Raw genomic sequence first — 54782 nt, forward strand, 5'->3', positions numbered from 1 at the left:
CCGAGCACGTGCTGAGCAGCTGGGTCGCCGAGAAGTCGGCCGTCGTCGAGGAGGCCGCGGCCGGCGACGTCGACCCGATCGAGGATCTCCGCGCCTGCTGGGCGGCGCACATCGAGTTCGGCCTCGCGAATCCCGCACTCTTCCGCCTGCTCAGCGACCCGGCCCGCGCGGCGGCCTCACCGGCGGCGACGTCGGGGAGGCGGGTTCTCGCGGCGCGGGTCCACCGGGTCGCGGCCGCCGGTCGCCTCCGCGTCCCCGAGGAGCGCGCCGCCGGGCTGATCCAGACGGCGGGGACCGGCGTCGTGACGACCCTGCTCTCCTCCCCCGCGGCCGAGCGCGACGCGGGTCTCGCCGACGCCGCGTTCGAGGCGGTGCTCGCCGGGATCCTGACCGAGCAGCCGCCTGCCGCGGACGACGCGCCACTCGCCGCCGTCGTCGCCGTCCGCGCCCTCGCCCCGCAGCTCGCCGATCTCCGGCCGGCCGAGCGCGAGCTGCTGCGCGACTGGCTCGACCGCGTGCTCGACGGCGGCGTGCGGCGGCGGACCGCGGAGGACTGACAGGATCGCCGGGTGCCCTCCTCCGCCGCCCGATGCCGCCGTGCGCTGCCGGTGGTCGTGCTGCTCGCCCTCGCGGCGGCCGGCTGCACGGGCACCGTTCCGATGCAGGCCGCGCCGACCGCGGCGGCGGTCGGCTGCGCGGCGATCGTGACGCGGCTCCCCTCCGACGTCGTCGGTCTGGCCGAGCGGGAGACGGACGCCCAGGGCACGGGGGCCTGGGGCGAGCCGGCCCAGGTCCTGCTGCGCTGCGGAGTCCCGGACCCCGGCCCCTCCGCCGCGTGCATCACCGAGCGCGACGTCGACTGGACGATCGACGACAGCGACGCGGCCGTCGTCGTCGCGACGAGCTACGGCCGGGACCCCGTGGTCGAGGTCGTGCTGGACGCCGGCCTGTCCGGTGGTCGCGAGATCCTCGCCGCCCTCGCCCCGGCGGTCTCCTCGGTGCCGGCGACACGGAGGTGCTCGTGAGCGGCGCGGGACCCGGAGGCTCGGCCGGCCGCGGTCCCGGAGCCCGCGGGCGCGAGCACGCCGTCCGCGCCGTGCTGGGCGCGATGCTGGCGCTCGTGCCGCTCGCGATCGGGGCGCTCGTCGACAGCGTGAACGGGACCGCGGCCACTCCCCTGTCGGCCGACCCGGGCTTCGTCCTCCTCGCCCTCGGCGGGCTCGCCGTCTGCGCGGCGGTGGCGAGTCTGCCGGTCGGCGCCGCGACGTACCTGCTGGACCGCCTGATCGAGCGCGTCTGGATGAGCAGCGGAGGGCGCCTGGCCGCGCAGGTCGTCGCGAACGCCCTCGTCGGCGGCGCGGCCGGCCTGCTCCTCGGCGGACTCGTCGTCCCGTTCTGGCGTCCCATCGAGCGCGCCCTCGTCTTCACCGGCCCGTGGGCGCTGGCCGCCGCCGCCCTGGTCCTCCTCTCGGCCGTCCTTCGAAGCCGCCGACCTTCCTGCTGATCGAGTAGCCCGCGCAGCGGGCGCATCGAGATCCACCATCGTCCGAGCGTCACTCCGACGCGTTCTCCTTCTGCGGCGGGCAGTCGCCGCCGGGCTCGGTCGCCAGCTCGAAGTGCCACATCTCGTTGCCGTAGGTCTGGCAGAGGCCGTAGTCGGCGCCGTGCTGGCTGAGCCAGCTGTCCGCGTCGGTGTAGCCGATGTCGATCGCGTCGCCGGTCACGTGCGCCGAGAGCTCGGGGGTGCTCACCCACTTCCGGGCCTCCTCGAGGCTGCCGTACTCCTGCACGGCGTCGTCGAGGAGCGCCTGCTGGTACGCGGCGCTCCGCCAGCCGGACGTGACGACCGTGTCGACGCCGTCGGCCGCCATCGCGTCGACCGCCGCCTCGACGGCCGCCCGCAGCGCGGGGTCGAGGTTCGCGATGACCGGCAGGTGGTCGTCGTGGATCGAGACGGAGTCGCCGACGCCGAGGTAGCCGTCCTCGACGGAGCGTCCGGTGTCGCCGGACACGGTGGTGAGGCCGGCGAGGCCGCCCGAGACCTGATCGGCGGCGGTGCAGCCGGTGAGGCCGAGTGCCGCGACGAGGAGGAGGACGCCGGCGCGGGCCCGGGTTCGCTGGTGGTGCTGCCTCATGGTCGATCCCTTCTGCGGCCGCCGTTCGGATCGGCGGTGCGGGGACCACTCCACCGCGGAGGGTGTTGCGGGGGCGTAGGGCTTTTCCGAGACGCCCGCGATACACCGCGGCTCGTAGCATCGACCGCATGCGTGTTCTGGTGGTCGAGGACGAGCCCCTGATGGCGGAGGCGATCCGCGACGGGCTCCGCCTCGAGGCGATCGCCGCCGACCTCGCCGGCGACGGCGACACCGCGCTGGAGCTGCTGGGACTCACCGCCTACGACCTCGTCGTCCTCGACCGGGACATCCCGGGCCCGTCGGGCGACGAGGTCGCCGCCGCGATCGTCGCGTCCGGGAGCGGCGTCCCGATCCTGATGCTCACCGCCGCCGACCGGCTGGACGACAAGGCGTCGGGCTTCGAGCTGGGCGCCGACGACTACCTGACGAAGCCGTTCGAGCTGCGCGAGCTCGTCCTGCGCCTCCGGGCCCTGGACCGCCGACGCGCGCGCAGCCGCCCGCCGGTGCGCGAGATCGCAGGGCTCCGCCTGGACCCGTTCCGGCGCGAGGTGCACCGCGACGGGCGCTACGTCGCGCTCACCCGCAAGCAGTTCGCGGTGCTCGAGGTGCTGATGGGCGCCGAGGGCGGCACGATCAGCGCCGAGGAGCTGCTCGAGCGGGCCTGGGACGAGAACGCGGATCCGTTCACGAACGCGGTCCGCATCACGATCTCCGCCCTCCGCAAGCGCCTCGGCGAGCCGTGGCTCATCGGCACGCTGCCCGGAGTCGGCTACCGCATCCTCACGGACGGTGCCGTCGACGAGAGCGGCGACGGCACCCGTGGCTAGGCCGCCCGGCATCAGCGCCCGCGTCCGCCTGACCCTCAGCTACGCCGGCTTCCTGCTCCTCGCCGGCGGCCTCCTGCTCACCGTCGTCTGGCTGTTCCTGCTGCGCTACATCCCCGCGGAGGCGGTGGTCGCCGGCGACGGCACCGACGGCTTCCGCCCCGGGCGCGACGACCTGCTCCGCGCCTTCACGCCCGCCGCCGTCGCCGCCCTGGCGTTCCTGCTGCTCTTCGGAATGGTCGGCGGCTGGTTCCTGGCCGGCCGGATGCTCGCCCCGCTACGGCGGATCACCCGAGCCACCCGACTCGCCGCGGCCGGTGACCTCTCGCACCGGATCGCGCTCGAGGGCCGGCGGGACGAGTTCCGCGAGCTCGCCGACGGCTTCGACGCCATGCTCGAGTGGATCGAGGCGCACGACGCGGAGCAGCGGCGGTTCGCAGCGAACGCCTCGCACGAGCTGCGCACCCCGCTCGCGATCACTCGGACGCTCCTCGAGGTGGCGCGCGACGATCCGGACCGCGACGTCGACGCGCTGGTCGCCCGCCTCGGGAGCGTCAACACGAGGGCGATCGAGCTCGTCGAGGCGCTGCTGCTGCTCGGCCGGGCCGACCAGCGCTCCTTCGCCCGCGAGAGCGTGGACCTGTCGCTCCTGGCGGAGGAGGCGGTCGAGACGCTGCTGCCCCTCGCCGAGCGGGGCGGCGTCGCCCTGGAGACCGCCGGTGGCGTGGCCCGCACCTCGGGCTCGCCGGCGCTGCTGCAGCAGTTGAGCGTCAACCTGCTGCACAACGCGATCGTGCACAATCTGCCGTCGGGCGGCTGGGTGCGGCTCGGCACGAGCGTCGACGCGGGCTCCGCCGTCCTCGTGCTCGAGAACTCCGGGGCGCACCTCGATCCGCTGTCCCTTCCCGCGCTGACGGAGCCGTTCCAGCGCGGAGCCGCGCGGGTCCGCTCCGAGCACGCGGGGACGGGCCTCGGCCTCGCCATCGCGGCGAGCATCGTCCGCGCTCACGGCGGCGAGCTGGACCTGACCGCACGACACGAGGGCGGGCTCCGCGTCGCGGTGCGGCTGCCCGAGGCCTGAGTCCGGCGCTGCTGAGCCCGGGCTACTGCTCGCCGCCCTGCTCCCCCGCGGCGAGCGCCGCCTGCAGCGTACGGATGAACGCGCCGAGCGCGCCGGAGGCCAGGAGTCCCGGCCCGAGCGGACCGGACGGGTCTTCGCCGAGCAGCGGCAGGCGCGCCAGGGCCGTCCGCACCGGGGCGCTCATCCCCGCCAGCTGCCGGTCGATCTCGGCCGCGCCGCCGCGGCCCGGGTCGGCCAGCTCGGCCGCCTTCGCCGCGAACGCCCCGGCGCCGAGCGCGTGCGCGCCGAGGTGCGCGACTCCGGAGGCCTGCCCCGCCGACCAGGCCGCCGCCTTCGCCGCGGGCGACGTCGCCGACTGCGACGCCCGGCCCGCCTCGAAGCGGCGCCGGATCTCCCCGGCCGCGCTCAGCTCGCCGCGGGCGAAGGCGCGTGCCCGGGCGATCCCGTCCCGGGCCCGGTCGTCGTCGGGGGCCTCTGCCTCGAAGAGCGGCAGGACCCGCTCGGCGCAGTCGGCGGCCCAGGCGGCGACGAGCCGGCGGTCCTCCTCGGTCAGGGTCTGCGGAGAGGGCATGCCAGCACTCTGGCAGACGCCCGGCGGACGCTCCGGGCGCGGATCCTCCCCGGCCTCTTGTCGTGCCGCGCACTTCTGGGCAGTGTTGCCCGCATGAGCCTCTACCTTTCCTGCCCCGTCGCGAGCGTCGAGCGCGCCACCGCCTTCTACACCGCCCTCGGCTGGAGCCGGAACGAGGCGATGTCGAACGAGAACGTCGCCTGCTTCGCGATCGCGCCCGACCAGTACCTGATGCTCAGCAGCCGCGAGATGTACGCGAGCGTCGGCGGCACCGAGGAGCTGATCGGCGGCCCGGACACCCCGTCCAAGACGACCGTCTCGTTCGACCTCGGCAGCCGCGAGGCCGTCGACGAGCTGACCGAGCGCGCCGGCGCCGCGGGCGGCCGCATCGGCGACACCGACGAGTACCCCTTCATGTACCAGCGCCAGTTCGACGACCCCGACGGCTACCACTACTCCCCCTTCTGGATGAACCCCGACGCCTGACGCCCGCACCGGCGGCCGGCGAGGCGTCCTCGAACCGTCGAGACGTCCACCTGCGCCGGGACGCCTCGACCGTTCGGGGGCGCCTCGGCGCCGCCGCCGGGCATAGTGGAGGCATGAGTGCTGCAGCCGACGTCCTCCTCAGCGGGCCCCGGGGGCGCCGCCTCTGCTGGGAGTACGCGACGGCGGCGGACCCCGAGCTGCGCACAGCGGCGTTCCTGCTCGCGCACGCCGCTGGCGGTCGCGGGGAGTCGGTCCTGCTGTACGCCTCCGAGGACGGCGCGGACGCTCGCGATCTGCCGGTCCCCACTCCCGACGGCCTCGCCGCGATGTTCGCGGCACTCCCGCCGACCCCGGCGGAGGACGACGCCGTCCGCGCCGCGTTCCGCAGGAGCGTCGACACGGCGCACTCCTGGCAGGAGCCCGACGCCGAGGACGTCCTCGCCGCACTGCCGGAGCTCCGCGCCGCGCTGCTTCCCGTCGCCGAGCGCGTGCTCGCTTCCCCGGACGCGGCGACGTGGACGAGCCCCGCCACCCGGACTCAGTGGGCCGTCGACTGGCGCCCCGACACCGCACGGCCGCTCCCGACCGGCGTCGCCGCGCTCCTGGACGAGTGGTCCGCCGCCCGCCGCGCCGACGAGGAGCAGTCCGCGCGGGAGCGCCCGGCCGACCCGCGCGCGAGCTTCTCCGGCTCGTGGTGGTCGCTCCCCCTCAAGTTGCTGCGCACGCAGTCCCGGATCGAGGACCTGCTCGAGCTGGTCGAGGACGCAGCCGGTCTCGACGCAGCGACCGTGATCCCGGTGACCGGAGCGGGCCGCACGCTCGAGATCGGCAGCGCCGAGGACTGGGCCGAGCTCTGCCGCGCCTACCCCGCCGAGGTCACCGCCTCCCGCCGGCACGACTGGTACCAGGTGACCGGCGGGGAGGGCCGCTGGCTGATCCCGGACTGGCAGCGCGTCGCCGCCGAGTGGGACGCCGTGCACCTCACCGTGCTCGGCTACCTCTCGAGCGCGACCCGGCTGATCCCGGTCGACGACGGATACGCCTCCGTGATCGCCGGCTGGGCTCCGGACAGCACACTGCGGCTGACGGACACCGCCCGGGAATCGGACGGGCCCCGCCAGCAGTGGCGCCGGAGCGGCCGGGACCGCTGGGAGCGGACCGGCTGACGGCGCGGGTTCAGCCGAGCTGCGTCAGCGCCTCCCGCAGGCGGTCGAGCGCGGCGGTGGCGAGGGCCGGCAGCTCGCCGTCCCGGCCCTCGGACCACTCGGCGAACGACTCCTTGAAGGCGAGCACCCCGAGCTCGGCGGCGGCATCGGCGACCGCCGGGGCGACCCCGCGCTCGCGGAGGGCGTCGGCCATCGCCGTCGCCATCCCGACCTTCTTCAGCAGGGCCCGCTGCTGCAGCTCTGCGCTGGTGGCGATCACCGCCTCGAGCCGCGGCCCGAGCTCACGGTTGAAGGGCGTCATCGCGCCGGACGCCGACACCAGACCGGCGGCGACCGCCTGCATCGGCGTCGCCCCGGCCGGAGCCTCGCGCACCCCCTGCGCGAGCAGCGCCGAGAGCGTCTCCTGACCGGCGGCGAGCACGTCGCGCTTGTCGGGGAAGTGCCGGAAGAACGTGCTCCGGGTCAGCCCGGCCCGGTCGGCGATCTGCGCCACGGTGGTCTCGTCGTAGCCCTGCTCAGTGAACAGGTGCAGAGCGGCGGAGACGAACCGCTCGCGGGCATCGGGTTCCCAGCGTGGCATGGGGAGATCCTACCGTGACGCGACACGAGTCCCATCGCAGGGCTACAGTGATGGGACATCGATCCCATCACTCAGAAGGAGTCCTCCCATGCGCATCCTCCTCACCGGCGCCCCGGGCGCCATCGGCCTCGCCGTCACCGAGGATCTCGTCGCCCACGGCCACGAGGTGCTCGGTCTCGCCCGGTCGGAGTCGGCCGTCCGCCGGGTCCTCGACGCCGGCGGCGAGCCCCTCCGCGGCGAGCTCGCCGACCTGGAACTGCTGGCGGAGGCCGCCCGTGCCGCCGACGGCGCGATCCACCTCGCCTTCAGCAACGACTTCTCCGACCTCGAGCGCAGCATCGGGGAGGAGGGCGCGGCGATGGACGCGATCGGCGCCGCGCTCGTCGGCACCGGCAAGCCGTTCTCCCTCGTCTCGGGCACGACCTTCTCCGCGGGTGCCGTCGCGACCGAGCACGATCCGCTGACCACCACCGGCCCGGTCGGCGGCCGCGGGGTCAACGCCGCGCGGGTCCTGGGTCTGGCGACGCAGGGCGTCCGGACGACCGCCGTCCGGCTCCCCCGGTCGGTGCACGAGCGCGACGTCGCCTACGGCTTCGCCGGGCTCCTCATCCAGGCCGCGCAGCGCTCCGGGGTCTCCGCCTACGTCGGCGACGGCGGCCAGCGCTGGCCGGCCGTGCACCGTCGTGACGCGGCGTCGCTGTTCCGCCTGATGATCGAGCGGGGCGAGGCGGGGACGGCCGTGAACGCCGTCGCCGACGAGGGCGACACGATGCTCGCGATCGCCACGGTCATCGGGCGGCGCCTCGGACTGCCGGTCGAGCAGGTGCCGGCGGAGACGTTCGGACCCCTCGGCGAGATCTTCGCGATGGACCAGCCCGCGTCGAGCGCCTGGACCCGCAGCACCTACGGCTGGGCGCCGACCCACCCGAGCCTGCTCGCGGACCTCGAGGCGGGCGACTACCCGGCCCGGAGCTGACCCCGGCCTCAGCGCGATTCGGCGGTCGAGCGCCGCGCGTCGCCGTCCGCCCGGGCGGCGCGCAGGCCCTACCGTGGGTGGTCGGTTCCGGGGAGGGCGACGTGCGCAGTGCAGTGGTGAAGGACGGTGTCCGGAGGCGGACGCCGCTGCGGGACCCGGACACCTCGTCGCGGGCGGTGATGACCCGCCGCGCCTGGTGGCTGCTCGGGCTCGGCCTGCTGATCCCCGGGTCCGCGCAGGTGCTCGCCGGCTCGCGGCGTCTCGGCCGGATCGGTCTCGCCGCGACCCTGCTGCTGTGGGCGGTCGTCGTCCTGCTGCTGCTGGCACTCCTCGTCGTCCCGTCGCTCGTCTTCTCGGTCGCCGCGCTCGACGGGACGCTGGCCGTCCTGCAGGTCGTCCTGTTCGCCTGCGCCGCGCTCTGGCTCGTGCTCACCCTCGACACGCTCAGGTTGACCCGGCTCGTCAAGCTCCGGCCGCGCGCCCGCGTCGCGCTCGGGGTGGCGACGGTGCTCGCGCTGCTCGTCTCGGTCGGGTCTGCGGGCTACGGCGGGCACCTCGTCGGGATCTCCCGTGGACTGCTGTCGACGGTGTTCGGCGACGGGCCGGTGGCCGCGCCCGTCGACGGCCGCTACAACGTCCTGCTCCTGGGCGGCGACGCCGGCGAGGACCGCGCGGGACTCCGCCCGGACAGCATCTCCGTCGCCTCGATCGACACGGCGACCGGAGCGGCGACGGTCATCGGGCTGCCGCGGAACCTGAAGAACGTGCCCTTCCCCGAGGACTCGCCGATGCACGACAGCTACCCCGACGGCTACCTGATCGGGTCGTGCAACGTGAGCCCCTGCATGCTCAACTCGATCCACACGGAGGTCGAGCTGAAGAGCCCGGAGCTGTATCCGGACGCGGTGGCGCACGGCAGCTCCCCCGGCATCGAGGCGACGCGCGACGCCGTCGAGGGCGCGCTGGGGCTGCCGATCCAGTACTACGCGCTCGTCGACATGCAGGGCTTCGCGAGCCTGATCGACGCGCTCGGCGGCATCGACGTCGACTACACCGGCGACGGCGACCTCCCCTTCGGCGGCGTCCTCGACGAGACCACCGGCGAGCTGGTCGGCGTGAACGCCTGGCTCACCCCCGGGGAGCACCACCTCGACGGCAGCAACGCGCTGGCCTACGCCCGCTCCCGCTACGGCTCGGCCGGCGGCGACTACGACCGGATGGCCCGCCAGCGCGAGGTGCAGGGCGCGATCCTCGCCCGCCTCTCCCCGGTGAATGTGCTGCTGCAGTTCCAGGGGATCGCGGACGCCGGCGCGCGCGTCGTCCGCACGGACATCCCGCAGGGCGCGCTGGGCGGCTTCCTGCAGCTCGCGCTCCGGACCCGCTCGCAGCCGTTCGGCTCGGTCGAGCTGACACCGCCGGCGGTCGACCCCGAGGACCCGGACTACGACGCGATCCACGCGTCGGTCGCCGAGGCGCTCACAGGCGGCTGACCCGCCCGCGTCGGGGGGACTCGCCACGGAGAGCGGCCGCGCCGCTGAGCCGCGGAAAGTCGACGAGCGCGATGTCCCGGGGTCGCGGTAGCGTCGACAGTGGTCGTCAGCCCTCACCAGAGAACGGGAGAACGCCGTGAACGCCGTGAAAGCCGTGATCCATCGCCTCCGATCCCTCGCCGCAGCGCTGCGGAGCGCTGTCTCGAGGACTCCGGCCGAGCTGCCGGTCGACCCCTTCGGCGAGCCGCCGCGGGCGCCGCACGATCCGCACGCCTACCGGTCGGAGGCGTGGAAGGCGCCGTCGCCGTCCACGCTGAACTTCCACTGACCGTCGGAGCTCGGTCGTGCGCGGGACGTGCGGCGCACTGGCGGTCGTTTCCGCGGTCGCTCTGCTGCTCTCCGGGTGCTCCTCGGAGCCGGAGCCGGTGCTCGTCGGAGCCACGGGCGACCTGCACGTGAGCCCCGACGGCGAGACGCGCTTCTGCGAATCGGTCATCGACACCGGCTTCGGCACGGACTGCCGCGACGGCGTCCCGACGGCCGGGATCGACCCGGCGGCTCTCGCGAGCACGCCCGGCGACACGGTCGTCCTCTCCCGCCAGGGCGAGCGGTCGACCTCCTCCGGCGGCCTGGTGCGCACCCTCGAGGACGGCACCCGGGTGTACTCGCTCTTCCTCGTCGGCACGAGGGACGCCGACGTCTTCACCGTCTGCTCGATCGGGACCGCGGACTTCACCCTCCCCGACGAGTACCGGGAGCCGGACGTCGACGTCCCCGGCGGCTTCCTCGTCCCGGTGGTCCCGACGGGCTGACCGTCCGGGCCGGGCGAGCGCGGCGACGCCGAGCCGCGCGTCGTCACGGCAGTGCGCCATGAGGGCACTGCGCCATGCCGGCACTGCGCCATGATCGAGTCATGGTCGCGTCGGTCGAGGTCGTCACCCGCTCGGAGCGGTCGGTCGAGGACCTGTTCGACCGCGCGCGGAGCATCGACCTGCACACGGAGTCGCAGGCCGCGGCCGGTGAGCGGGCCGTCGGCGGAGTCGTCAGCGGCCGCATCGGCCTCGGCGAGGAGGTGACCTGGCAGGCCCGGCACTTCGGCGTCCGCCTGCGGCTGACCAGCCGGATCACCGCCTTCGACGCGCCGCACTCCTTCACGGACGAGCAGACCCGCGGCCCGTTCCGCTCCTTCCGGCACGAGCACCGCTTCGAGCCGGACGGCAGCGGCTCGGTGATGACCGACCGACTCGCCTTCCGCGCCCCCTTCGGCATCCTCGGCCGGGTCGCCGAGCGGCTCGTCCTGGCGCGCCACCTGCGCCGGCTGCTCGAGGAGCGCGGCGCGTTCCTCGCGGCCTCGCCCGCTCCGGGAGACGACCGGCGCTACTGACGGCCGCCCGATACTCCTGCCGTTGGAGTATGGTGTCGCCCGTGCCCGAGGAGATGCGAGAGACGACCTTCTGGATCCTGACCGCGCTCGCTCTCGGGCGCCGCCACGGCTACGCGCTGCTGCAGGAGATCGAGGAGCAGTCGGAGGGCCGCGTGCGGCTGCGGGTGACCACGCTCTACGCGGCGCTCGAGCGGCTGGGGTCGGCGGGTCTGATCGCCCCCGACGGCGACGAGCGGGTCACCGGCCGCGTGCGCCGCTACTTCCGGCTGACGGACAGCGGCCGATCCGCACTCGGCGCCGAGGTCGCCCGGATGGAGGCGAGCGCCGTGCGGGCGCGGATCAACCTCGGGCTCTCGCCGTCCGCCGCGTTCTGACCCGACCACTCGACGAAGGAGAACGGCATGACGACGAACGAGGACGCAGGGCGCACCGACCGCTTCCGCCGCGCGCTGCGCTGGTACCCGGCCGCCTGGCGCGACGAGCACGGCGAGGTCCTGCTGGGGATCCTGCTCGACGAGGCCGACGACCGCGGGCACCGCGGCCCGGGCATCGGGCAGCGGACAACCCTCGCGGTCGGCGGTCTGCGCCACCGCCTCCAGTCCGCTCCCGGGCGCTCCCCGTCGACGATCGTCCCCCTCGCGCTCGCCACGGCGTTCTTCGCCTTCTACGCCGTCGTCAACTGGTCCCCCGGCGTCAGCTACCCCGGTGCGATCGGACCGTTCACCAACCCCTCCTTCCTCGCCGGGGCGCTCTTCGCGATCGCCCTCGGCCTCGCCCTCGCCGCCCGGACCGGCGCCGCTCGGGTCACCGCCCTGCTCGCCTCCGCCACAGAGTTGAGCATCGCGCTCGTCGCTGCGGCGGCCGGCTGGCTCGGTCCCGATCTGTCGACGGCGGGGCCGGTGGCGGCGCTCGGGGTCCTCGCGGTCATGCCCTGGCGCGGTCGGGTGGCGGCCGTGATGTCGGTCCTCCTGCTGGTCGGCTTGTCGGCGCTGCTGACCGCCGTCGACGCCCTCGGCGCGACGGTGCTCACGGACGTGCCGGCCGCCCGGGTCGTCCTGCCGCTCCCCGTCATCGCCGCCGTGCTGCTCGCACTCGCCCTGGCCGCCCGCCGGGCCACCCTCCTCGAGCGGAGTCTCCCCCGCGGCGTCGGGGCGTGACGCGCGAGGCGTCCCCGAGCGGTCGAGGCAGCCCGTTCCGGCGGGACGTCTCGACCGTTCCGGGACGCCTCATGGAGGAGTGACGGCTGACGGCGGGCCGACCCGCGGCAGGGGTGCCCCGGCAGGGAGTCCCAGCCGTGCGCCCGGCGCTCCTAGCCTGGGCGGACCCGAGGAGAGGACGACGACATGGACCCGGACCCGGACCTGGACCTGGACATGGACCTGGACGACCTGATCGCCGCGTTCGACGCGCGGCGGACGATCGAGGGCGGCTCCCCGCTGCACGCCGTTCTGCACGCGGCGAGCCAGGAGGCGCTGCGCATCACCAGGGAGCTGAACAGCGGCTACCACCCGCCGGAGCGCGTGCGCGAGCTGCTGGCGGAGCTGACCGGCCGGCCGATCGACGAGTCGGTGACCCTGTTCCCGCCGCTGCGCGCCGACTTCGGCCGCAACCTCCGGATCGGCGCCCGGGTCTTCATCAACTCCGGCTGCGCTTTCCAGGACCAGGGCGGCATCACGCTCGGCGACGACTGCCTCATCGGGCACGACGTCGTCTTCGCGACCCTGAACCACGACCTCGATCCGGCGCGACGCGGCGACCTGCACCCCGCCCCGATCGTCGTCGGCTCCAACGTCTGGATCGGCGCGAAAGCCGTCCTGCTCGCCGGCGTCACGGTCGGCGACGACGCGGTGATCGCCGCCGCCGCGGTCGTCACGAAGGACGTCCCGGCGGGAGCGGTCGTCGTCGGCGCCCCGGCCCGTGTGGTCCGGAACGTGCGTCAGGCCGGCGCGGACGCGACGGCCTGAGGGCCCGCCCGTGGCCGGTTCCGTGCGTCACTCCGACGGGACAGCGCAGGTCTCCTCGGCGGCGGTCTGCCCGGGGGCGTCGAGCGGTTCCGGAGCGGGCTCCGCGGCGGCGGGGTCGGTCGGCGCAGGAGCGGAGGTGCCCCCCTCGACCGGCGGCGCGGGCTGCTCCTCCGCGGGAGTCGACGCGAGCACGACCGGCTCGTCGTTCAGAACCTTCGCCATCAGCTCGCCGCCGAGCACCGTGTCCGGCACGACCTTGCCCGGCCGGTCCGGGTCGTCCAGCGCCGGGTACTGCACGAACACCATCTGCGCGAGGTCGACGTCCTTGAGGGCCAGCGCGAGCGAGATCATCGTCGACGGGTTCGTCAGCGTGGTGGAGAGGTGCACGTTCGAGGACACCGCCTGCGCGAGTCCGTAGAGCGCGGGCACGTTCGACAGCGTGTCAGCCGAGCGGACCGTGCGCATCAGCGAGGCCAGGTACTGCTGCTGCGAGGAGATCCGGCTGAGGTCGCTCTCGTCGCCGACGCCGTGCCGGGTGCGGAGGAACGCGAGCGCGGTCGCTCCCGAGACGGTGCTCGTGCCGGCGGGGAGGTCGAGCCCGGAGTCGGTGTCGCGGATCGGCCCGGTGAGGCAGATCGGCACTCCCCCGACGGCGTTGCTCATCTCGATCACGCCGTTGAAGGAGACCCACCCCGCGTACGGCACGGTCAGGCCGGTGAACTGCTGCACCGTGTCGTTGACGCAGGAGAGCCCGCCGGCCTCGAACGCGGAGTTCAACGGGACGTCGGCGGTCGCCTCCGTGACCTCGCCGGTCTCCGGATCGGTGCAGGCCGGGCGGTCCAGGACGAGGTCGCGCGGGAAGCTGATCACCGTGGCGCTGCGGTGATCGGCGGAGACGTGCAGCAGGATCGTGACGTCGTTGAGCGTGCCGTCGCGGACCCCGAAGGCGTCGCCCTGCACCGCGTCGTTGTCGGTGCCCACGATGAGGACGTTGAAGCCGCCCTCGATCGCACCCAGCTGTGCAGCCCGCGGCTGCGCGGAGGGCGCGATCCCGAGGTCGACCGCGTTGCCCGCGACGTTGCTCGTGATGCTCGCGGTCGCGATCCCGACCAGGCAGGCCCCGCTCACGGCGAGGACCGCGACGGCGGCCGCAGCGCCGCGGAGCAGAGTCCGCGGTCCCGAGCGCGGCCTCAGCCGTCCGTGCCGTGCGCCACCCGCCGTCGCCATCCGTCCCCGCCACCCCCGCAGCTCGTGCCGCCGTCCGCGCGGCGCCCGGGCCAGTGTACGGAAGCGCTTCGACCGGGAGCGGACGGCGTCGCGCCGGGTAGCCTTCCCCGGTGACGACCCCCACCGCAGCGCTCGATCTCGGCTACGCACGCCTGGCGGTCGGCGCCTGGGGCCTCGTGCACGCGGCACTCGCCGCAGTCCTGGTGCCGTTCGTGCTCCTGGGCACCGCGTCCGCGATCGACCCGGGCATCGACGGCTGGAAGGACCTGCGCGTGCTGTCGCCCGCGGTGCAGTGGGCCGTGCTCGGCGCGTGGCTGCCCGTGCTGATCCCGCCCGTCGTCGGGTTCGCGGTGGTCCGGCGGCTCGCGAGACCGCTGCGCTGGTGGTGGGTGACGCAAGCGACCGGGGTCCTCGCGACGCTCGTCCTGCACTTCCTGCCGTACCTCTTCTTCACGGCTCCGCCGCCCGCGATCGGCGCGTAGCGGCACAGCCTCTGCCACCGTCTGTGCCACCGTCGCCCGGTACGCTCGTCAGCGGATCCGAGAGGGAGGCGACCGGTGCTGGAGACGATCCTGGAGGCTCTCTCCCTCATCACGCTCCCGCTGGGGCTGCTGTTCCTGTTCGCGGCGTTCGTGGGGCTGCTGATCGACGGGCGGTGGTCGACGACGACCGCCTACCTCGAGGACGGTCCGCCGCGCGCGCTGCACTGGGTCACCCGTGCGGGCGAGGTGCGCTCTCGGCCGCTCGCCGTCGACGACCCGCTGACGCCGGTCGGCTCGGACCAGCGCGAGGTCTACTACCGCGAGGAGGACCCGGAGCGGATCCGGCTGCACCGGCGCGCGGATCCGGTGCGGGCGCTGCGGCTGACGGGCCTGATCCTGGTCGGCACCGGCGCAGTCTGCGGGATCCTGTCGACGGTGCTCGCGATCCTCGGGAGCTGAGGCCGCGGCGGTGTGCTCGGCTCACGTGCGCCGGGCTCGGGTGCGCCGAGCTAAGGTGCGCCGGGCTCAGGCCTCCGGACGCCGCTCGTCGTCGATCGCGCGGCGGTGCGCCTCGTCCTCGCGATCGAGGGCGGCGGCGCTCGCCGGAGTGATGACTCCGGCCCGCCGCAGCGCGCTCGTCACCGCCGATCGGACGACGAAGTAGACCGCGACGAGGACGAGCGCGAACCAGAAGAGGTTGATCACGAGACCGGTGAGCAGGGCTCCGAAGCTGGGTTCCATGCCCTCCACGCTAACCACCGAGTCCGTCCGGAGCCGAGTGCGCCCACCCCTGAAGTCGCGGCGATCCGCCGATCGACCCGTCACGAACGGCTCTCTCAGCACGTCGGCGAGAGCCGTCCGCGACGGTTCGACCGCCCACGGGGTGCGCTGCGGAGCCTCAGCGCCAGTGCGCGAGCGTCGCCTCCATCAGCAGGCGGGCTCGGGAGAGCTGCCCGCGGACCACGGTCGCGCTGACGCCGAGCTCGGCGCCGATGTCGTCGTAGCTGCGCTGCTGCAGCTGACGGAGCTCCCAGCAGCGGCGCTGCAGCTCCGGCATCCGGCCGAGCACGGCGCGCGCCTCGGCGACGAGCGCCGCCCGCTCCGACACCGCGGTCGGGCAGTGGTCGAGCGACTCGGGCAGGTCCTGCTCCAGCTCGGCGTGGTTCTGGTGGTCGCTCGAGCGCAGCCGGTCGTAGCAGCGCCGGCGCGCCGTGGTCAGCAGCCAGCCGACGATCGTCTCGCCGTCGATCACGCTGTCCATGTGCGTCCAGGCGGCGAGGAACGTCTCCTGCACCACGTCGTCCGCCTCGCTCGAGGCGCGGAGGATGCGCAGCGCCGTCGCGCGCAGCAGAGAGGTGTGCCGGCGGACGATCTCGGCGAACGCGCGGTCGTCGCCCGAGGCCGAGCGGATGACGAGCATCCGATCGGAGTCGGGCGGGAGCAGCGGAAGCGCGGGCGCGAGGACGGCGCGCGAGCGGCGGGCGGCAGCGGTGCCGGCAGTGGGGGCAGTGGCGGACGCGGTGGCGGTGGCGAGCATGCGGGCTCCGGTCGTGAGGTTGATGTGTACGCATGATTCGGAGCAGACCTGGGAGCGGATGGCGGGAAGGGCCGCTCTGGCGCGACAGGACGGCCGGAACGTCGCCACATCAACGATTCTGAGCACCTGCGCAGCCGCTGCCGGTGGGGCGTCCGTTGTTGCCGGTCGAGCAGCCCGGAGGGGCGTATCTCCTTGGCAGAGGCGCTCGCACACATGCTGGTCGAGTAGCCCCGGAGGGGCGTATCGAGACCCACCGTCGCCAGCAGGGCAGCCTGCAGCCCCGCCTTCCGACTCCGGTGGATCTCGATGCGCCCGCTCTGCGGGCTACTCGATCAGCATGAGCGCGACCACCACCGCCGGACACCGACTCTGAGAACCGGCGCCGCGCAGCGCACGGTTCGCTGACAGGCCGCGCGGATCGACCTGCGGCGGGGTGAGAGTGACGGGATGACCACGACATCGACGACACCGACCCCCCCGTCCGGCACCGCACGCACCGCCCTCCTCGCCGGCGCCTCCCGTGGGCTGGGCCACGCCCTCGCAGCGGAGTTCCTCGGCCGCGGCTGGGACGTGATCGGCACCGTCCGCGATCCCGGCCGGCGCACCCCTCTGCACGAGCTCCAGGACGAGGTCGGCGCGGACCGCCTGGCGATCGAGCGGCTCGACATCACCGACGAGGAGGGGACGCGGGCGCTTCGGGAGCGCCTGACGGGTCGCGTGCTCGACCTGCTCTTCGTGAACGCCGGCACCACGACGAGCGAGGACACGCCCATCGGCCAGGTCTCGACGGAGGACTTCGTCGAGGTCTTCGTCACCAACGCGCTCAGTCCGATGCGCGTGATCGAGACGCTGCAGGACCTCGTCGCTGGCGACGGCCTGATCGGCGCGATGTCGTCGGGGCAGGGCAGCATCGCGAACAACACCGGCGGCGGGCGGGAGGTCTACCGCGGCAGCAAGGCGGCGCTCAACCAGTTCCTGAAGAGCTTCGCGGTGCGGCAGTCCGGCACGGGCCGGGCGATCGTCCTGATCGCGCCGGGTTGGATCCGGACCGCGCTCGGTGGCGACGACGCGCCGTTCACGATCGAGGAGAACGTGCCGAAGGTGGTCGACGTGCTGATCGGCCGCCTCGGCACGCCCGGGATCGCCTACCGCGACTTCCGCGGCGAGGTGGTGCCCTGGTGACGGCGGTGCGGCGCCGGTCCTGCGACTCAGGTCCTGCGGCGCCGAGCCTGCGATGGCGCTCCTCCGGAGCCGGTCCTCCGGTGACGGTGGTCCTCCGTACGCTCGGGGGGTGCCCTCTCCTCGACCCTTCCAGCAGCGACTCCTCCGGCAGCTCGTCGGCACGCTGAGCGGCCAGCGCCCCGCCGCGCCGGTGAGCCGGCGCTCGCAGCGCGCCGTCCTCGCCGAGCAGACCGTGCGCGGCGTGCTCGAGCTGGCGGTGCGGCTCGGCGAGACCCTGCTCTCGCTGGGGTCCGCGGCCGCGGAGGTCACCGAGACCATCGAGCGGGTCTGCCGCGCCTACGGCATCGAGGTGCAGGTCGACCTCACCTTCACCTCGATCCTGGTCGTGCACGACGGCAGCGAGGACTCGCCCAGCGTGAGCGTGCTGCGCGTCGTCGCCTCCCGCAGCGCCGACTACGAGCGGCTCGCCCGCGTGACGACGCTGGTCACCGCGATCACCGACGGCTCCCCCGAGGTCCGGGTCGCCGACACCGTCGACTCGTCGACCGCGCGCGACCAGGCCCGGCAGCAGTTCGAGGACGCGCATGAGCGGCTCGACGCGATCCTCGTCCAGCCGCACCGCTACCGGCGGAGCGTCGTGACGCTCACCCTCGCGGTGATGGCCGCGGGCGTCGCGATCCTGCTCGGCGGCGGGCCGCTCATCGTCCTCCTCGCCGCGCTCACGACCGCCGCGATCGACGGCGTCAACCAGCTGCTCGGCCGCTGGGGGCTGCCCGCCTTCTTCCAGCAGATCGCCGGAGCCGCGCTCGCGACCGGAGTCGCGGTGCTGCTGCTCGCGGTCGTGCCGCAGCTGCCGGTCGAGTTCGCCGTGCTGCCGCCGGCACTGGTGGTCGCCTCCGGAGTCGTCGTGCTGCTCGCCGGGCTCTCCTTCGTCGGAGCGGCGGACGACGCCATCAACGGCTTCCCGATCACGGCCGGCGGCCGGCTGCTCGAGGTCGGGCTGCTGACGCTCGGCATCGTCGTCGGGATCGCCGCCGTGCTCGACGGCGCGCGCACCCTCGGCGTCGAGCTGGTGCTGGTCGACTCCTATGCCCGCCCCTGGCCGGCGAGCGTGCAGGTCCTCGGTGCCGGCATCGCAGCCGGGGCCTGGGCGCTCTCGTCGCACACTCCCCCGCGGCCGGCGCTCGTCGCCGCGCTCACCGGTGCGGGAGCGTGGGTCGCCTCCGACGCGCTGAGCGGGCTGGGCGCCGCGCCGCTGCTCGCCAGCGCCGTGCCCGCGATCGTGATCGGCCTGCTCGGCGAGACCCTGGCCGAGCGCTGGCGCGTGCCCGCCGTGGTGACCACCGCCTGCGGCATCGTGCCGCTGCTCCCCGGCCTGACCCTCTACCGCGGCGTGCTCGACCTCACCTCCGGCCGTGGCCCCGAGGGCGGGATCGAGCTGCTGCTCCAGGCGGGCATGATCGCGATCGGGCTCGCGGGCGGCGTCACCCTCGGCCGCATCGCGTACCGGCGGCTGCGCACTCCGGTCGTCCGCGCGGTGGCGCCGGTGCGGGCGCGCCGCTCCCCGCATCCGGAGTCGGCGCCGACCGCCGAGGAGCCGCTCGCGCGGACGGGCACGATGCCGATCATCAGCACGATCGGGGTGACCGAGCCGACGGAGGACGACCTCGCCGGAGGGGCTGCGGCGGCGAAGGACTGACGCCCGATGGCAGTGCGCGGCGTCACTCGCTGTCGATGCGGCCGATCTCGCGCCCGTCCTCGCGGAACGCCGCCCGCGCCGCCGACCAGCTGCTCTCGTCGACGCCGAGCGCCGTGCGGAGGTAGGCCGTGGTCAGCTGCTGGATCGTGGAGAGTCGCGCGGGATCCGCGTCCGTCGTCTCGGCGACCTCCTCGCCGACGATGCCGCCGAGCGAGTGCTCGCCGCCGTGCAGGGTGAGCAGGTCGGTCGCGCCCGGGCTCTGCGTGTAGGCGTCGGTGAACCAGTCCGGCCCGCGCCGGGAGAGCCGCGACTGATCGCGGTCGCCCGCGACGACGAGGGTCGGCGTGCTCAGCTGCGCGAAGGAGGGGCGGAGGAAGGGGAAGGCCGCCTGCGCGAACGGCTCGAGGTCGTCGCCGGCGACGCCCGTCGCGGCGAGGAGGACGCCGGCGCGCACCCGGCGGTCGGAGCGGTCCGGGCTGAGCGAGCCGTCCTCTCCGACGATGCGGGCGCCGAGCAGCGTCTGCGCCGTCTGCGCGCCCCAGGAGTGCCCGGCGACGGCGACGCGGCTCGAGTCGACCCGGCCGGCGAGACCGGGCACGGCCGCCTCGAGGACGTCGAGCCGGTCGAGCACGCGGGTGAGATCGGCGATCCGCTCCTCCCAGATCGTCGGGAAGACGGGATGGTCGAAGCCGAAGCCGTGACGCCTCGAGTCGAGGTGTGTCGGCTGGATCACGACGAAGCCGCGCGAGGCCCAGTACGCGGTGAGCGGCGCGTAGCCGTCGTGGTTCCAGCCGTTGCCGTGCGAGAAGAGCACGACGGGGAGGTCCGTGCCGGTCGCCGGGGCGGAGATCCGCACGGTGAGCGGGACGGGGCGGCCCGGAGCGTCGAGCTCGACGGGGGCGACCGAGACGACGGGGAGTGCTCCGGAGAGTACTTCTGGGAGTGCTTCGGGCAGAGAGGTGGGGACGGTGCTGGTCATGCTGGTGCCTTCCGGTTCGCGCTCTGCGATACTGCTTATCGGAGCGACGTTCCGCAACGATACGGAGCGCTGTTCCGTTAAGCAAGCGGAGCGTTCGGAGGAGGAGCAGCAGTGACGGATCATGGCGGCGCCGACCCGGCGGTCCCCCGCGTCGGCCGACCCCGGCGCGACTCGCAGGCCCTGCTCGACGCGGCCGCGGCGGTCTTCGTCGAGTCCGGCGTCGACGCCCCCGTCCGCGAGATCGCGAGGCGCGCCGGCGTGGGCACGGGCACGATCTACCGGCACTTCCCCACCCGGGCCGACCTCGTGGTCGCCGTCTACCGGCACCAGGTCGAGGCCTGCGCCGAGGCCGGGCCGCGACTCCTCGCCGAGAGCGACTCGCCCGAGGCGGCGCTCCGCGCGTGGCTGGCGCTGTTCGTCGACTTCCTGGTCACCAAGCACGGGCTGCCGGATGCGCTGCAGGGCGACGGCGCCGGCTCCGACGCCCTGCACGCCTTCTTCGTCGACCGGCTGGTGCCGGTCTGCGCGACGCTGCTCGAGGCGGCGATCGCGCCGGACGCCCCGCCGGTCGAGGCGTACGGCCTGCTGCGCGGCATCGGCAATCTCTGCATCGGCGGCGCGGGCGACCCGCGCTACGACACGGACGCCCTCGTGCAGCTGCTCGTCACCGGTGTCCTGGCGCGCGGCGGGTCCTGAGGCGCGGTCCGAGGCGCGGCCGCCTCAGTCGCCGAAGCGGGTCCCCTTGTGCGGGGCGCCGGTGCGGTCGTAGGTGGTCCAGACTCCGACCTGGCGCCCGCGATCGAACGACCCGCTGCGCAGGCGGGTGCCGTCCAGGCGGAACCACTCCCAGTAGCCGTGCAGCTCGCCGTCGAGCGTGGCGCCGCGAGCGCGGAGGCTGCCGTCGCGGTGCAGGACGTCCTGCGGTTCCGGGTCGGTCATCGGTCTCCTCCTCGTTCGTGCTGTCGCATGCCGCGTCGTCGCACGCCGGATCGTCGCACGCCGAGCCGGCCGGCTGCGCTTGGATGGACGGATGACCGCGCTCATCGTCGCCGCCCACCCCGATCGGGACTCGCTCACCCTCGCTCTGGCCCGACGGCTCGCGGAGGAGCTGCCGCCGGCCGAGCTCGCGGATCTCGCCGCGGAGGGCTTCGACCCGCGCTTCAGTGCGGCCGACCGGCACAGCTACCGCGTCGCGGGCGAGTACCCGGCCGACGTCGCGAGCGAGCAGCGCCGGCTCGACGCCGCCGAGCACCTCGTGCTGGTCTTCCCCGTCTACTGGTGATCGATGCCGGCGCTGCTGAAGGGCTGGATCGACCGCGTCTTCGTCAACGGGTGGGCCTTCGAGATCGACCCGGCCGACGGGATGCGCCGGAAGCTCGGCGGGCTCACCGTCCACCTCGTGCCGATCGCCGGCGACAGCGCCGGGGTGTACGAGCGGCACGGCTACGAGCAGTCCCTGCGCACCCAGATCGAGCACGGCGTCGTCGACTACTGCGGCGCCGTGCGCGGCACGACGGCCTTCGTCCACGACTCTGAGCAGGAGGACGCCGCTGCCCGCGCGGCGAGCATCGACCGCGCGGTCGCGGCCGTCGTCGCCGCGGTCCGCGGGCGTGCCCCCGCGTCGGCCGAGTAGCCGCCTCGGCCGCCCTCCTTCTCGCCCTCGCCGCCCTTCGTGCCGGTCGAGCAGCCGCCTCCGGCGGCATTCATTCTGGTCGAGTAGCCCTGGAGGGGCGTATCGAGACCCGCCCAGCTCAGCACGGTGGATCTCGATATGCCCGCTCCGCGGGCTGCTCGATCGCCATGGGGTCGCCGTCCGCAGCCGCGATGCGGGCGGCGGGCTTCATGCTGGTCGAGTAGCCGTCTTCGGCGGCCCTTGCATGCTGGTCGAGTAGCCGCCACCGGCGGCGTATCGAGACCCACGATCACTGAGAGATCCGGGAGCGAGCCTCCTCCACACTCGGGTTCCGACGACGTTGTCCCCGATCAGCCCGTGGTTCCGACCCGGCCGTCGGTGGCCCCTGCTTCGATATCCGTATGTCAGAAGATGAGAACGCGGCAGCACTGGCGGAGGTGCGCGACTGCTTCGACGACTCCGCGGCCGCCGAGCGCGCCGCCTCGCCGACGCGCCTCAGAGCCGCGGAACGGATGCACCGCGGCCACCGCATCGCGCTCACCGTCCCAAAGGCGTTCGCCCGCGGCGCGACGCGCAGCGAGACGCGAGATCTCGTCGAGCGCTCCATCCGCGCCGAGCTCGCGGTGACGCTCGGCGTGTCCGAGCGGGAGGTCTGCCGACGCCTCGAGACCGCGCAGATGCTGATGGAGCACCTTCCCCTCACTCGCGCCCTACTGCGGGACGCGCGGATCCTCTGGGAGGTCGGCGAGGCGATCTGCAGAACCGCGAGCACCCTCCCGGAGGCCTCCCGCGCGGCCCTCGACGAGCGCGCCGCCGACGCCGCGCTGACGATGACGACCACGCAGCTGCGCCGAGCCCTGACCCGCTGGCGGGAGGAGCTGCACGAGCAGCCCCTCGCCGAGCGTCACGCCCGCGCCCGCGAAGACCGCGCGGTCTGGGTCACCCCGGACGTCGACGGGATGGCGACGCTCTGCGTCCACGCTCCTGCACCGGTCGTCTCCGGTGCCTACGACCGGCTGCGCCGCATCGCGCGCACCCTCCGCGACGACGGCGACCCCCGCACCCTCCAGCAGCTCAGCGCCGACGCGGCCGTCGATCTCCTCTGCGACGGCGATATCGCCGGCACGACCCCGGACCCCGAGCACCGGTCGCACCCGACCTTCGTCCCCGGAGTCCGCGCCGAAGTACGCCTCACCCTCGCCGCCTCCACCGCCGTCGGTCTCGACGACGCGCCCGCGGATCTCGACGGCTACGGCCCGGTCCCCGCGCCGATCGCCCGCGAGCTGATCCGCACCGCCGCCTCCTTCACCCGCGTCCTCACCGACTCCGATACCGGCGCGGTCGTCTCCGTGGGCCGCACCCACCGCGTCCCACCGCCGCAGATGCGCCTGCACCTGCAGCTGCGGGACCAGACCTGCCGCTTCGCCGGCTGCACCCGGCCCGCCAGCACCAGCGAGGCCGACCACACCCTCGAGTGGCGCAACGGCGGAGAGACCTCCCTCGAGAACCTCGTCTCGCTCTGCACCTCGCACCACCATCTGCGGCACGGCGACCAGTGGACATACATCGGGAGCGGTGACGGGACGATCGTCTGGACGAGCCCGACCGGTCGAAGGATCAGCAACCGGCCGCCGCCACTCCCCGGCCGACCGCCCGACCCACCGCCGAAGCCCCGCTTCATCGACGTTCCCGCGCCGTTCTGACGACGGCGCGTCTCGATACGCCCGCTGCGCGGGCTACTCGATCAGCAGGCAGGGGCTGCTCGAGCAGGATGCGCGGTGCGCTCCGCGGGCTGCTCGATCAGCAGGCAGCGTGCGCGATACAGGCGTGCGCTCCGGGCCGCACATGCTGGTCGAGCAGCCCCGGCGGGGCGTATCGAGACCCGTCCAGGCCGGCACGGTGGATCTACTTGGAAGAGACGCCCGCAAAAATGCTGGTCGAGTAGCCCCGGAGGGGCGTATCGAGACCCGCCCACCGCGGGGACGTCGGTCTCTTCCCCGTCCTGCACTGGCGCCGGAGGCGCCCCCTCCGCTCGACACGCCCGCGTGGCGGGCCACTCGATCAGCAGGCAGGGGCTGCTCGATCAGCACGCGTCCGGGGCAGGGGCGGCGCCGTGATCGGATCGCGACAGCCCTCGATCCGATCGGGACACCCGCCGTCGGCCCCCGCCGCGAGGCTGGATCCATGACCGACACCACCACAGTCCCCCTCCTCACGGACGACCGGCTCGCCGGCCGCACCGCCCTCGTCACCGGCTCCTCCAGTGGACTCGGCGAGGCCATCGCCCACCGACTCGCCTCGTCCGGCGCGCACGTCCTCGTGCACGGCCGCGACGGGGCGCGCACCGAGGCGGTCGCGCAGGCGATCACCGCGGCCGGTGGCACCGCCGCCGTGCTCGTCGCCGACCTCGGCGGCACGCCCGACGCCACCCGAGCCGTCGCCGCCGAGGCGCTGCGCCTGCTCGGCGGCCGGATCGACGTGCTCGTCAACAACGCCGGCGTCTTCCCCGTCGGCCCGACCGCCGAGCTGAGCGACGCCGACGTCGACGCGCTGCTCGTCACCAACATCCGGGTCCCGCACCAGCTCGTCGGAGCGATCGCGCCGGCGATGGCCGAGCGCGGCTCCGGCGTGATCATCAACATCACGTCGTGGATGGCGCACGTCGGCACCCTCGGCACCGCCCTCTACCCGGCGACCAAGGCCGCGCTCGACCACCTCACCCGCGCCTGGGCGGCCGAGTACGGCGCGGACGGCGTGCGCGTCGTCGCGGTCGCCCCCGGCGCGACACTCACTCCCGGCAACGCGCACGCCTCGGCGATCCTCGACGCGATGACCGCCCCGACCCCTGCCGGCCGCCCCGGCCGCCCGGACGAGATCGCCCAGGCCGTGCGCTGGCTCGCGACCGACGAAGCGTCCTACGTGCACGGCACGACCCTGCTGGTCGACGGCGGCATCGTCGGCGCGCGGCGCTGACCGCGGACCCGGGAGCGCAGGTCAGTCGACCTGCACCAGCCGGCCCGGGTGCAGCGCGGCGTCGGCGGCGGGGGTCGTCTCGTAGGCGCGGCGGTAGTCGCGGCCGAAGTGCGACGCGCTGGCATAGCCGACCGCTGCCGCCGCGCCCGCGGCCGTCTCGCCGCGCACCAGCAGGAGGCGCCGCGCCTCGCCCAGCCGCAGCCGGCGCAGGTAGCCGAGCGGCGACATCCCGGTCAGCTCGCGGAACCGCCGGGTGAGCGTCGGCACGCTCGTGCTCGCCTCCGCGGCCAGCGCGTCGAGCGTCCAGCCGTGGGCGAGCGCGCCGGTCATCGCGTCGACCGCCCGGGTCACCGCGGCCGAGCGGACGGCGGACGACGCCGACAGCAGGCGCGGCGCCTGGTCGCTCTGCAGCAGCCGGAGCACCAGCTCGCGCGACACCGCCGGCCCGAGCACCGGGATCTCCTCCGGTGCGTCCAGGAGCCGGAACAGGCGGTGCAGCGCGTCGGCGAGCTCCGGGGTGATCGTGCCGATGCGCTCCGGGATCGCCGCGGCGGGCCGGTGCGCGACGAGCCCGGCGACCTCGGCGACGAGCACCGGATCCAGGTGCCAGTTGGCCGAGACGAAGTCGCCCTGCTCGCCGGTCTCGACGACAGCCGCGATCACCGGCAGGTCGACCGGCGTGATCAGGAAGCGGCCGGCGCCCCACTGCTCATCCGAGTCGCCGACGATCGAACGCTTCCGGCCGGAGAGCACGAGGCTCAGCGTCGGCGGGAAGCGCGTGTAGACCAGCGAGGTCGGCGCCGTGACCCGGTGCAGCCGCAGGTCCAGCGCGGCGGCGCGCTCCGGATGCTCCAGGTGCCGGCGGGCGAGATCGGCGGCGGCGGCGAGGTGCTGCCGGGCGCTCCCGGGCGGGGCGGTCACGGGCGCGGCAGCGCCGCGAGGGCGAGCTCGCCGATCTCGGCGACGCGCTCCGCGCTCCCACCGTCGCGGGCCTGCGTCGACATCCCGGTCAGCACCGCGACGACGAAGGCGGCCGTCCGCGCCGCGTCGGTGCCGGGCGGCACATCCCTCTCGGCGATCCCCCGCTCGATGCGCGCGGCGATGACGTCCTCCATCGAACGGCGGCGCTCGGCCAGGCGCGGCTCGCTCAGCACGAAGCAGCCGGAGGGCGTGCCCGGGTCGGAGTAGCCCGCGGCGCTCGAGCGGACGACGGCGGCCAGCGCGTCCCAGGCCGTCGGCGCGTCGAGGAGCCGGGCGAGGGCGGCATCGGCGGTGTCCGCGTAGCAGCTCGCGGCGGCACGGAACAGCTCGTCCTTGTCGCCGAAGGCCGCGTAGAGGCTCGGCGCCGAGATGCCGATCTCTCGGGTGAGCACGGCGACCGTCGTCTCGTCGTAGCCGTCGCTCCAGAAGCGGCGCATCGCCGTGTCGAGCGCCTCGTCGCGGTCGAAGCCCCTCGGTCGTCCTGCCATGCTCCGATTCTATAACAGTCGCTACGGAACGTGCTAGCGTGCGTCGCACCGATTCTTTATCGACCATTACAGAAAGGCACTCCCATGCAGATCCAGGACTCCGTCGTGCTCGTGACCGGCGCCAACCGCGGCATCGGCGCCGAGTTCGTCCGGCAGCTGACGGCTCGCGGCGCCCGCACCGTCTACGCCGCGGCGCGCGACGCCTCGACGATCGCCGCCGCGCCGGGCGTCGTGCCGATCGCGCTCGACGTGACCGATCAGGACCGCATCGCCGAGCTCGCGGCGAGCCTCGGCGACGTGTCGATCGTCGTCAACAACGCCGGCATCGCCCCCACTGTCGACTTCGTCACCGGCGACCTCGACGAGATCCGCCGCACGGTCGAGACCAACGCCTTCGCGCCGCTGATGCTCGCGCGCGCCTTCGCCGGGAGCCTCGGCCGGGCGGGCGGCGGCGCCGTGCTGAACGTGCTCTCCGTGTCGGCCTTCGTCTCGTTCCCGGGCTCGGAGTCGTACTCGATGTCCAAGGCCGCGGCCTGGAGCGTCACCGACGGCCTGCGCCTGGCCCTCGCTCCGCAGGGCACCCAGGTGCTCGGCCTGCACATGGGCCTCGTCGACACCGACATGGCCTCGTGGTCGGACGCCCCGAAGTCGAGCCCCGAGGCGATCGTGACGGCCGCCCTCGACGGCCTCGAGCGCGGCGCCGCCGAGGTCCTCGCCGACGACACCGCCCGCGCGGTGAAGCCCGGCCTCGCCCTCGACCCGAGCGAGCGGTACGTGGACGTGCTCACCGCCACCCGGTGACAGCTCATGCTGGTCGAGTAGCCGCCGTGGGCGGCATATCGCGCCTCATGCTGGTCGAGTAGCCCCGCAGGGGCGTATCGAGACCCACGGTCACCAGCAGGACAGGTCTGCAGACTCCACTTCTGACGCTGGTGGATCTCGATACGCCCGCTGCGCGGGCTACTCGATCAGCAGGGGTGCGCCCGCTGCGCGGGCTACTCGATCAGCAGGGGTGCGCCCGCTGCGCGGGCTACTCGATCAGCATGGAACGGCCGACACGAAGAGGACGCTCCCTCCCAGGAGTCGGAAGGGCGTGGCCGCCGCTTGCCATCATGCTGGTCGAGTAGCCCCGCAGGGGTGTATCGAGACCCGCCGTCACCAGCACGTCAGGTCTGCACACTCGCCCTGCCGACGCCGGGTGGAGGCCGGTCCGCGATCTCCGACGCCGTGCGGCCACTGCTCCGCCTTCGCGGGAATAGAGTGGCCTTTAAGACGCAGAAGCGGAACTCCTTCCCGCACCGTCGAACCCAGGAAGGCCCCTCCATGACGCTGCCCCGCGCCGCCGCCGCACTGCTCTCCTCCGCGGCCCTCCTCGCGGTCCTGGCCGGCTGCTCCGCCTCGGCACCCGCCGAGACCGCGACAGCCGAGGCCTCGAGCACGCCGACCGCGACCAGCGCACTCTCCGGCTCGATCACCGTCTACGCCGCCGCGTCGCTGAAGGGCACCTTCACCGAGATCGCGACCGCCTTCGAGGCCGAGCACCCGGGCACCACCGTCGAGCTCACCTTCGCCGGCTCGTCCGACCTGGTGACCCAGATCACCAACGGCGCCCCCGCCGACGTCTTCGCCTCGGCCGACGAGAAGAACATGGCGAAGCTCACCGACGCCGACCTCATCGAGGGCGACCCCGTCGACTTCGCGACCAACACCCTCGAGATCGCCGTCCCGCCGGCCAACCCCGCGGGGATCGCCTCGTTCGCCGACCTCGCCCGCGAGGGCGTGAAGACGGTCGTCTGCGCGGCCCAGGTCCCGTGCGGCGCGGCGACGGTCACCGTGGAGACCGCGACCGGCGTCGACCTCCGGCCGGTCAGCGAGGAGTCGTCGGTCACCGACGTCCTCGGCAAGGTCACCTCGGGCGAGGCCGACGCCGGCCTGGTCTACGTCACCGACGTCGCCGCCGCCGGCGACGCGGTGACCGGGATCGAGTTCCCCGAGTCGTCGCAGGCCGTGAACACCTACCCGATCGCCCCGGTCGCCGGCTCCGCGAACCCGGACCTCGCGGCCGCCTTCACCGCGTACGTGGCCGGCGACGACGGCCGCACGGTCCTCGCCTCGGCGGGCTTCGGCGCCCCCTGAGCACCGGCCCCCTCCGCCGAATCGGCTCTACGATGGCTCCCATGCCGCAGATCCGGATCAAGAACGCCGCCGACTACCTCGGCGTCAGCGACGACACCGTCCGCCGGTGGATCGAGAACGGCACCCTCGCGAGCAGCAAGGACGCGTCCGGCCGCAGCGTCGTCGAGGGCCTCGACCTCGCCCGCCTCGCCCGGCAGAACGCGATCCTCCCCGTCGACCCGAGCGAGGTGGGCCGCTCGGCGCGCAACCGCTTCGTCGGCATCGTCACCGAGGTGGTCTCCGACACCGTGATGGCGCAGGTCGAGCTGCAGTGCGGCCCGCACCGCGTCGTCTCACTGATGTCCGCCGAGGCCGTCCGCGAGCTCGGCCTCGAGCCGGGCTCGCCCGCGATCGCGATCGTCAAGGCGACGATGGTCGTGGTGGAGACCCCGAACGGGAAGGCGTGACGCGCTCGCCCGTGACGCGCTCGCCCGTGACGCGCTCGCCCGTGACCCGCCGGCCGGTGACGCTCTCCGCGGGAGTCCCCCGCTGGGTCGTCGCCGTCGCGGTCGTCGGCGGCGCCTTCGTGCTGCTGCCGCTGGTCGGCATCCTCACCCGCGTCGACTGGGCCGTATTCGTCCCGCTGATCACCTCGGATTCCTCGATCGCGGCGCTCCTGCTGAGCCTGCGCACCGCCGCCGCCGCCACCGCACTCTGCCTCGTGATCGGCGTGCCGATGGCGCTGACCCTCGCGCGCACCTCCTTCCCCGGCCAGGGCCTGGTGCGCGCCCTCGTGCTGCTCCCGCTCGTGCTCCCCCCGGTGGTCGGCGGCATCGCCCTGCTCTACACCTTCGGGCGGCTCGGCCTGCTCGGCGGCGCCCTCGAGGCGCTCGGGATCCGGATCGCGTTCTCCACCACCGCGGTGATCCTCGCGCAGACCTTCGTCGCCCTGCCGTTCCTCGTGCTCAGCCTCGAGGGGGCGCTCCGCTCGGCCGGCGACCGCTACGAGAGCGTCGCCGCGACCCTCGGCGCCCGGCCCTCGACCGTGCTGCGCCGGGTCACCCTGCCCCTGATCCTGCCCGGGCTGCTCTCCGGCGCGATCCTCTCCTTCGCCCGCGCGCTCGGCGAGTTCGGCGCGACGCTGACCTTCGCCGGCAGCCTGCAGGGCGTCACCCGCACGCTGCCGCTCGAGATCTACCTGCAGCGCGAGACCGACCCGGACGCCGCGGTCGCCCTCTCGCTGGTGCTGGTCGTCGTCGCGGTCCTCGTGATCGGGCTCGCGCACCGCCGGCCGCGCGCCGCCCGGACGGAGGTGCGCCCGTGACGCTCGAGATCGACGCGCGGCTGCACGCCCGCGGCGTCGACGTCGCGCTGCGGGTCGAGACCGGGACGACCACGGCCGTCCTCGGCCCGAACGGCGCCGGCAAGTCCACGCTCGTCGGGCTGCTCGCCGGCCTCCTCCGCGCCGACGACGGACACGCGACCCTGGCCGGAGCGACCCTGTTCGACTCCGCCCGCCGCCTGCACCTGCCGCCGCACCGCCGCAGCGTCGCCCTGCTCGCCCAGGAACCACTGCTGTTCCCGCACCTCAGCGTGCTCGACAACGTCGCCTTCGGCCCGCGCAGCACCGGCGCCGGCCGCTCCGCCGCGGCCGAGACCGCGCGCACCTGGCTCGAGGCCGTCGACGCCGTCGACCTCGCCGACCGCCGGCCGGCGCAGCTCTCGGGCGGGCAGGCGCAGCGGGTGGCCGTCGCCCGGGCGCTCGCTCCGAGCCCGGAGCTGCTGCTGCTCGACGAGCCGATGGCCGCGCTGGACGTCGCGGTCGCCCCGCTGCTGCGGCGGATGCTGCGCCGCGTCCTGCCCGGGCGGACCACGATCCTGATCACCCACGACGTGCTCGACGCCTACACGCTGGCCGACCGCGTCGTGGTGCTGCACGGCGGTCGGGTGATCGAGGACGGCCCCACCCACGAGGTGCTGGAGCGGCCGCAGAGCCCGTTCACCGCCGAGCTGGCGGCGCTCAATCTGCTGACGGGCACGGCGACCGGCACCGGGCTGCGGACCGACGACGGCGTGGAGCTGCGCGCGGCGGGCTCCGTCGCCGCGGGCGTGCGGGCCGCGGCCGCGTTCCGGCCCGCCTCCGTGACGGTCGCGCCGGCCCTGCCGGGAGCGCCGGGCGCAGGCCGGGTCCGCGCCCGCATCCGCGACCTCGAGCGGCGCGGCGACCTCGTGCGGGTGCGCGCCGCCGGCATCGCGGCCGACCTCTCCCCCGCTCAGCTCGCCGCCCTCGGCGCGGGGATCGACGACGAGGTCGACTTCGTGATCGATCCGGAGGCGGTCGCGCTCTACCCGGCGCGCGGCGTCGCGGGCGGAGGGTAGCCCTCCGCGGCCCGCCCGAGAAGGGCCCCCTCGTGCGCCCTCTCCCGCGGGTAGCTTTCAGCCATGGCGGAGCGCAGCGAGACCAGGTCCGTGCCGTCGACCGCGATCGACGTCACCGTGAACGGCGAGTCGAGAGCGGTCGAGGTCGACAACCGCACCACCCTCCTCGATCTGCTCCGGGAGCGGCTCGACCTCACCGGCTCGAAGAAGGGCTGCGATCACGGCCAGTGCGGCGCCTGCACCGTGCTGCTCGACGGACGCCGGACCAACAGCTGCCTCGTGCTGGCGGTGTCGCTGGACGGCCGCGAGGTCACCACGATCGAGGGCCTGGCCGACGGCGACGACCTGCATCCGGTGCAGCGGGCGTTCCTCGAGCGCGACGCCTACCAGTGCGGCTACTGCACGCCGGGGCAGATCTGCTCGGTGGTCGGGATGCTCGCCGAGGCGCGCGCGGGCATGCCCAGCCACGTCACCGCCGAGCTCGGCACCGAGAACGTGGTCCTCGACGACGAGGAGGTGCGCGAGCGGATGAGCGGCAACCTCTGCCGCTGCGGCGCCTACGCCAACATCGTGCCCGCCGTCCACGACGCGGCGGAGCACCCGAGCGAGACGGAGACCGCGCGATGAGGACCTTCGAGTACCAGCGGGCCGCGGACGTCGCCGACGCCGTGCGCCTGCTCGCCGCGTCCCCCGAGGCGAAGCCGCTCGCGGGCGGCACCAACCTCGTCGACCTGATGAAGCTCGGCGTCGAGCGCCCCGCCGCGCTGGTCGACGTCAGCCGCGTCGACTTCGGCGGCGTCGAGGAGACGGCCGAGGGCGGACTCCTGATCGGCGCGGGAGTCGCGAACAGCGACCTCGCCGCGCACCCGCTCGTCCGCCGCCGCTACCCGGCCCTCAGCCGCGCGCTGCTCGCCGGCGCCTCCGGCCAGCTGCGGAACCAGGCCTCGACCGGCGGGAACCTGCTGCAGCGCACCCGCTGCACCTCCTTCACGGACGTGTCGAAGCCGTGCAACAAGCGCGAGCCGGGCACCGGCTGCTCCGCTCTGAAGGGCGTCTCCCGCGAGCTCGCGATCCTCGGCATCGCCATCGGCGCCGACCCCGGGCACCTCTGCATCGCGACCCACCCCGGCGACATGGCCGTCGCACTCACCGCCCTCGACGCCGCCGTCCGCTTCGAGACCGTCGACGGGCCGGCGAGCCTGCCGATCAGCGACTTCTTCCGGCTCCCCGGCGAGCACCCCGAGCGCGACACGAACCTGCCGGCGGGTGCGGTGATCACCGCCGTCGAGCTGCCGCCACTGCCGTTCGCCGCGACCTCCACCTACCGCAAGGCCCGCGACCGCCGCTCCTACGCCTTCGCACTCGGCTCGGTCGCCGCGGCGCTGGACGTGACCGACGGGACGGTGACCGACGTCCGCCTCGCCCTCGGCGCGGTCGCGCACGCGCCCTGGCGCGCGCGGATCGCGGAGGACCTGCTCCGCGGCGGCCCCGCGACCGTCGAGGCGTTCACGCGTGCGGCGGAGGTGGAGCTCGCCGCCGCGACGCCGACCGAGCAGAACGCCTTCAAGGTCCCGCTGCTCACGCGGCTGATCGTCGGCGTCCTCGCCGAGCTCGCCGGACTCGACGAGGAGGTGGCGGCATGACCGCGCTCGGCACGGCCCTCGGCACACCACTGGGCACACCGCTGGGCACACCACTGGCCCGGCTGGAGGGCCGAGACAAGGTCACCGGCGCGGCCCGCTACGCCTTCGAGCACTCGCCGGAGGGTCTGCTGCACGCCTGGCCCGTGCAGTCGGCCGTCGCGACGGGCATGGTGCGGCGGATCGACGTCGACGCCGTGCTCGCGCTTCCTGGCGTGCACTCGGTGATCACCCCCGACTCCGCGCTGCCGCTCGAGGACGCGGACGACGGGGAGCTGCAGGTGCTGCAGTCGCACGCGGTCGCCTACCGCGGCCAGGTGATCGCGCTCGTCCTCGCCGAGACGCTCGAGACCGCCCGCGAGGCCGCCGCCGCGCTGCGCGTCGAGTACGTCGACTCCGGGACCGACGTCGTGCTCACCGAGGACCAGCCCAAGCTCTACGCGCCGGAGCAGGTCAACGCCGGCTTCCCGACCGACAGCTCCGACGGCGACGTCGACGCGGCGATCGCGGCGGCGGCCGTCTCGATCGACGCGCGCTACTCCACCCCGGCGCTGTTCAACTCGCCGATGGAGCCGCACGCCTCGGTCGTCACCTGGGCCGACGGGCACCTCGACGTCCTCGACTCCTCGCAGGGCACGAGCTCGGTGCAGTCGACCCTCGCGACGCTGTTCTCGCTCGATCCCTCCGTCATCCGGGTGCGCAGCGAGCACGTCGGCGGCGGCTTCGGCTCGAAGGGCTCGCCGCGGCCGAACGTGGTGCTCGCGACGATGGCGGCCATCCTCACCGGCCGGCCGATCAAGATCGCCTACACCCGGCAGATGATGTTCGCGCTGGCCGGCTACCGCACGCCGACGATCTCGCACGTCCGGCTCGCGGCCGATGCGGAGGGGCGGCTCACCGCGATCGCGCACGAGGCCTTCTCGCACACCTCCACGATCCAGGAGTTCGCCGAGCAGACCGGTGAGGCCACCCGCCACCTCTACGCGGCGCCGAACCGACTGGTCACCCACCGGGTCGCGGCGCTCGACGTGCCGACGCCGCGCTGGATGCGCGCGCCAGGCGAGTGCCCCGGCATGTACGCGCTCGAGTCGGCGATGGACGAGCTCGCGGTCGCCGCCGGGATCGACCCGATCGAGCTGCGGGTGCGCAACGAGCCGGACGTCGACCCCGATTCGGGCTCGCCGTTCTCCAGCCGGCACTACCTCGAGTGCTTCCGCCGCGGAGCGGAGCTGTTCGGCTGGGAGGACCGCGATCCGCGGGCAGGCAGGGACCGCCGCGGCCGCTGGCTGGTCGGCACCGGGGTCGCGGGCGCCACCTACCCCGTGCTCACCTCGCCGAGCGGGGCGCGGGCCACCGCGCTGCCCGGCGGCCGCTTCGCGATCGCGGTCAACGCGACCGACATCGGCCAGGGCGCCCGCACGGTGCTCACCCAGGTCGCCGCCGACGCGCTGGACGTGCCGGTCGACCGGATCGAGATCGTCATCGCCGACAGCGCGCTGCCGCAGGGCCCGGTCGCCGGCGGCTCCTCGGGTACCGGATCGTGGGGCTGGGCCGTCACGAAGGCCTGCCACCGCCTGCTCGCCCTGCTGGCCGACGGGCAGCCGCTGCCCCCGGAGGGCCTCGACGTCGTCGTCGACACCACGGAGGACGTCTCCGGGATGGGCGACTTCGCCCGTTACGCCTACGGCGCCCACTTCGTCGAGGCGCGGGTGGACCTCGACTCGGGCGAGATCCAGGTGCCGCGGATGCTCGGCGTCTTCGCCGCGGGCCGGATCCTCAATCCGCGGACCGCCCGCTCGCAGTTCCTCGGCGGCATGACCATGGGCCTCTCGATGGCGCTGCACGAGCACGGCGCCCTCGACCCGGTGCTCGGCGACTACGCCAACCACGACTTCGCGACGTACCACGTGGCGGCGAACGCCGACGTGCTCGACCTGCGGGCGGAGTGGCTGGACGAGGAGGATCCGCACCTCGCGCCGATGGGCGGCAAGGGCATCGGCGAGATCGGCAACGTGGGCACCGCGGCGGCTGTCGCCAACGCCGTCTTCCACGCCACCGGCGTCCGCGTCCGCGACCTCCCCGTGCAGCCCGACTCGCTGCTCGCCGCCCTCCCGCCGCGCTTCTGATCGCCGCCGACACCTGCTGGTCGAGTAGCCGCGGAGCGGCGTATCGAGACCCACCAGCGTCAGAGGACGAGTCTGCAGACCGCACTGCTGCTAACGGCGGGTCTCGATACGCCCCTGCGGGGCTACTCGACCACCATGATGTCGCCCCCGCGGGGCTGTTCGACCAGCATGATGGGGCGACACCGCGTCCGTTCCCTCAGCACCGAGCCGCGGATCGGCTGAGGCCCGGCAGCCGGCCGAAGGCGGCGACGACGACGGTCGCGGCGAACGGGAGGACGGCCCCGGCGGCCGCGAGGCCGAGCCCGGGGAGGCTCGTCGCGAGCGCCAGCAGCAGGAGCAGCACCGCGCCCAGCATCAGGGTGCAGAGCGGTCGCGCGAGCAGCAGCTGCGCGGTGGTGCGCAGCTGCCAGCGCGTCCGCTCCGCGAAGTGCGCGCGGACCACCCAGAACTCCACGGCGAAGAGCGCGAAGAGGGCTGAGACCACGAGGAGGACACCGGTCACCGCGACACCGAGGCCGTCCACCTCGACGCCGCCGAGGATCCGGTGGTCGACCCAGAGGACCGCGCCGACGCCGAGCAGGGCGCAGCCCGGCACGTTCGCGCGCGGGAACTCGTCGCGCCAGAACCGCGCGAACAGCGAGACGGTCTGCCGGAGCGACCACGGACCGTCCGGGTCGAGCAGCCGGGCGCGATGGACCGCGTGCGCGGCGGCCACCGAGGGGAAGAACCCGGCGATGACCACCCCGCGCAACGTGAAGAGCAGCATCGCCGCCGAGACGACCAGTACGAGCAGCACGACCCGGCAGGCCGCCTCGTAGCGCTCGGCGAGCGACGCCATCAGCCCTTCACCGCCCCGACCAGCACGCCCTTGTCGAAGTAGCGCTGCAGGAACGGGTAGAGCACGAGCAGCGGCAGCGTCGAGACGATGATCACGCCGTACTTGATCTGGTCCGCGGTCTCCTGCAGCTGCTGCGCGGACTGCCCGCCGCTGCCGCCCTGGCCCGCGACCGACTGGTTCGCGAGAAGGATGCTCTGCAGCACGTTCTGCAGCGGCAGGAGTGAGGCGTCGCGGACGAAGACCAGGCCGGTGAAGTAGTCGTTCCAGTGCCCGACGAAGTAGTACAGCCCGATCACGGCGATGATCGCGGCGGAGAGCGGGAGCACGATCCGCAGGAAGAAGCCGAGGTAGGTCACCCCGTCGATGCGGGCCGCGTCGTGCAGCTCCTCGGGGATCGAGGTCTCGAAGAACGACCGGGCGATGATCAGGTTGAAGACGCTGAGGGCACCCGGGAGCACGAACACCCACATCGAGTTCAGCAGCCCGAGATCGCGGTAGAGCAGGTAGTTCGGGATCAGTCCGCCGGAGAAGAACAGCGTGACCGCGAACACCAGCAGCAGCACCCGCCGCGGACGGAACTCGGGCCGGGAGAGCGCGAACGCCGCCGGGATCGTGACGAGCAGGTTCAGCGCCGTCCCGAGGACGGCGTAGACGACGGAGTTCCGGTAGCCGTTCCAGATCCGCTCGTCCTGCAGCAGCCGCTCGTAGCCCGAGAGCCGGAACCCCTCCGGGATCAGCGTGAGCCGCCCCGAGGAGACCGCACCCGGATCGGAGAACGACGCCACGACGATGAACCAGAGCGGGTAGAGCACGGCGAACACGACGATCGCGATCAGGAGGCCGGCGACCGCGTCGATCACCCGGTCGAGCGGCCGTTTCGGCACCGTGCGGCGCCGTCGGCGCGGCGGAAGGGGTGCGCTGCCGCCGGCTCGGGCGTCGGCGACGGCGATGCCGCGGGTGTCCGGTGCAGGGGTCATGGACGTCCTCTCCCTCGGGGTCCAGGGGTCCCAGCGGCGGCTCGCCCCTCCGCGCTCAGAAGACCCTCCGCGCTCAGAAGACACTGGAACCCGTGGCGCGCTTGGCGAGCTGGTTGGCCACGATCAGCAGGGTGAAGTTGATCACCGTGTTGAAGAGGCCGATGGCGGTGGAGTAGGAGAACTGATTGCTGAGGATGCCGATCTTGTAGGTGTAGGTCGCGATGACCTCCGCGGAGGACAGGTTGAGCGAGTTCTGCATCAGGTAGACCTTCTCGAAGCCGACGCTCAGCACCGACCCCATGTTGAGGATGAGCAGGATGGCCGCGGTCGGCAGGATCGTCGGGACGTCGACGTAGCGGATGAGCCGGAGCCGCCCCGCGCCGTCGATCTTCGCGGCCTCGTAGAGCGAGGTGTCGACGGTCGAGAGCGCGGCGAGGTAGATGATCGCGTTCCAGCCGCAGTGCTGCCAGACCTCGCTCACCCAGTAGATCGCCGAGAAGGCGTCCGGCTCGGCGAGGAGGTTCTGCCCCGGCAGGAACCGGCCGAGGAGCCCGTTCTCGGGCCGCAGGAAGATGTTGATCATCGCGACGATCACCACGACCGAGATGAAGTGCGGCATGTAGGTGATCGTCTGCACGAAGCTCTTGAGGCGGCCGGCGCTGATCTGGTTGATCAGCAGCGCCAGCACGATCGGCGCGACGAACCCCATCGCGAGCGTCCAGAGGCTGATCTGCACGGTGTTCAGCACGATCGTCGAGAACAGCGGCGACTCGAAGAACTGCACGAAGTAGTCGAGGCCGACCCACTCCCCGCCGCTGAGCCCGCGCGCGGGGACATAGGTCCGGAAGGCGAGCTGGAGTCCGTACAGCGGCACGTAGGCGAAGACGGCGGTGAAGACCAGCGCCGGCAGCACCATCAGCCAGAGCTGCCACTGGTTGCGCACGCTGCGGAGGGCGCGCAGCGGCCGGGGCGGGACCGGGAGCGGCGCCCCCGCGGGCGGGGTGAGGGGCGCCCCGGCCGACGGAGCGTCGAGAGCCGTCCGCGTCATGACGCCGCGGTCGCGAGGTCGTAGGCCTTCTGCCAGAGCTCGACGTTCTGCACGAGGCCGATCGACTCGAGCTGGGCGACGTACTCGTCCCAGTCCTCGTCGACCCCGCCCTCCGCGATCCACTGCGACGTCTTCTGCAGCGCGTAGTTGAGCACGGCGGTGTCGTTGTTGGCGGCGGTGATCGCGTCCCCGGCGGACAGCCGGACGTAGTCGGGCATCAGGTCGCGCACGTGGTCGTAGTGCGAGTACTGCTCGGTGTAGACGTCGTCCACCTCACGGAGATCGTCGCGGTTCCAGTCCCCGTTCAGGGTGACCGAGTCGGGGATCCAGCCGGCCAGGCGGTCGGCGAGCGCAGGGTCGCGACCGTCCGCGACGGCGGCCCGGTACGCCTCGGTGACCGAGTACGTGCCGTCGCCGTCGTCCGTGACGAACTCGGGGATCGAACCGGTGAACTGCTGGATCGAGTACTTCTCGCTGTAGAGGGCGTCGACCACCTTCCACACGCACTCGTCGCCCGCCGCGGCCGCCGAGACGGCGAGCTTCCCGCCCTCGAACTCGTTGTCCGAGCCGTCCCAGACCACGTCCTCGGCGGACATGCTCGCGGAGGCGGCGGGAGCGGGCATCGCCACGTACTGGTCGCGGAGATCCCCGAAGTCGGCGAGCGACCAGCCGAAGATCAGGCCGATCTGCGCGGTCTCCCCGTCGCCCGCCTGAGCGGCGTAGTACGCCGAATCGTCCTTGGTGAGCGCGTCGGCCGGGATGAGGCCGGCCGCGAGCAGCTCGTGCAGGTACGACACCACCCGGCGGTACTCGTCCGAGACGAGGAAGTTGGCGACCCGTCCGTCGGAGACGTGGATCCCCTGCGCCGACGGACCCTTGTTGAACGAGGTCGCGATGCCGGTGGAGTTCAGCAGCAGGAACGGGCTGTACCAGCCGAAGCCGGCCGTCTCGAGGCGGCGGACGTTGAACGGGACCTCGTCCGCCTGCCCGTTGCCGTTCGGGTCCTGCGTCTTGAACGCCTGCAGCACCGTCGTCAGCTCGTCCCAGGTCCGCGGGACCTCGAGGCCGAGGGCGTCGAGCCAGGCCCGGTTGATCATCATGTGCTGGCCGGAGCCGCGGTAGCCGCTGCCGCGGGACGAGGAGAGCGAGTGGATCTCGCCCTTCTCGTTCTCGACCAGCCGGCGCGCGTCGGGCTTCTCCTCGAAGAACCGCCGCACGTTCGGCAGGTCGTCCAGGTGCGGCGCGATGTCCTCGAAGAGGCCCGGGTACTGCACCGCGTCGTTCGCGCCGACCGCCCGGAGCGCGATGTCCGGCACGTCCCCCGCGGCGAGCGAGGGGTTCTTCTGCTGGGTCCACGCGGTGTCGTCGATCGTGTTCCAGTTCACCGCGCAGCCGGTCTCGGCCGCGAGCGCCGCGGCCCAGGGCGTCTCGCTGACCGGCACCTGCGCCGTGCTCTGCGCGACGAGGACGTCGACGGCGCCGTCGTCGGCGGCCGGACCGCTGTCGGTGCAGGCCGCCAGGCCCGCCGTCAGCGCGAGCGCGGTCGCTCCGGCGAGCGATCGCCGGACCAGGGTGTTCGAGACGAGGGGCATGGTGGTCTTCTCCATCGAAGGGTGAGCGGCAGGGGAACGCGGCAGCCGTGACCGTTCACGTGAACGGTCACGGACCACGAGTGCCCACACGCTAAGCTGGCGGCCGTCGACCTGTCAAGGCAGCTGTCGCCGAAGACGCGAGGCGCTGTCGCCATATGCGTGTTGCCAGACGAGACTGAGAGAAGGAGGGCCGCTGTGGACCGCTCCGGCGAACCGCCGATGCCCCCTCGTCCACCGAGAGACCTGCCGGTTCGCCGCGCCACCATCCGCGACGTCGCCCGCGAGGCCGGCGTCTCGCGGCAGACCGTGACGCGCGCGATGAACGGCATGTCCGAGATCAGCGCCGCCACCCGCGAGCGCGTGCTCGCCGTGAGCGAGGCCCTCGGCTACGTCCCCAGCCGGTTCGCCGCCAACATGGCCCGGCAGAAGAGCATCGCGGTCGGCCTCGTGATCACCTCGCTGCGGAACCCGTACTACACCGACCTCGCCGCCGACCTGCTGGAGGAGTTCGCCGCGCGCGGCTGGCAGGTCGTCGTCGTCGCCGAGACGAACGAGTCCGAGGAGCAGATCGTGGCGGACCTGGCCACCCAGGTCGACGTCATCGTCGGCTATCTCGCCCGGGAGAGCCTGGAGTCGATCCGCCGGGCGGCGCGCGGGGTGCCGGTCCTGCTGATCGAGCGCGACGACGAGCTGCCGGGCGTGCACGCCATCGCCGTGGACTTCGCGCCCGGGATGCGCGCGCTGGTCGACGGGCTGCGCGAGCGCGGGGCGCGCACCATCGGGATGCTCGACCACGCCGAGCCCGACGAGTACGCCCCGAGCGCGCGCCGGCTGCGATTCGAGGAGTGCCTCGCGCCCGGCGAGGCCGCGCTCGTCGCGACCGGCGGCGACACCATCGCCGGCGGAGCCGACGCCTTCGGCGAGCTGCTGGCCGCGCACCCCGAGGTCGACGCCGTCATCGCGTTCAACGACATGATGGCGCTCGGCGCCCTGCAGCGCGCGAGCCGCCTCGGGCTCGAGGTGCCGCGCGACGTCCGCATCGCGGGGATCGACGGCCTGAGCCTGGGCGCGGCGATGCTCCCGAGCCTGACCTCGCTCACCATCGATCGCGCGCTGATCGCCCGGGCGGCGGCGCTCCGGCTGGCGGAGCTGCTGTCCCCCGCCGGCGGAGGCCCGGGCGGTGCGGGTGCCGCGGATCCGATGACGGTCGTCACGCCGTGGCCGGAGTGGCGGGACAGCGCATGAGGATCACCGCTCCGGCCCCCCGCTGGCACCGGCCGCGGGAGCGCGCCCTAGCCGACGGCCGTCGGCCGGTCAACGCGGTCATCCCGATCCGCTCCGCTCCGTACGCTGAGGATCCGGGCCGAGAGGCCCCACGAGACGGGGGAACCATGCTGCAGGTGACGGTGTCCGAGCGGACGTACCTCCTCGCCGCGGACGCGACGATGGAGCGGACCAAGCAGGACGTGCTCGAAGCGATGCGCACCGCCCCGGCCTTCCTGTCCCTGACGACGGTGCTCGGCGGGCAGGTCGAGGTGCTGCTGACCGCGGCCAGCTCGGTCGTGCTCGAGCTGCACGACGAGGCCCCGCTCCCGACGGCCCCGCACGGCGACGCGGCGCCGGACTACGACGACCTCTACGGCGTCGACTACCTCTGACCCGAGGGCGTGTCGGAGGTCGGTCGTAGACTGACGTCCCCATGCGCAGACACAGCCTGACCCCGCGTCCCGACTGGCGAGCCCGCTGCGACGAGGTCGGCTTCAGCTTCTACGACCTCCCCTCGGAGGGCGGCCGGCCCTACTGGAACGAGTCGGCGGCCTACGGCTTCGCGCTCGCCGAGATCGAGCTGCTCGAGACGGCGACCCAGGAGCTCTTCGACCGCTGCATGGACGCCTGCGAGCACGTCGTCCGCACCGGCCGCCTCGCGGAGTTCGGCATCCCGGAGCGCTTCCACGAACTGGTCCGCACCTCCTGGGACGAGGACGACCCCACGGTCTACGGGCGGTTCGACCTCGCCTACGACGGCGAGGGCACGGTGAAGCTCCTCGAGTTCAACGCCGACACCCCGACCTCGCTGGTCGAGACGGCCGCCGCGCAGTGGCAGTGGCTGGAGGAGACGCGCGGCCCCGAGGCCGACCAGTTCAACGGCCTGCACGAGCAGCTCGTCGAGCAGTGGCGGCACCTCCGCGTCGACCGCTGGCAGCTGGACGAGGGCGCGCGGCTGCACCTCGCCTCGCTGCACGACTCCGGCGACGGCGAGCTGATCGTCGAGGACGCGGACACCGTCGCCTACATGGCCGAGACCGCGGCGCAGGCGGGCTTCGACCCGAAGCTGATCTTCGTGGAGGACATCCGGTACGAGCTCGACGGCGCCGGCTTCCTCGACGCCGACGGCGAGCCGATCCGGCGGATCTTCAAGCTCTACCCGTGGGAGTGGATGCTCGGCGAGCAGTTCGGCGGGCTGCTGCTCGACCGGCGCGAGCGCACTCGCTGGGTCGAGCCGGCCTGGAAGCTGCTGCTCAGCAACAAGCAGCTGCTCGTGGTGCTCTGGGAGCTGTTCCCGGGCCACCCGAACCTGCTCCCGGCCTCCGTCGAGCCGCTCATCGGCACGGCGCAGGTGCGCAAGCCCCGGCTCGGCCGGGAGGGCGCGAACGTGACGATCCTCGACGCGGACGGCGCGGTCGTCGCGGAGAACGGCGGCGCCTACGGCGAGGAGGGCTTCGTGCACCAGGCCCGGGCCGATCTCGCCCGGATCGACGGCCGGACGGTCGTGATCGGCAGCTGGATCGTCGGCGAGACGCCGGCCGGCATCGACGTGCGCGAGACCGGCGGACCGATCACCGGGGACCTCGCGGAGTTCGTGCCGCACTTCATCGAGGAGGGCCGGACCCCCCGCGACGAGCCCCTCTTCGGCCGCCCCGAGCACGCCCGACCCGAGCAGGGCGGCCCCGAGCACGGCCGCCCCCAGGACACGCGACCCCAGGACGCGCGGGAGAAACGCCCGCAGGACGAGGAGACCCGATGACCACCCCCGACGACCGTCCCGAGAACCGCCCCCAGGACGCTCCGCAGGACTCCCCTGCCGGCGACCCGGGCACCACCCGCACCCGCCGCCGCTCCGGCGACGTCGGCATCAGCGGCATCGCCTCCCAGCGCCGCGGGCTCGTGATCGGCGGCGTGGTCGCCGTCGGCGTGCTCGGTCTCGCGGTCGCCTTGAACTCTGCGAACCCCTCCACCGACGGCGTGGTCACCACCGGCGCCGACGGCCAGGACTACGTCATCCCCGAGAACGCCGAGCGCCCGGTCTACGCCAGCCGCGAGGACTGCCTGGCGGACGTCCGCGAGCAGATCGCGCAGCTGCAGGCCCAGGGCGAGGAGGTCGGCGACGATCCCGAGCAGCTCTGCGAGGCGACCGACGAGTACCGCGGGCACTACGCCGGCGGCTTCTGGGTCGGCCCGCTGATCTTCGCGTCGTCGCGCTGGAACTCGACCCGGGCGACGAGCTGGGCTCCGGTCACGACGGGCGGCTTCGCGGCGCGCGGCGCGACCCAGCCCGACGTGGTGCAGAAGGCGCCCGCCGGATCGGCGCCCGGCTCGAAGGCCACCCTCGCGGGCGGCTTCGGCGGCACGGGCAAGTCCGGCTTCGGCTCGCACGTCGGCGGCTGAGCAGCACCTCCGGGGGGAAGCTCGTCAGCGGCGAGCGTCGCGGAGCTGGTCCAGGGCGGCCCGCACGTCGCGCCGCACGTCCTTGTCCGGGTCGCGGACCATCGAGGTCAGCGTCTGCTCGACGCTCGCCGCGAACTCGCCCTTCGCGTCGCGCCCCGAGCCGATCCCGGCGACCGCGGCGGCGACGAGCGCCCGCGCACCGGCCGCGCGGACCCGCGCGTGCTCGTCGGTGGTGAGCCGCGCCAGCTTCTTCTGCCCGCCGAGGACCCGCTCCGCGCAGACCCGGGCGCACATCTCCCGCACGCGCCAGGCCGGGTTGGCCAGCCCGGCGAGGACCGCGTCGGCCGCGGTGTCGTCCCAGACGTAGAGCAGGGCGCGCGCGCCCCACAGCTCCGGCCAGTACAGCGAGGGCGCCCCCTGCAGGACACCCGCCGCGTGCTCGCCGCCGACGGTGAGCAGGAAGGCCTCTCCCTCGTAGCCGCGGGTCAGCAGCGCGGCCGAGCGCAGGGCGACCGCGCGCTCGCCCTCGCGGGCGACCTGGGCGCGCAGGCGCTCCTCGAGCGGATCGGTGAGGGTGACGGAGGGTTCGCTGTCGGATGCCATAGGGCCACCAGCGTAGTCGGGGCGCCGTCGTCCCCGGCGAGGGGGATGCGGCCGCCTGGTCGGCGTCGCTAGCGTGCAGGGATGTCACGAATCACGCGCCACGGCGCTCCCGCGCGCCTCGGCGCCACCGCCACCACTGCCAGCGCCGCCGCCCTCCTCGTCCTCCTCGCCGGCTGCTCCTCCCCCTCCGGCACCGACTCCGGCAGCGACGCCGACACCATCGACACGGCCGCCGCGACCGGCGACACGATCACCGGCGACGGCTACTCCTACTCCGTGCCCGAGGGCTGGGGCACCCCCGACGCCGACCCCGCGAGCATGGGCGCGGACACCCTCGCCGCCGACCTCACCGACACCGACGGCTTCGCCGACAACGTGAACGTCGTCCTCAGCCCCGCCGGCGAGGTCTCCGCCGAGCAGGTCGAGGACGCCGGCGTCACCGAGCTCGAGAACGCCGGGGCGACCGACGTCGAGGCGAACGACCGCGTCGTCGTCGCCGGAGCCGAGTCCGCGCACCTCAGCGCGAACCTCAGCGCGTCGGGCACCAGCTACGCCGTCGAGCAGTACTACGTCACCGACGAGGGCCAGACCTACGTCGTCACCTTCTCGTTCAGCCCCACCGTGGACGACGACCAGCGCGAGGCCGTCGCCGAGTCGGTCCTCGCCTCCTGGGCCTGGGCCTGATCCTGACGTGAGCCTGCTCCGGCCGGCGCCTCAGCCGCGCGGCCGGAGCAGGAAGTCGACGTGCCCGAGCACGGACGCCGCGACGAGCGGCCGCCGCCCGACGACGGGCAGGATGATCGCCCCGAGGATCGAGAGCCCGAGCTCGTCGACCGGGGCGTCGGCCGGGAGCTGCCCCGCCTCGACCGCCTTCGCGAAGCGGTCCGAGAGCGTCTGGTCCACGCCGAACGCGCGGCCCAGGCGCTCCCCCACGGCGGCGTCCTCCGCGCCGGCGGCGATCAGCGAGCGCACGAGCGACGCGCCGGGCTCCGTGCCCGCGAGCTCCAGGATCGGCGCGAGCCACACCCCGAGATCGCGGCGGAGATCGCCCGTGTCCGGGAGCTGCACCTCGATCGCGACGAGCCGGCCCTCGATCATGCAGTCGGCGATCAGCGCGCCGCGGGAGGGCCACCAGCGGTAGACGGTCTGCTTGGAGACCCCCGCATCCTTGGCGATGCCCTCCATCGTGAGGTGGTCCCAGCCGCGCTGCAGGAACAGCCGGGCGGTCGCCTCGAGGACCGACTCGCGTGCCGCGGCGCTGCGGACCGGTCCGCTCCGGTGCTCCGTCATGCGACGAGCGTACAGCGGCTCTAGACGAGACGTACCGTATGATCTAGCGACCGCTGCCGCCGCCTCTCGCGGGCTCCTCTCGATCGGACATCTCCTTGGCCTCCCTGCTGTTCCGTCTGGGCACCTTCGCCGCTCGCCGCGCCTGGGCGGTGATCGTCGCCTGGGTCGTGATCCTCGGCGTCGCGGTCGGCGCCTTCCTCGCGGTCGGCGGCACGCTCACCAACAGCTTCGACATCCCGGGGACCGCGTCCGGCGCCGTCACCGATCAGCTGGCCGAGAAGCTGCCCGACACCGCCGGCGGCACCGGCACCGTCGTCTACCGCACCGCCGACGGCTCCGCGCTGACGGCGGAGCAGGAGTCGGCGATCTCGGCGCTGGCCGCCTCCGCCGAGGACCTCGAGGGTGTCGCCGCCGTCGTCGATCCGTTCGCCGCGCGCCAGTCGCAGCTCGACGGCGCTCAGCAGCTCGCCGACGGCCGGGCGCAGCTCCAGGCCGGGAAGGAGCAGATCGACGCCGGGCAGGCGCAGCTCGACGCGGGCCAGGCCCAGCTCACCGCAGGCCAGCAGCAGCTGACCGCGGCCCGCGAGCAGGCCGTCGCCGCCGGCGCTCCGGAGCAGCAGCTCGCCGCGCTCGACGCCCAGCAGGCGCAGCTCGACACCCAGCAGGCCGAGCTGACCGCGCAGCAGGCGGCGCTCGACGCCTCGCGCACCGAGCTGGAGGCGGGCGCGGCCCCGCTCGACCAGGGCGAGGAGCTCCTCGCCCTCGCGGACGGCATCGGCGTCGTCTCGGCGGACGGCTCGACCGCCATCGTCAACGTCTCCTTCACCGAGCCGCGCCTGGAGCTCCCGGAGGAGGTCAAGCAGGGCGTCATCGACCACTTCGAGTCCGCGCCGGTCGCCGGCGCCGACGTCACGTTCGCGACCGATCTCGCCCAGGGCGTGCCGCAGATCTTCGGCGTCGGCGAGGCGATCGGCCTCGTCTTCGCGGGTGTCGTCCTGATCGTGATGCTCGGCTCGCTCGTGGCCGCCGCGCTCCCGATCGTCACCGCCCTGGTCGGCGTCGGCGTCGGCGTCACCGCCTCGCTCTCCTTCTCGGGCGTCATCGACATGGCCTCGGTCACCCCGGTCCTCGGCGTGATGCTCGGCCTCGCGGTCGGCATCGACTACTCCCTCTTCATCGTCAACCGGCACCGCAAGCAGCTGCTCTCGGGCGTCGAGGTGCGCGAGTCGATCGGCCTGGCCAACGGCACCTCCGGCACCGCCGTCGTGTTCGCCGGCTCGACCGTCGTCGTCGCGCTGCTCGCCCTCAACGTCACCGGCATCCCGTTCCTCGGCCTGATGGGCACGGTCGGCGCGGTCTGCGTCGCGGTCGCCGTGCTGATCGCGGTCACGCTCGCCCCGGCGATCCTCGGCCTGCTCGGCACCCGGCTCCTGCGCCGGAAGGCCCGCTCGGCCGTCGTGCACCACGCGGCGGTGAAGACGGTCGCGCCGATGTCGACCCTGCGCGCGGTCCTCACCGTCGTCGGCACCGTCGCCGTGCTGCTGGTCATCGCGATCCCGGCGCTCTCGATGCGCCTCGGCCTGCCGGACGGCGCGAGCGAGCCCGAGGGCTCGACCAGCGCCCGCTCCTTCGAGATCGTCGGCGACGAGTTCGGCGCCGGCGCGAACGGCCCGCTGCTCGTCACCGCGACGGTCCCCGGCGGGGTCACCGACGACGCGCTGCTCGCCACCCAGGTCGACGTCGCCCGGACGATCGCCGAGCAGGACGACGTCGTCGCCGTGGCGCCCATCGCCGCCTCCGACGACGGCACGCTGCTCGCCTTCCAGGTGCTGCCGACCGAGGGCCCGAACAGCGCCTCGACCGAGGCCCTCGTGCAGGACCTCCGCGCCCTGCCGCCGGTGGACGACGACATCGTCCTCGGCGTCGCCGGCCAGGCGGCCACCAACATCGACATCTCCGAGGGGCTGAACGACGTCCTGCCGACCTACCTCGCGGTCGTCGTCGGCCTCTCGCTGCTGATCATGATCCTGGTGTTCCGCTCGCTGCTCGTGCCGCTGATCGCGACCGGGGGCTTCATCCTGTCGCTGTTCGCGACCTACGGGCTGATCGTCGCGGTCTTCCAGTTCGGCTGGGGCGCCGACCTGATCGGCCTGCACTCGACCGGGCCGATCCTGAGCTTCCTGCCGGTCATCCTGGTCGGGATCCTGTTCGGGCTGGCGATGGACTACCAGCTCTTCCTCGCCTCCGGGATGCGCGAGGCCTACGTGCACGGGGCGAACGCCCGGCTCGCCGTCGCCCAGGGCTTCCAGGCCGGCAAGGCGGTCGTGATCGCCGCGGCGCTGATCATGGTGGCGGTCTTCGGCGGCTTCATCTTCTCGGAGTCGACCATCATCCGCTCGATGGGCTTCGGCCTCGCGTTCGGCGTCCTGCTCGACGCGTTCGTCGTCCGGATGCTGCTGATGCCGGCGCTGATGCACCTGCTCGGGCGCTCCGCCTGGTGGCTCCCCCGCTGGCTCGACAGGCTCCTCCCGGACGTCGACCTCGAGGGCGCCGCGCTCGAGCGGACGCACCCGCACCCGCACGCCTGAGCCCCGCGGCTAGATTGGCGGGATGACTGCCGCTCCGGACTCCCGCGCCTGGCGGCGGTCGCCCGCCACGCCCGACCAGCGCCGGGCCGACGTCGCGACCGCCGCCGTGCTCTTCGGCGCCGCCGTGCTCTCGCTGGTGCTCGGCCGCGCGATCGGGCTGTTCACTGATCCCGCGTCGCCCGCGCTGAGCGCCGCAGTGCTCGCCGTCGTCATCCTCCCGCTCGCGTTCCGGCGGACGGCGCCCGTCGCGGTCCTCGCCGTCATCGGGGCCGCGTTCCTGCTGGTCGGCGAGCTGAAGGTGCCCGAGCTGACGATCAGCAACATCGCCCTGTTCATGGCGTTGTACAGCGTCGGCGCCTGGGAGCAGAACCGGACGCGGGCGGGCTGGGCGCGCGGCGTGCTGGTTGCCGTGATGGCGGTCTGGCTGCTGATCACCTTCTTCCGCGCGAGCACCCAGGACCTCGACTTCGAGGGTGCCGGGATCGGCGCGCTCACCCCGATCGCGGCCTACATGCTCCAGCAGATCCTGATCAACGTCCTCTACTTCGCCGGCGCCTGGTGGTTCGGCGACCACGCCTGGGCCTCGGCCCGCCAGCGCGCCCTCACCGACCTGCGCACCCGCCAGCTCGAGGAGGAGCAGTCCACCGTCGCCCGCCAGGCGATCACCATCGAGCGGCTTCGGATCGCGCGCGAGCTGCACGACGCGGTCGCCCACCACGTCTCGCTGATGGGGGTCCAGGCCGGAGCGGCGCGGATGCTCGTCGACGCCGACCCCGCGAAGGCGCACGAGCAGCTCCAGGCGCTGGAGGGCACGTCCCGCGCGGCGGTCGGCGAGCTCTACCAGCTGCTCGGCACCCTGCGCGACGAGGAGTCCGCGCTCGACCCGGTCACGGCCTCGCTCGATCTGGACGCGCTGCCGGCGCTGGTCGCGGACGCCGAGGTCTCGGGTCTGCGGGTTTCGCTGGAGGTGGTCGGCGAGCCCGTCGAGCTGCCCGCGCTGGTGGGGCTGAACCTCTACCGCATCGCCCAGGAGTCGCTCACCAACGTCCTCAAGCACGCCGGTCCCGGCACCCGGGCGCGTGTCCACCTGCGCTACGAAGGCGAGTCGGTGGAGCTCGAGATCGCCGACGACGGCCTCGGGCGCCCCGGCCCGCGCCGGCAGAGCGGGGGGCTCGGCCTGCTCGGGATGCGCGAGCGCGCGGCGACGCTCGACGGGACTCGAGGCGGGGGCGCGCACGGGCTCCGGCTGGGTCGTCCGCGTCGCCGTGCCGCTGGCGGTCCGGGCATGAGCGAGGGAGCGAGCACGAGCGGTATCCGCGTCGTCCTCGTCGACGACCACGCGCTGATGCGGCAGGGCATCCGCACGATCCTCTCGCTGCAGGCCGGCATCGAGGTCGTCGGCGAGGCGTCCAGCGGCGAGGAGGCCGTCGAGGTCGTGGCGCGCACCCGGCCCGACGTCGTCTGCATGGACGTGGAGATGCCCGGGATCGGCGGTCTCGAGGCGACCCGGCGGATCCTCGCGCAGCCCGGAGCGACGGTCCAGGTGCTCGTGCTGACCACCTTCGAGCGCGAGGACTACCTGCTGGCGGCGCTCGAGGCGGGCGCCAGCGGCTTCCTGCTCAAGAACTCGCCGCCGGAGCGCCTCGTCGCCGGCGTCCGTGCGATCGCGGCGGGCGACGCCCTGCTCGCGCCCGAGCTGACCCGCGCGGTGATCGAGCGCGCCGTCGCCCGCGAGCGGGACCGTGCTCCGCTCGCCGCCCCCGGCACCGCGCCCGAGAACCTGACCGCCCGCGAGACCGAGGTGCTCCGCCTGCTCGCGCAGGGCCTCTCCAACGACGAGATCGCCGAGCTGCTGGTCGTCGGCCGCGCGACGGTCAAGACCCACGTGTCGAACGTGCTCACCAAGCTGTCGCTCCGCGACCGCGTCCAGGCCGTCGCCTTCGCCTACCGCTCCGGCCTGGTCGACCCGCGGCGTCCGTCGGAGGCTCCTCCGTCCTGAGACGGAACGGCCGTTCACCCCCGCGCCGGAGGTGCCGGAGACGCGCCCTCCCTAGCGTGGAGGGGTCAGTCGGATCCGAGGAGGTCGCATGCTCAGCGTGCAGAACATCAGTCGCAGCTTCGGTGCCCATCGCGCCGTCGACGACGTCAGCTTCGATGTCGGGCGGGGCCGGCTCACCGGGTTCGTCGGCGGCAACGGCGCCGGGAAGACCACGACCATGCGGATGATCCTCGGCGTCCTCCGGCCGGACTCCGGCGAGGTGACCCTGGACGGCGCGCCGGTCGGCCAGGCCGCGCTGCACGGCTTCGGCTACATGCCCGAGGAGCGCGGCCTCTACCCGAAGATGGAGATCGGCGAGCAGCTCGCGTACCTGGCCCGGCTGCACGGCATCGACAAGGCCACCGCCGTCCGGCGGGCGGACGATCTGCTCGAGCGCCTCGGGCTGATCGAGCGCCGCCGCGACAAGCTCGAGGCGCTCTCGCTCGGCAACCAGCAGCGCGTGCAGGTGGCGGCCGCCCTCGTGCACGACCCGGACGTCCTGATCATGGACGAGCCGTTCTCCGGGCTCGACCCGCTGGCCGTCGACGACGTCGTCACGGTCATCGCCGAGCACGCCGCCCGGGGCATCCCGGTGCTCTTCTCCTCGCACCAGCTGGACGTGGTCGAGCGGCTCTGCGACGACCTGGTGATCATCGCCGGCGGCCAGGTGAAGGCCGCGGGCGAGCGCGAGGCGCTGCGCGAGCAGTACTCCGGCGACCGCTGGTCGCTCGAGACGGACGGCGACGCGGGCTGGGTCCGCGGCGTCCCCGGCGTCGAGGTCGCGGAGCTGGCCGGCACGTCGGTGCTCTTCCACGCGGACCGGGCGGCGGCCGACGCCGTGCTGCGGGCCGCCGTCGAGCGCGGCACCGTGGCGTCGTTCCGGCCCGTCCGGCCGACCCTCGGGGAGATCTTCCGGGACATCGTGGTGAGCGCGCCCGCGGGCGCCGAGAAGAAGACGGAGGCGGTCCGATGACGACGAGCAGCACGAGGAGGGCGACCGGTGCCGGTACCGGTGACCCGGACGGCCGGCTGAGCACCTGGGGCGCGACGCTCCTGGTCGCCGAGCGCGAGATCCTCTCCCAGATCCGGTCGAAGGCGTTCCTGGTCTCGACGGTCATCACGCTCGTGCTGGTCATCGGCGGCATCGTGCTCGGCAACGTGCTGAGCAGCCGCGCCGCCGACGCGACCCCCGTCGCGGTCGTCGGCTCCGCGGCGTCCTCGCTGGCCGCCACCGACCCCCTCGACGTCACCGAGGTCGGGAGTGTCGCGGAGGCGGAGGAGCTGGTGCGCGCCGGCGACGTCGACGCCGCGCTCGTCCCGAGCGACGACGCGATCGGCTTTTCGGTGCTCGCCCTCGACGAGGCGCCGGAGGGCCTGGTCTCGGCGCTGTCCGTCAGCCCCGCCGTCGAGCTGCTCGAGCCTTCGCCGACGCCGTCGGGCCTGCGGACGCTGATCGGACTGGCGTTCGGGCTGGTGTTCATGCTCGCCGTGCTGGGCTCGGGCGCGACCATCATGCAGAACACGGTGCAGGAGAAGCAGTCGCGCATCGTCGAGATCCTGCTCGCCGCGGTGCCCGCCCGGGCGCTGCTGGCCGGCAAGATCCTCGGCAACTCGGTGATCGGCGTCGGCACGGCCGCCGCGATCGCCGCCGCGTCGGCCCTCGGCCTCGCCGTCACGGGGCAGACCGAGCTGCTCGACCTGCTCTCGGCGCCGCTGATCTGGTTCGTGGTGTTCTTCGTCTTCGGCTTCGTCCTGGTCGCGAGCGTCTTCGCGGCCGGCGCCGCGCTCGTCTCCCGCCAGGAGGACACCGGCTCGGTGATGACCCCGGCGATGATGCTCGTGATGGTGCCCTACTTCGGCGTCGTCATCTTCGGCGACAACCCGCTGGTGATGACGATCCTGTCCTACGTGCCCTTCAGCGCCCCCGTCGCGATGCCGGTGCGGCTCTTCTTCGGCGAGGCGGAGTGGTGGGAGCCGCTGGTCTCGCTCGGCCTCCTCGTCGTCGCCACCGCGGCCGTGATGGCCGTCGCCAGCCGCATCTACACCAACTCGCTGCTGCGGATGGGCTCCCGCGTCCGCCTCCGCGACGCCCTGACCGCGAGCTGACCCCGCCAGATCGACTGCATCGTGCCACCGATGGGGCGGTGCCGACCGCGGTGCCCGAGACTTCGGACTTCCAGCGGATGATCGGTTCTCGGCTCCCGCCTGACACGGGCACCGGCGCGATCAGGAAGAGACGATGCCGGACGCTCGACGGGACGATGCACGCTTCGAGGAGAGGGACGGCGCCGAGCGAGGGGTGACGCGCCGGACCGCCGTGGCGGCGGTCGCGTGGACCACTCCGGTGGTCTCGGCCGCCGTGGCGGCGCCGGGCGCGGCCGCCTCCGCACCGGCCCCGGTCGACCAGGGACCGTACGTCGGGCTCTTCCTCATCCCCTGGCGTGCGGGCGAGTTCCGGATCGATCTGCGGGTGGCGCGGAGCGGCGCAGCCGGAGCCCCCGTCGTGCTCGCCGACGAGGCGAGGGTGGACATCGCGTCGGAGCACGACATCGAGAGCTGGTCCGGCGGGGTCGTCGTCGACGGCCCGCGCGCCGGGCACCTCCTGATCCCGGCCGGCGCCTACCCCTCCGGGGGGACTTACACCGGCAAGGACGGAGTGACCCTCCAGGTCGCGAGGATCGTGGGAAGCGGGTACACCAACTTCACCAGGGAACCCCGGGGACGGTTCTCCGTGACGGCGACCGTGACGCGAGGTCGCGTCCACCCGGGCACCGACCCGAAGGCGCAGACCGCGCTCGGCTTCGGGACCCAGACCGTCGGCCTGGTGAACTGAGCGGACGACCTCTCCCCCGCCCGTTGCTCGACCCCGCGCGTCGACGTCCCGGCGCCAGGTTCACCGCATCGCGCCAGCGATTCGGCGGATCCGGACAGGTGACCGAGCATTGCGGCATCCGTCCGGTCTCGGCGAGCCGAGGGCGCGCGGCACGACGGGTCGCGAGGAGCCGTGCGACCGGAGGGAGATCTCATGTCCGGCAGTCGTTCGGACGGTCCGGGAGTCACCCGCCGCGCCGCGATCGCGATGGCCTGCACGGCGCCCGTCCTCGCCGCGGCGGTCGGCGCCCCCGGGTCCGCCGCAACCGCTCCGCGACCCCTCGAGGCCGGACCGTACGTCGGTCTCTTCCTGGACTCCCTGTCTTCGGGGAACTTCGTCGTCGAGCTCCGGGCAGCGCGCAGCGGGGTGTCCGGAGCACCGGTCGAGCTGCTCAGCGACGCCCGGATGGACGTGACCGCCGAGCACGACGTCGAGCACTGGTCGGAGTGGCTGGTCGTCGACCGCCCGCGCTCCGCCCACCTCGTGGTCCCGGCCGGGCGCTATCGGAGCCACGGCAGCTACACGGACGGGGACGGGCGGGTGATGCAGGTGGCGTCCCTCGGCCCGGGACGGATGTACTGCGCACTGACGCCGGTTCCCCCGGGCGGCTTCCGTGTCACGGCGACCGTGACGCGAGGCCCGGTCTCCCCCGAGACGAAGGGTGAGGCTCCCGCGTTCCTCGGCCTCCCGACCCGGACGATCCTCGTCGACGTCTGAGACCGGCGCCAGGGTCTCGATACGCCCCTGCGGGGCTACTCGACCAGCATGGGGAGCGGCTGCATCGCACGCGGGCCGCCCCGATCCATGCTGATCAGTCATCCATGCTGATCGAGTAGCCCGCACAGCGGGCGTATCGAGATCCACCCTGCTGACAACGGTGGGTCTCGATAGGCCCCTGCGGGGCTACTCGACCAGCATGGAGCTCATACGCCCCTGGAGGGCTGCTCGACCAGCAGGCAGCGCGCGCTACCAGCCCTCGGGGCCCGCGCTTCCGGCCTCGTACTCGTCGAGCGGGGTGCCGCCCTCGGCCCAGTGCGAGAGCACCGGCGTGATGATCCGCCAGCACTGCTCGGCGACGGCGCCCGGCACCGACAGCAGGGTGTCGCCCTGGAGGATGCCGGCGAGCACCTGCGCGTAGGGGTCGAGGGTGGCGGCGCCGGGCTGCGCCTGGAGCGTCGTGCGCTCGAGGTCGGTCAGGTCGTCGGCGCTGTTCACCAGCAGGTCGAGGCTGACGTCGCCGCCCTTGAGCGTCATCCGCAGGACCGTGCCCGCGCCGTCGTCGGCGCCGACCAGGCCGCGCGGCGGGGTCGCGGCGCGGAAGTGCACGGCGACTTCGTGGCGCGGGTCCCCGATCGCCTTGCCGGAGCGCAGCACGAACGGCACGCCGGCCCAGCGGGGCGTGTCGACCTGGAGCAGCAGCTGCGCGAGCGTCTCGGTGCCGGCTTCCGGATCGACGTCGGGCTCGTCGACGTAGGAGGGGAAGAACCGGCCGTCGACCCGGCCCTCGGTGTAGCGGGCGCGGCGCGCGGTGGCGGGGTCGTCGCGCCAGAGGCGGACGGCGCCGAGCGCCTCGGCCATCCGCTCGTGGACGTCCTCGGGTGAGACCTCCTCGGGGCGCTCCATCGTCGTGAGCGCGAGCACCATCAGCAGGTGGCTCTGCAGCATGTCGCGCAGGGCGCCGGTGCCGTCGTAGAAGGCGGCGCGCCCCTCGATCCCGAGCGTCTCATCGTAGACGATCTCGATCTTCTCGATCTGCTCGGCGCTCCAGCTCGCCTCGAGCAGCCGGTTGCCGAAGCGCAGTCCGAGCATGCCCATGACGGTCGCGTTGCCGAGGAAGTGGTCGATGCGCCACAGGCGGTCCTCGGAGATCACGGGCGCGAAGGCGGCGTTGAGCGCGATCGCGTCGTCGAGGTCCTCGCCGAACGGCTTCTCGATCGCGACGACGAGGTCCTCCGGGAGGTCCAGCTTCGAGAGCGAGTCGGCGACCTTGTGGCCCATCGCCGGCGGCAGCGCGACGTAGAGCACGGGCGTCGTCGGGCAGGCGTCGAGCAGGGCCTTCAGCTGCTCCGGGTCGGAGGCGTCGGTGGCGACGAAGCGGGCGCGCGAGGCGAGGTCGTCGACGGTGTGCGCCGCGATCCCGGCGGCCTCGAGGCTCCGGCGGACGAGCCCCTGCCACTCGTCGTCGGACTGCGGGGTGCGGGCGGCGCCGATCAGGGTCAGCTCGGAGTCGCGGGCGAGCTCGGCGACGCGGCCGAGACCCGGCAGGAGCAGCCGCTCGGTGAGATCGCCGCCCGCGCCGAGGATCGCGATGGTGCGGCGGGTGCTCTCGAGAGCGGTGGCCTCGGGGATGCCGATCGGGTCGGTCATGGTGTCTCCTCCTGTGCGGGGTGCGGGGCGTGGTGCGGGTCGGGGTGCTGGGCGTCGGGAGGCGTCGTCACGGCTCACGCCTCGGGGATCGTGCGCTCGAAGAGCGCCGGCCGCTCCACGTCGGGGTCGGGGCCGCTGCGGACGCCGGTGTCGAGGGCGTCGATCCGGGCGAGCTCGTCGTCGGAGAGCTCGAAGTCGAAGACGTCGATGTTCGCGGCGATCCGCTCGGGGTTCGTCGACTTGGGGATCGCGGAGCGGCCCTGCTGCAGGTGCCAGCGGAGCATCACCTGCGCGGGGCTCTTGCCGTGCTCGGCCGCGATCGCGCCGATCGTCGCGTCGTCCATCACGCTGCGGCGCTCGTCGCCCCAGCCGGGGTAGAAGGTGATGCCGCCGATCGGCGACCAGGCCTGGGTGAGGATCCCGCGCTCGGCGTGCTCGCGGCGGAGGTCGGGCTGCGCGAAGTACGGGTGCAGCTCGACCTGGTTGACGGCGGGGATGACGTCGACCTCGGCGAGGAGGCGCGCCAGGTGCGCGGGCGTGAAGTTGCTGACGCCGATCGCGCGCACGCCGCCGTCGGCGAGGAGCTTCTCCAGCGCCCGGTAGGCGGCGACGGTGGTGTCGAAGCGGGACGGGACGGGCTGGTGCAGGATCAGCAGGTCGAGCTGCTCGACGCCGAGCTTGCCGGTCGCCTTCTCGAACGCGTGCAGGGTCTCGTCGTAGCCGTAGTCGGTGACCCAGACCTTCGTCTCGACGAACACCTCCGAGCGGTCCAGGCCCGAGCGGCGGAGGCCCTCGCCGACCTCGC

Annotated in this window: 59 protein-coding genes and 1 pseudogene (2 of these 60 cut by a window edge); 42 read left to right on the forward strand and 18 right to left on the reverse strand. The window is 73.7% G+C overall.

Translation table 11 applies throughout. From position 1 onward, the window contains the following. The 3 genes in view from MT350_RS06510 to MT350_RS06520 are tightly spaced (at most 12 nt apart) and all read left to right on the forward strand, a layout consistent with a single transcriptional unit that may run on beyond the window. On the forward strand, window positions 1-557 hold the 3' portion of the coding sequence (locus tag MT350_RS06510; protein WP_243615574.1) for a TetR/AcrR family transcriptional regulator. The gene continues 175 nt to the left of window position 1, outside the view; the window shows 557 of its 732 coding nt (coding positions 176-732); its start codon lies beyond the left edge, outside the window; the stop codon is at window positions 555-557. Window positions 558-569: 12 nt separating this feature from the next. Beyond that, window positions 570-1025: a DUF3515 family protein gene (locus MT350_RS06515; RefSeq protein WP_243615575.1), complete on the forward strand. Its 456-nt coding sequence runs from the start codon at window positions 570-572 to the stop codon at window positions 1023-1025. Further along, the gene (locus tag MT350_RS06520; protein WP_243615576.1) at window positions 1022-1504 is read left to right on the forward strand and encodes a hypothetical protein; all 483 of its coding nucleotides are present in this window, start codon (window positions 1022-1024) and stop codon (window positions 1502-1504) included. The genes MT350_RS06515 and MT350_RS06520 overlap by 4 nt, the downstream gene beginning before the upstream one ends. Window positions 1505-1553: 49 nt before the next feature. Here MT350_RS06520 and MT350_RS06525 read toward each other — a convergent pair whose 3' ends face one another. Next, a complete protein-coding gene (locus MT350_RS06525) occupies window positions 1554-2135 on the reverse strand; it encodes a M15 family metallopeptidase (protein WP_243600247.1) in 582 nt (193 codons plus the stop codon). A gap of 128 nt (window positions 2136-2263) precedes the next feature. Here MT350_RS06525 and MT350_RS06530 point away from each other — a divergent pair, with 128 nt between their 5' ends. Further along, complete coding sequence (locus MT350_RS06530; RefSeq protein WP_243615577.1) at window positions 2264-2962, forward strand: response regulator transcription factor; 699 nt, start codon at window positions 2264-2266, stop codon at window positions 2960-2962. Then, complete coding sequence (locus tag MT350_RS06535) at window positions 2955-4040, forward strand: HAMP domain-containing sensor histidine kinase (RefSeq protein ID WP_243615578.1); 1086 nt, start codon at window positions 2955-2957, stop codon at window positions 4038-4040. Before MT350_RS06530 ends, MT350_RS06535 begins: the two co-directional genes overlap by 8 nt. Window positions 4041-4062: 22 nt before the next feature. Here the strand turns inward: MT350_RS06535 and MT350_RS06540 are convergent, their stop codons facing one another. Next, window positions 4063-4611: a putative immunity protein gene (locus tag MT350_RS06540; protein WP_243600250.1), complete on the reverse strand. Its 549-nt coding sequence runs from the start codon at window positions 4609-4611 to the stop codon at window positions 4063-4065. 93 nt (window positions 4612-4704) lie between these two features. Here MT350_RS06540 and MT350_RS06545 point away from each other — a divergent pair, with 93 nt between their 5' ends. After that, a complete protein-coding gene (locus MT350_RS06545) occupies window positions 4705-5097 on the forward strand; it encodes a VOC family protein (protein ID WP_243615579.1) in 393 nt (130 codons plus the stop codon). 113 nt (window positions 5098-5210) lie between these two features. Next, entirely contained in the window at window positions 5211-6263 is a 1053-nt protein-coding gene (locus MT350_RS06550) for a hypothetical protein (protein ID WP_243615580.1), read from the forward strand. Between the two features lie 10 nt (window positions 6264-6273). Here MT350_RS06550 and MT350_RS06555 read toward each other — a convergent pair whose 3' ends face one another. Beyond that, window positions 6274-6843 carry a TetR/AcrR family transcriptional regulator gene (locus MT350_RS06555; protein WP_132437129.1) on the reverse strand — a complete coding sequence of 190 codons (570 nt, stop codon included), beginning with the start codon at window positions 6841-6843 and terminating at the stop codon, window positions 6274-6276. An 88-nt stretch (window positions 6844-6931) separates the two neighbouring features. Here MT350_RS06555 and MT350_RS06560 point away from each other — a divergent pair, with 88 nt between their 5' ends. The 8 genes from MT350_RS06560 to MT350_RS06595 all read left to right on the forward strand — a co-directional run bounded on the left by MT350_RS06560 (window position 6932) and on the right by MT350_RS06595 (window position 12657). Continuing rightward, the gene (locus tag MT350_RS06560; RefSeq protein ID WP_243615581.1) at window positions 6932-7819 is read left to right on the forward strand and encodes an NAD-dependent epimerase/dehydratase family protein; all 888 of its coding nucleotides are present in this window, start codon (window positions 6932-6934) and stop codon (window positions 7817-7819) included. A gap of 101 nt (window positions 7820-7920) precedes the next feature. Continuing rightward, complete coding sequence (locus MT350_RS06565; RefSeq protein ID WP_243615582.1) at window positions 7921-9309, forward strand: LCP family protein; 1389 nt, start codon at window positions 7921-7923, stop codon at window positions 9307-9309. A 136-nt stretch (window positions 9310-9445) separates the two neighbouring features. Continuing rightward, the gene (locus tag MT350_RS06570) at window positions 9446-9637 is read left to right on the forward strand and encodes a hypothetical protein (protein ID WP_123737118.1); all 192 of its coding nucleotides are present in this window, start codon (window positions 9446-9448) and stop codon (window positions 9635-9637) included. Window positions 9638-9734: 97 nt separating this feature from the next. Next, entirely contained in the window at window positions 9735-10121 is a 387-nt protein-coding gene (locus tag MT350_RS06575) for a hypothetical protein (RefSeq protein WP_243615583.1), read from the forward strand. Between the two features lie 101 nt (window positions 10122-10222). After that, on the forward strand, window positions 10223-10693 hold the full coding sequence (locus tag MT350_RS06580) for an SRPBCC family protein (RefSeq protein WP_243600257.1): 471 nt from the start codon (window positions 10223-10225) through the stop codon (window positions 10691-10693). 41 nt (window positions 10694-10734) lie between these two features. Beyond that, window positions 10735-11067, forward strand: a complete 333-nt coding sequence (locus MT350_RS06585) for a PadR family transcriptional regulator (protein WP_243600258.1) — start codon at window positions 10735-10737, stop codon at window positions 11065-11067. Between the two features lie 27 nt (window positions 11068-11094). After that, window positions 11095-11850 carry a hypothetical protein gene (locus MT350_RS06590; RefSeq protein WP_243615584.1) on the forward strand — a complete coding sequence of 252 codons (756 nt, stop codon included), beginning with the start codon at window positions 11095-11097 and terminating at the stop codon, window positions 11848-11850. Between the two features lie 186 nt (window positions 11851-12036). Continuing rightward, window positions 12037-12657: a DapH/DapD/GlmU-related protein gene (locus tag MT350_RS06595; RefSeq protein WP_374206631.1), complete on the forward strand. Its 621-nt coding sequence runs from the start codon at window positions 12037-12039 to the stop codon at window positions 12655-12657. A gap of 27 nt (window positions 12658-12684) precedes the next feature. Here MT350_RS06595 and MT350_RS06600 read toward each other — a convergent pair whose 3' ends face one another. Beyond that, window positions 12685-13785 carry an LCP family protein gene (locus tag MT350_RS06600; protein ID WP_243600260.1) on the reverse strand — a complete coding sequence of 367 codons (1101 nt, stop codon included), beginning with the start codon at window positions 13783-13785 and terminating at the stop codon, window positions 12685-12687. A 209-nt stretch (window positions 13786-13994) separates the two neighbouring features. Between MT350_RS06600 and MT350_RS06605 the strand changes: the two genes are divergently transcribed. Continuing rightward, a complete protein-coding gene (locus MT350_RS06605; RefSeq protein WP_243615585.1) occupies window positions 13995-14366 on the forward strand; it encodes a hypothetical protein in 372 nt (123 codons plus the stop codon). 75 nt (window positions 14367-14441) lie between these two features. After that, window positions 14442-14825, forward strand: a complete 384-nt coding sequence (locus tag MT350_RS06610; protein WP_123737123.1) for a hypothetical protein — start codon at window positions 14442-14444, stop codon at window positions 14823-14825. A 66-nt stretch (window positions 14826-14891) separates the two neighbouring features. Here MT350_RS06610 and MT350_RS06615 read toward each other — a convergent pair whose 3' ends face one another. Both MT350_RS06615 and MT350_RS06620 read right to left on the reverse strand, forming a co-directional pair. Further along, a complete protein-coding gene (locus MT350_RS06615; protein WP_243600263.1) occupies window positions 14892-15107 on the reverse strand; it encodes a hypothetical protein in 216 nt (71 codons plus the stop codon). 157 nt (window positions 15108-15264) lie between these two features. Beyond that, on the reverse strand, window positions 15265-15903 hold the full coding sequence (locus MT350_RS06620; RefSeq protein ID WP_243600264.1) for an RNA polymerase sigma factor: 639 nt from the start codon (window positions 15901-15903) through the stop codon (window positions 15265-15267). Window positions 15904-16350: 447 nt separating this feature from the next. Here MT350_RS06620 and MT350_RS06625 point away from each other — a divergent pair, with 447 nt between their 5' ends. Beyond that, window positions 16351-17085 (forward strand): SDR family NAD(P)-dependent oxidoreductase, encoded by a 735-nt coding sequence (locus MT350_RS06625; protein WP_243600265.1) that lies wholly within the window; start codon window positions 16351-16353, stop codon window positions 17083-17085. 109 nt (window positions 17086-17194) lie between these two features. Next, window positions 17195-18784 carry a threonine/serine exporter ThrE family protein gene (locus MT350_RS06630; RefSeq protein ID WP_132437122.1) on the forward strand — a complete coding sequence of 530 codons (1590 nt, stop codon included), beginning with the start codon at window positions 17195-17197 and terminating at the stop codon, window positions 18782-18784. A 22-nt stretch (window positions 18785-18806) separates the two neighbouring features. On the opposite strand, the gene MT350_RS06635 is transcribed toward MT350_RS06630, so the two are convergent. Further along, window positions 18807-19763: an alpha/beta fold hydrolase gene (locus MT350_RS06635; RefSeq protein WP_243600266.1), complete on the reverse strand. Its 957-nt coding sequence runs from the start codon at window positions 19761-19763 to the stop codon at window positions 18807-18809. Window positions 19764-19874: 111 nt separating this feature from the next. Between MT350_RS06635 and MT350_RS06640 the strand changes: the two genes are divergently transcribed. Next, window positions 19875-20459 carry a TetR/AcrR family transcriptional regulator gene (locus MT350_RS06640; protein ID WP_243600267.1) on the forward strand — a complete coding sequence of 195 codons (585 nt, stop codon included), beginning with the start codon at window positions 19875-19877 and terminating at the stop codon, window positions 20457-20459. A gap of 24 nt (window positions 20460-20483) precedes the next feature. Here MT350_RS06640 and MT350_RS06645 read toward each other — a convergent pair whose 3' ends face one another. Continuing rightward, window positions 20484-20702 (reverse strand): toxin-antitoxin system YwqK family antitoxin, encoded by a 219-nt coding sequence (locus MT350_RS06645; RefSeq protein WP_243600268.1) that lies wholly within the window; start codon window positions 20700-20702, stop codon window positions 20484-20486. Between the two features lie 91 nt (window positions 20703-20793). On the opposite strand from MT350_RS06645, the pseudogene MT350_RS06650 reads away from it, so the two are divergent. The 3 genes and pseudogenes from MT350_RS06650 (at window position 20794) to MT350_RS06660 (ending at window position 24369) form a co-directional block, all read left to right on the forward strand. Further along, window positions 20794-21396 (forward strand): annotated as a pseudogene (locus MT350_RS06650) (NAD(P)H-dependent oxidoreductase). Between the two features lie 401 nt (window positions 21397-21797). After that, entirely contained in the window at window positions 21798-23099 is a 1302-nt protein-coding gene (locus MT350_RS06655; RefSeq protein WP_243615586.1) for an HNH endonuclease signature motif containing protein, read from the forward strand. A gap of 481 nt (window positions 23100-23580) precedes the next feature. Next, a complete protein-coding gene (locus MT350_RS06660) occupies window positions 23581-24369 on the forward strand; it encodes an SDR family NAD(P)-dependent oxidoreductase (RefSeq protein WP_243599268.1) in 789 nt (262 codons plus the stop codon). Window positions 24370-24390: 21 nt separating this feature from the next. On the opposite strand, the gene MT350_RS06665 is transcribed toward MT350_RS06660, so the two are convergent. Beyond that, window positions 24391-25290 (reverse strand): AraC family transcriptional regulator, encoded by a 900-nt coding sequence (locus MT350_RS06665; protein WP_243599267.1) that lies wholly within the window; start codon window positions 25288-25290, stop codon window positions 24391-24393. Next, window positions 25287-25838, reverse strand: a complete 552-nt coding sequence (locus MT350_RS06670; protein WP_243599266.1) for a TetR/AcrR family transcriptional regulator — start codon at window positions 25836-25838, stop codon at window positions 25287-25289. The genes MT350_RS06665 and MT350_RS06670 overlap by 4 nt, the downstream gene beginning before the upstream one ends. An 84-nt stretch (window positions 25839-25922) precedes the next feature. On the opposite strand from MT350_RS06670, the gene MT350_RS06675 reads away from it, so the two are divergent. The 8 genes from MT350_RS06675 (at window position 25923) to MT350_RS06710 (ending at window position 34098) form a co-directional block, all read left to right on the forward strand. Continuing rightward, on the forward strand, window positions 25923-26639 hold the full coding sequence (locus tag MT350_RS06675) for an SDR family oxidoreductase (protein ID WP_243615587.1): 717 nt from the start codon (window positions 25923-25925) through the stop codon (window positions 26637-26639). Window positions 26640-27161: 522 nt separating this feature from the next. After that, complete coding sequence (gene modA, locus MT350_RS06680; RefSeq protein ID WP_243599264.1) at window positions 27162-27974, forward strand: molybdate ABC transporter substrate-binding protein; 813 nt, start codon at window positions 27162-27164, stop codon at window positions 27972-27974. 41 nt (window positions 27975-28015) lie between these two features. Next, entirely contained in the window at window positions 28016-28420 is a 405-nt protein-coding gene (locus MT350_RS06685) for a molybdopterin-binding protein (RefSeq protein WP_123737136.1), read from the forward strand. Between the two features lie 26 nt (window positions 28421-28446). After that, complete coding sequence (locus tag MT350_RS06690) at window positions 28447-29277, forward strand: ABC transporter permease (protein ID WP_243599263.1); 831 nt, start codon at window positions 28447-28449, stop codon at window positions 29275-29277. Next, window positions 29274-30332 (forward strand): sulfate/molybdate ABC transporter ATP-binding protein, encoded by a 1059-nt coding sequence (locus MT350_RS06695; RefSeq protein WP_243599262.1) that lies wholly within the window; start codon window positions 29274-29276, stop codon window positions 30330-30332. Before MT350_RS06690 ends, MT350_RS06695 begins: the two co-directional genes overlap by 4 nt. Before the next feature lie 63 nt (window positions 30333-30395). Further along, window positions 30396-30959, forward strand: coding sequence for a 2Fe-2S iron-sulfur cluster-binding protein (locus MT350_RS06700; protein ID WP_243599261.1), 564 nt, complete (start codon window positions 30396-30398; stop codon window positions 30957-30959). Continuing rightward, complete coding sequence (locus MT350_RS06705) at window positions 30956-31975, forward strand: xanthine dehydrogenase family protein subunit M (RefSeq protein WP_243599260.1); 1020 nt, start codon at window positions 30956-30958, stop codon at window positions 31973-31975. Before MT350_RS06700 ends, MT350_RS06705 begins: the two co-directional genes overlap by 4 nt. Further along, the gene (locus tag MT350_RS06710; protein WP_243615588.1) at window positions 31972-34098 is read left to right on the forward strand and encodes a xanthine dehydrogenase family protein molybdopterin-binding subunit; all 2127 of its coding nucleotides are present in this window, start codon (window positions 31972-31974) and stop codon (window positions 34096-34098) included. The genes MT350_RS06705 and MT350_RS06710 overlap by 4 nt, the downstream gene beginning before the upstream one ends. A 196-nt stretch (window positions 34099-34294) precedes the next feature. Here MT350_RS06710 and MT350_RS06715 read toward each other — a convergent pair whose 3' ends face one another. The 4 genes from MT350_RS06715 to MT350_RS06730 all read right to left on the reverse strand — a co-directional run bounded on the left by MT350_RS06715 (window position 34295) and on the right by MT350_RS06730 (window position 38553). Continuing rightward, window positions 34295-34936, reverse strand: a complete 642-nt coding sequence (locus MT350_RS06715; protein WP_243599258.1) for a DUF624 domain-containing protein — start codon at window positions 34934-34936, stop codon at window positions 34295-34297. Beyond that, window positions 34936-35913 (reverse strand): carbohydrate ABC transporter permease, encoded by a 978-nt coding sequence (locus MT350_RS06720; protein ID WP_243599257.1) that lies wholly within the window; start codon window positions 35911-35913, stop codon window positions 34936-34938. Before MT350_RS06720 ends, MT350_RS06715 begins: the two co-directional genes overlap by 1 nt. A gap of 73 nt (window positions 35914-35986) precedes the next feature. Then, window positions 35987-36961 carry a sugar ABC transporter permease gene (locus tag MT350_RS06725; RefSeq protein ID WP_243599256.1) on the reverse strand — a complete coding sequence of 325 codons (975 nt, stop codon included), beginning with the start codon at window positions 36959-36961 and terminating at the stop codon, window positions 35987-35989. Next, on the reverse strand, window positions 36958-38553 hold the full coding sequence (locus MT350_RS06730) for an extracellular solute-binding protein (protein ID WP_243615589.1): 1596 nt from the start codon (window positions 38551-38553) through the stop codon (window positions 36958-36960). The genes MT350_RS06725 and MT350_RS06730 overlap by 4 nt, the downstream gene beginning before the upstream one ends. A gap of 219 nt (window positions 38554-38772) precedes the next feature. Between MT350_RS06730 and MT350_RS06735 the strand changes: the two genes are divergently transcribed. The 4 genes from MT350_RS06735 to MT350_RS06750 all read left to right on the forward strand — a co-directional run bounded on the left by MT350_RS06735 (window position 38773) and on the right by MT350_RS06750 (window position 42219). Beyond that, a complete protein-coding gene (locus MT350_RS06735; RefSeq protein ID WP_243599254.1) occupies window positions 38773-39798 on the forward strand; it encodes a LacI family DNA-binding transcriptional regulator in 1026 nt (341 codons plus the stop codon). Between the two features lie 146 nt (window positions 39799-39944). After that, window positions 39945-40211, forward strand: coding sequence for a hypothetical protein (locus MT350_RS06740; protein WP_243615590.1), 267 nt, complete (start codon window positions 39945-39947; stop codon window positions 40209-40211). Window positions 40212-40252: 41 nt separating this feature from the next. Continuing rightward, the gene (locus MT350_RS06745) at window positions 40253-41578 is read left to right on the forward strand and encodes a glutathionylspermidine synthase family protein (protein ID WP_243599252.1); all 1326 of its coding nucleotides are present in this window, start codon (window positions 40253-40255) and stop codon (window positions 41576-41578) included. Beyond that, window positions 41575-42219: a hypothetical protein gene (locus MT350_RS06750; RefSeq protein ID WP_243599251.1), complete on the forward strand. Its 645-nt coding sequence runs from the start codon at window positions 41575-41577 to the stop codon at window positions 42217-42219. Before MT350_RS06745 ends, MT350_RS06750 begins: the two co-directional genes overlap by 4 nt. 24 nt (window positions 42220-42243) lie before the next feature. Here MT350_RS06750 and MT350_RS06755 read toward each other — a convergent pair whose 3' ends face one another. After that, window positions 42244-42822, reverse strand: a complete 579-nt coding sequence (locus tag MT350_RS06755; protein ID WP_243599250.1) for a HEAT repeat domain-containing protein — start codon at window positions 42820-42822, stop codon at window positions 42244-42246. Between the two features lie 81 nt (window positions 42823-42903). Between MT350_RS06755 and MT350_RS06760 the strand changes: the two genes are divergently transcribed. Further along, window positions 42904-43506, forward strand: coding sequence for a hypothetical protein (locus tag MT350_RS06760; protein WP_243599249.1), 603 nt, complete (start codon window positions 42904-42906; stop codon window positions 43504-43506). A 30-nt stretch (window positions 43507-43536) separates the two neighbouring features. On the opposite strand, the gene MT350_RS06765 is transcribed toward MT350_RS06760, so the two are convergent. Then, window positions 43537-44112, reverse strand: coding sequence for a TetR/AcrR family transcriptional regulator (locus MT350_RS06765; RefSeq protein ID WP_243599248.1), 576 nt, complete (start codon window positions 44110-44112; stop codon window positions 43537-43539). 95 nt (window positions 44113-44207) lie between these two features. Here MT350_RS06765 and MT350_RS06770 point away from each other — a divergent pair, with 95 nt between their 5' ends. The 6 genes from MT350_RS06770 to MT350_RS06800 all read left to right on the forward strand — a co-directional run bounded on the left by MT350_RS06770 (window position 44208) and on the right by MT350_RS06800 (window position 52327). After that, the gene (locus tag MT350_RS06770) at window positions 44208-46700 is read left to right on the forward strand and encodes an MMPL family transporter (RefSeq protein ID WP_243599247.1); all 2493 of its coding nucleotides are present in this window, start codon (window positions 44208-44210) and stop codon (window positions 46698-46700) included. A 22-nt stretch (window positions 46701-46722) separates the two neighbouring features. Beyond that, window positions 46723-48699, forward strand: coding sequence for a response regulator (locus MT350_RS20415; RefSeq protein WP_308197463.1), 1977 nt, complete (start codon window positions 46723-46725; stop codon window positions 48697-48699). Between the two features lie 88 nt (window positions 48700-48787). Next, window positions 48788-49711, forward strand: a complete 924-nt coding sequence (locus MT350_RS06785; RefSeq protein WP_243599244.1) for an ABC transporter ATP-binding protein — start codon at window positions 48788-48790, stop codon at window positions 49709-49711. Further along, window positions 49708-50844, forward strand: coding sequence for an ABC transporter permease (locus MT350_RS06790; protein ID WP_243599243.1), 1137 nt, complete (start codon window positions 49708-49710; stop codon window positions 50842-50844). The genes MT350_RS06785 and MT350_RS06790 overlap by 4 nt, the downstream gene beginning before the upstream one ends. A gap of 193 nt (window positions 50845-51037) precedes the next feature. Then, window positions 51038-51571: a hypothetical protein gene (locus MT350_RS06795; RefSeq protein ID WP_243599242.1), complete on the forward strand. Its 534-nt coding sequence runs from the start codon at window positions 51038-51040 to the stop codon at window positions 51569-51571. Window positions 51572-51763: 192 nt separating this feature from the next. Further along, complete coding sequence (locus MT350_RS06800; protein ID WP_243615591.1) at window positions 51764-52327, forward strand: hypothetical protein; 564 nt, start codon at window positions 51764-51766, stop codon at window positions 52325-52327. A 249-nt stretch (window positions 52328-52576) separates the two neighbouring features. Here MT350_RS06800 and MT350_RS06805 read toward each other — a convergent pair whose 3' ends face one another. Together MT350_RS06805 and MT350_RS06810 are read right to left on the reverse strand one after the other, a co-directional pair. Continuing rightward, window positions 52577-53977, reverse strand: coding sequence for a glucose-6-phosphate dehydrogenase (locus MT350_RS06805; protein ID WP_243615592.1), 1401 nt, complete (start codon window positions 53975-53977; stop codon window positions 52577-52579). 74 nt (window positions 53978-54051) lie between these two features. Next, window positions 54052-54782, reverse strand: partial view of an aldo/keto reductase gene (locus MT350_RS06810; protein WP_123736984.1) — the 3' portion only. The gene runs 157 nt beyond the window's last position; 731 of the gene's 888 nt are visible here — the last part of the coding sequence; the start codon falls outside the window, past its right edge — the gene reads right to left on this strand; it ends in the stop codon at window positions 54052-54054.

It is taken from the genome of Rathayibacter sp. VKM Ac-2928, from assembly GCF_022815545.1.
Classification (GTDB): domain Bacteria; phylum Actinomycetota; class Actinomycetes; order Actinomycetales; family Microbacteriaceae; genus Rathayibacter; species Rathayibacter festucae.

Coding starts and splice junctions, on each gene's coding strand:
- MT350_RS06525 (WP_243600247.1), bottom strand. CDS start 2,135: ATGAGGCAGCACCACCAGCGAACCCGGGCCCGCGCCGGCGTCCTCCTC.
- MT350_RS06530 (WP_243615577.1), top strand. CDS start 2,264: ATGCGTGTTCTGGTGGTCGAGGACGAGCCCCTGATGGCGGAGGCGATC.
- MT350_RS06540 (WP_243600250.1), bottom strand. CDS start 4,611: ATGCCCTCTCCGCAGACCCTGACCGAGGAGGACCGCCGGCTCGTCGCC.
- MT350_RS06545 (WP_243615579.1), top strand. CDS start 4,705: ATGAGCCTCTACCTTTCCTGCCCCGTCGCGAGCGTCGAGCGCGCCACC.
- MT350_RS06550 (WP_243615580.1), top strand. CDS start 5,211: ATGAGTGCTGCAGCCGACGTCCTCCTCAGCGGGCCCCGGGGGCGCCGC.
- MT350_RS06555 (WP_132437129.1), bottom strand. CDS start 6,843: ATGCCACGCTGGGAACCCGATGCCCGCGAGCGGTTCGTCTCCGCCGCT.
- MT350_RS06560 (WP_243615581.1), top strand. CDS start 6,932: ATGCGCATCCTCCTCACCGGCGCCCCGGGCGCCATCGGCCTCGCCGTC.
- MT350_RS06580 (WP_243600257.1), top strand. CDS start 10,223: ATGGTCGCGTCGGTCGAGGTCGTCACCCGCTCGGAGCGGTCGGTCGAG.
- MT350_RS06590 (WP_243615584.1), top strand. CDS start 11,095: ATGACGACGAACGAGGACGCAGGGCGCACCGACCGCTTCCGCCGCGCG.
- MT350_RS06595 (WP_374206631.1), top strand. CDS start 12,037: ATGGACCCGGACCCGGACCTGGACCTGGACATGGACCTGGACGACCTG.
- MT350_RS06615 (WP_243600263.1), bottom strand. CDS start 15,107: ATGGAACCCAGCTTCGGAGCCCTGCTCACCGGTCTCGTGATCAACCTC.
- MT350_RS06620 (WP_243600264.1), bottom strand. CDS start 15,903: ATGCTCGCCACCGCCACCGCGTCCGCCACTGCCCCCACTGCCGGCACC.
- MT350_RS06625 (WP_243600265.1), top strand. CDS start 16,351: ATGACCACGACATCGACGACACCGACCCCCCCGTCCGGCACCGCACGC.
- MT350_RS06635 (WP_243600266.1), bottom strand. CDS start 19,763: ATGACCAGCACCGTCCCCACCTCTCTGCCCGAAGCACTCCCAGAAGTA.
- MT350_RS06645 (WP_243600268.1), bottom strand. CDS start 20,702: ATGACCGACCCGGAACCGCAGGACGTCCTGCACCGCGACGGCAGCCTC.
- MT350_RS06655 (WP_243615586.1), top strand. CDS start 21,798: ATGTCAGAAGATGAGAACGCGGCAGCACTGGCGGAGGTGCGCGACTGC.
- MT350_RS06660 (WP_243599268.1), top strand. CDS start 23,581: ATGACCGACACCACCACAGTCCCCCTCCTCACGGACGACCGGCTCGCC.
- MT350_RS06670 (WP_243599266.1), bottom strand. CDS start 25,838: ATGGCAGGACGACCGAGGGGCTTCGACCGCGACGAGGCGCTCGACACG.
- MT350_RS06675 (WP_243615587.1), top strand. CDS start 25,923: ATGCAGATCCAGGACTCCGTCGTGCTCGTGACCGGCGCCAACCGCGGC.
- modA (WP_243599264.1), top strand. CDS start 27,162: ATGACGCTGCCCCGCGCCGCCGCCGCACTGCTCTCCTCCGCGGCCCTC.
- MT350_RS06685 (WP_123737136.1), top strand. CDS start 28,016: ATGCCGCAGATCCGGATCAAGAACGCCGCCGACTACCTCGGCGTCAGC.
- MT350_RS06700 (WP_243599261.1), top strand. CDS start 30,396: ATGGCGGAGCGCAGCGAGACCAGGTCCGTGCCGTCGACCGCGATCGAC.
- MT350_RS06705 (WP_243599260.1), top strand. CDS start 30,956: ATGAGGACCTTCGAGTACCAGCGGGCCGCGGACGTCGCCGACGCCGTG.
- MT350_RS06710 (WP_243615588.1), top strand. CDS start 31,972: ATGACCGCGCTCGGCACGGCCCTCGGCACACCACTGGGCACACCGCTG.
- MT350_RS06715 (WP_243599258.1), bottom strand. CDS start 34,936: ATGGCGTCGCTCGCCGAGCGCTACGAGGCGGCCTGCCGGGTCGTGCTG.
- MT350_RS06720 (WP_243599257.1), bottom strand. CDS start 35,913: ATGACCCCTGCACCGGACACCCGCGGCATCGCCGTCGCCGACGCCCGA.
- MT350_RS06725 (WP_243599256.1), bottom strand. CDS start 36,961: ATGACGCGGACGGCTCTCGACGCTCCGTCGGCCGGGGCGCCCCTCACC.
- MT350_RS06730 (WP_243615589.1), bottom strand. CDS start 38,553: ATGCCCCTCGTCTCGAACACCCTGGTCCGGCGATCGCTCGCCGGAGCG.
- MT350_RS06735 (WP_243599254.1), top strand. CDS start 38,773: ATGCCCCCTCGTCCACCGAGAGACCTGCCGGTTCGCCGCGCCACCATC.
- MT350_RS06740 (WP_243615590.1), top strand. CDS start 39,945: ATGCTGCAGGTGACGGTGTCCGAGCGGACGTACCTCCTCGCCGCGGAC.
- MT350_RS06745 (WP_243599252.1), top strand. CDS start 40,253: ATGCGCAGACACAGCCTGACCCCGCGTCCCGACTGGCGAGCCCGCTGC.
- MT350_RS06750 (WP_243599251.1), top strand. CDS start 41,575: ATGACCACCCCCGACGACCGTCCCGAGAACCGCCCCCAGGACGCTCCG.
- MT350_RS06755 (WP_243599250.1), bottom strand. CDS start 42,822: ATGGCATCCGACAGCGAACCCTCCGTCACCCTCACCGATCCGCTCGAG.
- MT350_RS06760 (WP_243599249.1), top strand. CDS start 42,904: ATGTCACGAATCACGCGCCACGGCGCTCCCGCGCGCCTCGGCGCCACC.
- MT350_RS06765 (WP_243599248.1), bottom strand. CDS start 44,112: ATGACGGAGCACCGGAGCGGACCGGTCCGCAGCGCCGCGGCACGCGAG.
- MT350_RS20415 (WP_308197463.1), top strand. CDS start 46,723: ATGACTGCCGCTCCGGACTCCCGCGCCTGGCGGCGGTCGCCCGCCACG.
- MT350_RS06785 (WP_243599244.1), top strand. CDS start 48,788: ATGCTCAGCGTGCAGAACATCAGTCGCAGCTTCGGTGCCCATCGCGCC.
- MT350_RS06790 (WP_243599243.1), top strand. CDS start 49,708: ATGACGACGAGCAGCACGAGGAGGGCGACCGGTGCCGGTACCGGTGAC.
- MT350_RS06800 (WP_243615591.1), top strand. CDS start 51,764: ATGTCCGGCAGTCGTTCGGACGGTCCGGGAGTCACCCGCCGCGCCGCG.
- MT350_RS06805 (WP_243615592.1), bottom strand. CDS start 53,977: ATGACCGACCCGATCGGCATCCCCGAGGCCACCGCTCTCGAGAGCACC.